This is a genomic window from Christiangramia aestuarii (assembly GCF_009735585.1).
In the GTDB taxonomy this organism is placed as follows: domain Bacteria; phylum Bacteroidota; class Bacteroidia; order Flavobacteriales; family Flavobacteriaceae; genus Christiangramia; species Christiangramia aestuarii.
This window is the reverse complement of record NZ_VJVW01000001.1, coordinates 575675-633345: the sequence shown is the minus strand read 5'-3', so window position 1 is coordinate 633345 and position 57671 is coordinate 575675. Positions and strand designations below refer to the sequence as shown.

Below are 57671 nucleotides of genomic sequence, written 5' to 3'. Positions count from 1 at the left end.
ATCGAGCTGTTGCATATGCTTACCGGTGAACAGAAGAATGTACTTTCCGCGATCAACCCTCAACTGGGTTCCATGGGCATTTCAGAAACAGAACAGGCCGAAAAAAGGGACGAGATCAAGGCGCTGGAAGAAGCTGAAACCGCCAGCCTTTACAAGGCGAAGATGCAGCGCAACAATTTTATTCCGAAGATAGCTTTAAAAGGACATTATGAACTGCTGGAGGATGACCTTTCCCTATTAGATCCAAAGTGGTATGTGGGAGTCGGCATCAGGTGGAATGTTTTTGATGGAAATAAATCCAGGCTGGAAGCTAAAAAATCCCAGCTGGAAGCTGAAAAATACCGGGAGCAGCGGGAAGATGCCGAGGAAAAGATCGCTCTAAGCATGATCAAGGCCCAGCAAAACCTGGAAGCTTCACAGCAGAATACCAGGATCGTCCAGAAGGAGATCGAACTGGCCATGGAGACCTATGAGCTTACCGATAAACAGTATCGCAACGACCTGGCACCCATCAACGATGTGCTTGATGCTCTTAGAGACCTCGAAAAAGCAGAATTCAAATTACAAGATTCATATTTCCAGGAGCGCCGTGCGAAAACCGAATTATTGCACGCCCAGGGAAAACTCAACTACTAATACAAAAAACCGAATAAGATGAGAATATATAAAAATTTTGGCCTGGCAGCCATGGCCGTGATCATGTTCAGCTCTTGCAGCAATGATGAAAAACTGACCAATTACAGGGGGAAAGTAAAATTTGAAACAGTTTCTGTAAGCGGAAAGCTGGCCGGAAGGGTAGAAAACATCCTTGTGGAAGAAGGCCAGAAGGTAAAGGCCGGGGATACCCTGGCAGTGATAAGTATTCCCGAGGTGGATGCTAAAATGAAACAGGCCGAAGGTGCCGTTGCCGCGGCTCGTGGACAACTGGATATGGCGGTTAACGGCGCAACCATGGAGCAGCTGCAACAGATCGAAGGTAAGCTGGAAGCCGGCAAGGCCCAATTGAATTTTGCCGAAGAATCTTTCGGAAGAATGCAGGCGATGTACCAGGATTCGCTGGTTAGTAAACAGCAGTTCGATGAGGTTAGGATGAAACTGGAGATGGCCCGGGCCCAGGTAAATGCGCTCGAAGCAAAACGCAAGGAGGTACAGACAGGTGCCAGAAAGGAACAACTGGCCCAGGCCCAGGGACAGCTTAATCGAGCGATAGGATCCAGGGACGAGGTATTAACGGCTTCAAAGGAACAGTATTTAACTGCACCGGTAGATATGTCGGTTGAGACAGTGAGCCTTAGTGAAGGTGAATTGCTCACGCCGGGTTATGTGCTGGTGAACGGTTACAGGACAGGGAGTGTCTATTTCAGGTTCACGGTACCGGAATCTAAGATCTACGATTTCGAGGTAGATGAACAGCTTAATCTGGTAAATCCTTATACCGAAGAGGAAACAAGCGCCAGGGTAGTGGCCATCAAACAGCTGGCGAAATATGCCGATATCACCAGTATCGCGCCGCTTTATGACCTTTCGGAAACGGTGTACGAGCTTAAGGTAGTCCCTACGGAAAAGGATGCCGGCGATAAATTCTATTTGAACAGCACCATTTTATTAAACAGATAATATGAAAAATTTAAAGAGCCTGCTCAGGATCGAATTTGAAAGGATTTTTTCCAACAAGGTCTTGCTTGCAATCTTTTTTGGAGCTCCTATTCTGTACGGTTTCCTGTTCGGTTTCGTGTACGAACCGGCGAAGGTGGTAGACCTGCCACTTTTGATCGTTGATGAGGACCAGAGCCCCATATCATATAAACTCATTGATGCTTTTGACGATAATGAAGGCCTGAAGATAAGTGAAGTAAGATATGTGCCCGGGAATATCAAGGAAGACATGCCCTATGAAGAATACGCAGCAGTGGTGAGCATTCCCCAGGATTTCGAGGCGAACATACTTCAGAAAAGGCATCCGGAAGTGAGGGTAGACCTAAATATGGCCAATATCCTGAACGCCAACATGGCCAGTAAGAACATTCAGGCGGTGTTGATGACCCTGAACGCAGGGATCGAGATCGAAGGCCTGAAGAAACAGGGTTATTCGCCGGAACAGGCCATGGACAGCTATGAAAGCTTTAAGATCAATTTCAATAAATTATATAATTCTGCAGGGAATTACCTGAGCTTTATGCTGCCCGGATTGCTTGCGGCCATCATGCAGCAGGTGATTTTCCTGGCGCTGGCGCTGGTTTTTGCCCGTGATTTTGAGGATGGATATTTCCATGAACTAGCCAGCATCAGCAAATGGTCACCTTTTCATATCTTATTAAAAGCATTGCCATTTTTCGTGCTTATTCCTGTCATGTGGTTTGCCGTGGCCGGAATCCTGGAATATTTCAGGATAGATGGCGACCTTTTTAACCTGCCCATGTTGTTGCTAACCATTCTGTTGAGCCTGGCGGGAATGGGTATCGGGATGCTATTTTCCATTGTTTTCCCAAACCAGTTAAAAGCTACCGAATTGCTGATGGTGATTTCCACCCCAGCCTTTGTTCTAAGTGGATTCACCTGGCCGAGCCTGGCAATTCCTTCTGGGATTCAGAGTTTCGCAAAGGTGATCCCCCTGACGCATTTTTTAAGTGGATTTAGAAAGATAGCTTTTTATGGGGGAGACCTGGCATCGATAAGCACAGAGCTAAGCATGTTAGTCCTTATTACCTTAGTTACTTTCCTGGCAATGACTTTTATCCTTCATGTGAAAATAAGGAAGAGCAGGAGCCAAAAGGGTTGAAAATACATAGTAACCCCGTGTTTTTAAAATATTCTGCATCAGTAACTTGATATTTTATTAATTAAAATTCAAGTGATATGAAATTTAAGTTGACATGGAGGCTTCACGAGGAGCACCGGCATGATGCGCTCAAGGGTTTTTCACAGATGAGCGAACAGGACGATAAGAATGACTGGGGTGATAAGATCAAAATGATTGGGCGATGGCATGATCTGGCAGGCTGCACTGGAGTGGCCATTTTTGAATCTGATGATCCAAAGGCGATCGCCAACTGGGCCTTAAACTGGAATAAGATCCTGGATTGCACAGTGATTCCTGTACTGGGAGACAAAGAAACCAGGGAAGTTGGAAAGAACAGGGATTATGGCGATTAAAGGTTAGTTGGCAAGAACACTTTATTCCCAAAAGCTTTAATCACAGAATCTGTCAGGTCGAACCTGGCAGATTTTTCCTTTTTATGTTCTATATTAGGAAAAGCCTTTCACTGAATGGATCAGGAAGGTTAATGCTTAATTCTGGTTTTAAGTTTCCACACATGCTAAACGCCAAAGATTATAAGCTGGTTGGGGTACAGGTTTTTCTCTTTATTCTCTATTATTTTGAGCTCCCTGTCCTTCAATTATCCTTTCCAGATTTTGTAAAAAGTACCGCACTGGCTCTTTCAGGATTTGGTGTTATTATTTTTTTATTGGCAATGCTTCAACTGAATAAGAATCTTTCTCCCTTTCCCACACCGAGAGCAGGAAGTAAACTGGTAAAGACCGGATTGTACAAATATATTCGGCATCCAATTTATACGGGTATCCTGATTGGCCTGGGGAGTTTCAGTATTTACACCAATTCTGGCTTCAGAGTCATGATATGTTTAGGTTTATACGTCCTTTTTTCAGTAAAAACAGCCTATGAAGAAAAGCTGCTTTTGCAGAAGTTCAGCGACTACCGAGAATACCAAAAGCGAACGGGCAGGTTTTTTCCGAAGTAAACCTTAAAAGTAAGTGCGCAATGAGTTCATTTTTAAATGCCAATGATTCCTTAAAATGCATGTTATTTTGTTTCAGTTTCTGTATGTTATCTGCCAGATAATTATCTTTAACGCCAAGAGGAAGAAAGACTTATGAAAAGAAAGGTGCATCTAACAAGGTTGAATCAAAACCGGGAGATCGTGGAAGAAATGGAAGAAGAGTTCCAGATCCTTGGAGAAGAGACTTATAAGCATCCCCGCAATAAAAAAGGCATGATCCCCATGAAAACTTCTTTGGGCAAATATATTCATATTGGGACAAGGGATGGGGATTATCGCAGGTGGTATATTACCGATAGTTTAAACGAAGAACTGTTGAAAATTCCGGAAGACGACAATACTAAAACATCCGGGAAAGATTAGGTCTTATCCATCTGTTCTTTCTGATGTTAAATATTCTACAATTGTTTAATTGAATGCAAAATAAATTAAACAAAAATATTATCTTTAGTATGTTGAAAAGTTAGAATTATAAGCACGATTTAATAAGTATTCGCGAAACTATTAGATCAAATTTACAAGCATAAAGACATGCGCGTTGCAACAAAAAAAAATCCTGCAGGTTTCGTCCAGCAGGATTTTTTTTCTACTCTACTTCTAAATGGAAATTATGCTGATTTAGATGCTATACTATAGCCAGATTTTTCGTCAAAAGTTCGCTCTGAAAAGCCTGTAATCCTTCCCCGGCTTTGACGGGATGGCCAAGTTCTATTAAAGCGCGTTCTAAGGAACTGAGCACAACAATGAGATCGTTTGAAGAGACCGATCCCATATGGCCAATTCTAAAATAGGATGTTTTTAGTTCCGGCAGTAAACCTCCGGCAAGGATCACCCCGTCTTTAGATAACTTTGCGAGCAGAGCAGAACCATCAACTCCTTTAGGATAATAAGCTGCAGTAAGTGTATTCGCTGAGATTTCATTTGATTCTGGTAAAAACTCGAATTGTAGCGCAGCCAGTCCAATCCTGAAAGCTTTCGCCAGTTCGTGATGTCTTTTCACCCTGACTTCCATGCCTTCCTTTAGAATTATTTTCAGACTCGTTTCCAGGGCGACGATTAAGTTAACAGGCGGTGTACCAAAATAAGAAGGTCTTCGTTCTTCATAAGCTTTCATGATAGGTCGCCAGTTACTCCAATCGGCGTAATAACTTCCAACAGGTGTCTTTCTATTATTCCAGACTTGCATGGCTTTTTCAGAAGCTACCAGTAAGGCCAGGCCTGGTGGAACTCCTATAGCTTTTTGGGATCCGGTTAATACCACATCGATTCCCCAATCATCCTGGTTTATTTCTTCTCCGGCGACAGAACAGACGCCGTCTAAAATACTCAGGCAATTATATTTTTGCGCCAGTTTTGCAATGGGTTCTGGATCGACCAGAACTCCGGTTGAGGTATCCACATGAGTCAGCGTTAAAGCCTTGTATGAATTGTTTTTCAATTCATTTTCGATAGCATCAAGATCTACTACCTCACCGACAGGGACTTCTAAAATTGTGGTTTTTGCGCCATATCTATCCATTATATCCTTATAGCGTTTGCCAAAATACCCGGTCGAGATTACAAGAACCCGATCATCTTTTTCAACCAGGTTGGCGGCTGCCATATCCATGGCTAAAGTTCCGGTTCCGGCAACGATGAATGGCTGTCCTTGCGGAGATCTCCAGACTTCCCTCATCAGCTCGATACTTTTTCCGAAGCATTCTATAAAGTCTGGCGCCACATGACTGGTTGTAGCTCTTCCCATGGCATGTAATACTTCAGGTTCAAATTCTATGGGGCCTGGGATCATTAATAATTTTCTGCCTTTCATAATTTCAATTTAAATATTTCTCTTTCTGTTCTGAATAATCATTCGTCACCCTGAATTTATTTCAGGGTCTCACTTTCAGGTTAATTTTTATAAGATTGAGTTTCTTGCTTAACAAACGAAAGCAGAAAAGCCCAAGGCGTGAAATTGAACGTCTTGAGCTTTTCGTAAGATTTATTTATCCATTACCAGTTCTCGTTTGGCGGTTTTTTTCTTTTCAGCAAACTGGTTGCTGGTGTTTTTCTCTCCACCTGCTTTAAGCGCTTTTTCACCTGCGAAGAAGGTCTTATGATCATCTCCCAGGTCTGAACCTGCCATGCGCTGGTGTTTCACGCAGGAAACTCCTTTGCGTATTTCCTGTCTTTGTACACTTTCCACATAGGCCAGCATTCCGTCTTCAGAAAAATAACCTCTGGTAAGATCGTTCATGTGCAAGGCCGTAGTGTGATAGGTTGGCAGCGTGATGAGGTGGTGGAAAACCCCTGCTTCCCTGGCGGCATCTTTCTGAAAAGTCTTGATCTTTTCATCTGCACGATGACAAAGTTCAGATCCGTCATATTCAGCATCCATCAGGTTATTTCTGTCATAAGCCGTCATATTCTCACCTTCGGCAAGCATTTCCTCGTAAGCCTGGTTGCGGAAATTCAGTGTCCAGTTAAAAGAAGGGGAGTTATTATAAACCAGTTTGGCGTTTGGAACCACTTCTTTTACGCGGTTCACCATATGCGCGATCTGCTTGACATTTGGCGTGGGAGTTTCTATCCACAGCAGGTCTGCCCCGTTTTGCAGGCTGGTGATACAGTCTAAAACCACACGGTCTATATTGGAACCATCTTTGAATTTATAGAGTCCGTTAGGCAGTCGAACCGGGCGCACCAGTTTACCGTCTCTTTTTAAAAGCACATCGTCTTCCCGGGCATCTTCAATAGCTATATTTTCAGCCTCTACAAATGCCAGGTATTTTGAAGCCAGGTCACCTTCCTGCTGACTTACCGGTAACTTCTGGGTTAAGCCGGCACCCTCAGAATCTGTCCTTGCTACGATAACCCCTTCTTCAACTCCCAATTCCAGGAAAGCATATCTTACCGCATTCAGCTTGGCGATAAAATCCTCATGTGGTACGGTCACTTTCCCGTCCTGGTGCCCGCATTGCTTGGCATCTGAAACCTGGTTCTCTATCTGGATGGCGCAGGCTCCTGCTTCGATCATTTGTTTTGCCAGAAGATAAGTGGCTTCCTCGTTTCCAAAACCGGCATCGATATCGGCAATAATAGGTACTATATGAGTTTCGAAATTATCGATCTCATCCTGCACATCTTCACCGTTTTCCAGCCTTTTAAAAAGGTCGTTCAGCTCCACGGCATCGGCCTGGCGCAGGAAATCATAGATTTCCTTGATGAGTGCTGGAACCGCGGTTTTTTCATGCATAGATTGGTCTGGCAGGGGTCCGAATTCTGAACGCAAAGCGGCAACCATCCAGCCAGACAGGTATAAATACTTCTTATTCGTTGTTTTATGATGCTTCTTTATGGCGATCATGTTCTGTTGCGCCACAAAGCCATGCCAGCTACCAAGCGATTGAGTGTATTGAGAATGATCCTGGTCGTATTCGGCCATATCCTTTCTCATGATAGCGGCAGTGTATTTCGCAATATCCAAACCGGTTCTAAAACGATTCTGGGTGATCATTCTGGCGGCATTCTCCGGGTTAATGGAATTCCAGCTTTCCCCGTATTTCTGTTTGAGGTTTTGAACCTTTTCCAGGGCAGATTGATACTTAGTTTGCGATAAATTTTTCATAATTTTGTGTTTGATTATTGAATTTTTCTGAAATTTTGATAATTAGGTCTCGCAATCTATGGCAGTAGTTGCGAGACATTTTTTTATAGGTATTTATACGCCGGTAGCGTTAAGAATTCTTCGAACCTTTCTGAAATTGCCAGTTTATCGAAGAGTTTGAAGGCTAATTCAAACCTGGTGTTCTTTTTAATATTTGATTCCCCATATTCGGTGAGTATCTTTTCAACCTCATCGTCGAAAATATCGATGTATAGCTCCATGTTGAATTTTCTTCCGTCTTCCAGGACCACTTCATTTTTCAACCATTGCCATAACTGGGTTCTTGAGATCTCGGCCGTTGCAGCATCTTCCATTAAATTGTATAGCGCCACTGCGCCATAACCGCGCAGCCAGGCTTCCATATAAAGGATTCCGACATTGATATTTTTCCTGATGCCGGCTTCGGTAACAGTTCCCTTTGGAATTTCAACTAGGTCTTTTTCCGTTATCTGAACATCATCCCGGGATACATCTAACTGATTGGCTTGTGGCATGTGTTTGTTGAATTCGGTCATGGCAACTTCTACCAGCGCCGGATGCGCTACCCAGGTACCGTCATGGCCATTCATCACTTCCCTTTCCTTATCTTTTCGAACCTTTTCGATAGCAGCGGCATTGGCCCGATCGTTATTTTTGATCGGAATTTGTGCAGCCATTCCTCCAATTGCCAGGATACCACGTTTATGGCAATGCTGTATCACCAGTTTGGAATAAGCGTCCATGAACGGCGAGGTCATGGTCACCTGGTCACGGTTAGGCACCACAAAATCTTTATGATTTCTGAATTTCTTGATATAGGAGAAAATATAATCCCAGCGACCGCAATTCAAACCTACAATATGATCTTTCAATTCATAAATGATTTCATCTAATTGAAAACTTGCGGTGATGGTTTCCACCAGGACGGTAGCTTTAAAAGTGCCTTTGGGAATCTCTAAATAATCCTGGGCAAAATTAAATACCTCGTTCCACCATCGCGCTTCCAGGTAGTGTTCCAGTTTTGGAAGGTAGAAGTAAGGAGCCGTGTTATTTTCCAGCATGGTCTTAGTATTATGGAAAACATACAATCCAAAATCTACCAGGCTTCCAGACATCTGCTGATCATCAACCAGAAGGTGTTTTTCATTGAGATGCAGGCCCCTGGGGCGAACCAAAAGAACAGCGGTTTCTTCGTTTAGCTGATATGATTTCCCACGTTTGGCATCGGTCAGTGAAATGGTCTTTTTATTGGCATCGATCAGGTTACGCTGGCCTTCCATTACATTTTTCCAGGAAGGAGCGGTGCTGTCTTCAAGATCGGCCATAAAGGTTCTTGCTCCTGAATTCAAAGCGTTGATGATCATCTTTCTGTCTACAGGTCCGGTAATTTCTACCCGCCTGTCCTGAAGGTCCTCCGGGATCTCTCCGGCTTTCCAGTCACCTTCGCGAATAGTTTTGGTTTCAGATGGAAACTCCGGCAAATTACCTTTATCAAAATACTTCTGCAGTTCCTTTCTTTTTTCCAGAAGCGATAAACGCTGAGCATTAAATTTCTCGTGAAGCGCGACGATAAAATCGAGAGCTTCATCGGTTAAGATCTCAGGGTAGTAATTGGTTACTTCTTTTGAAAAGTTTAGATCGGCAATTTTTAATGATGTGGTTTCCATAGTTTTAATGTTTTATAGGACAATATTAAAACAAAGAATTTAATAAAACAAGCGAACGTTCGCTAAAAGAATAAATTCGCATTTTGAGGTGTTTCGCAGAATTGTCTATATTTGAGTTATGGAAGAAGATTATATCAAACTGATATTTGGCTTGAAGCTAAAGCAGATAAGGACCGAGAAGAATTTATCCCTGTTCGGATTATCCAAACTTTCAGGATTATCAAAGTCGTATTTGAATGAGATAGAAAATGGAAAAAAATATCCCAAACCGGATAAAATCGCCCTGCTTTCAGATAAATTAGAAGTGCCATATGATCAAATGGTGTCCTTAAAGTTGGACAAAAATCTTGCTCCAATAGGGGAGTTGCTGCAGTCGAAAATCTTAAAGGAAATTCCGCTGGACCTTTTCGGGATCAAGGAAAGTAACCTGATCGATATAGTCTCTAATGCCCCGGCGAAGGTGAATGCTTTTATTAGTACGATCATAGAAATCGCCAAGCATTATAACTTCAGTAGGGAAAGTTTTTTCCTGGCTTCGGTGCGATCTTTCCAGGAGGCGAATAATAATTATTTTGATGACCTGGAGCAGCAGGTGCTCAAGTTCGCCAAAGCTTACCAGGTAGACCTTACCAAATCACCTACCTCAAAAGAACTGGAGGAGATTCTTATTGAGGAATATGGTTATAAGATTAATGAAAGTGAACTGGCTAAATACGAAGACCTGGAAAGCCTGAGGTCTGTTTTTATTCCGAAGACCAATACTTTATTGCTGGCAGATGGAATCGATGAAGCCCAACGTACTTTTATTTACGCCAAGGAAATCGCCTATAATTTCCTGGAAATTTCGGATAGGCTACATTCCTTTCCGTGGATCAAATTCGAAAGATTCGACCAGGTGTTGAATAATTTTTATGCTTCCTATTTTGCGGGAGCATTGGTGATCCCTAAAGAAGAGCTGACCTTAAAACTGGAACAGCTTTTTGAAAAGGAAACCTTCGATGCAGAGTTGTTCACGAAAATGCTAAACGGATTCAATGCTTCCCCGGAGACCTTCTATCAACGTTTAACCAACATTCTGCCAAAGGCATTTAATATAAAAAACCTGTTTTTTCTAAGAATTACGCACCGGGCAAATAGCGGTAAATACTATTTGAACAAAGAACTGCATTTAACTCACCACCATTCCCCCAGGGCGAATGAAACCAATGAGCATTACTGCAGGCGCTGGATGTCTTTGAAAGTTCTTGAAGACATTGCCAAATCTGGTAATTCCCATGAATTTGGCGTTCAGATCTCTAATTATCCCAGTCATGAGAACCAGTATCTCATTTTTTCATCGGCCACCCAGGATCCTTTCCGGGAGAATCAATACCGAAGCATAAGTATCGGCTTGCTTTTGAATAAACAGCTGGAACGCAAGGTGAAATTTCTTGACGATGAAAATATCATTCGTAAAGATGTGGGGGTAACCTGTGAGCGTTGCGCCATTCAGGATTGTGAGGTACGACAGGCTCCGGCCATCGTCCTGAAAAAACGGGAAAGGAACAGAAAGATCGAATCTATTGTAGATGAGTTAACCGAGAAATTCCAGGCTTAGAATTTTTTTAAAGAGGAAAGATTTAAATCCGGAGAGGTATAATTAATAATCCTATGAGATCGCCTAAAAAACAAAAAAAGCCCTGGCCAACCAAAGATGCCATGGAGCAAGTTTACAGTAAGAATCTCTGGGGTGGAAATAAATCTGAATTCTACTCCGGGATCGGGTCTCATCATCCGGAAATCATTGAACCCTATATCGAGAAAGTAACATCCTTTTTAAGATCCTTTGAAAATCCGCCGGTGGTATGTGATCTTGGCTGTGGTGATTTTAATGTAGGCAAAGAATTATTGGATTATGCCGGAAAGTATATTGCGGTAGATATTGTAGAGCCCCTGATCAGACACAATTCGGAAAATTTCAGCCGGGAAAACCTTGAATTCCGCTGCCTGGATATTGCAAAAGACGAGCTGCCGACGGGAGACATCGCTATTTTAAGGCAGGTGCTGCAACATTTATCAAATACTGAAATCCAGTCAATTCTAAAAAAGCTCAGGGATTTCAAATATCTCATTTTAACTGAACATTTGCCGGAAGCCGATTTCATACCAAATATGGATATAATTTCGGGACAGGGAAGCAGGCTTAAAAAACAAAGTGGGGTGGATTTACTGGTGCCACCATTTCTGTGGGAAGTAAAAGAAGAAAAGCCACTATTAACGATCAATTTAGAGGATTATCCAGGGGTAATCCAGACTACCCTATATAAGATTTAGTAAACTCGGAATTCATTCTTAATTTTATTATTAGGGGCCAGTTTTAAATCTTTTTATAAAGGACCAATCCAATAAATATCAATACGAATAAAATTGAGATGAGGATCAGCGTCCTCCAGAAGAGCTTATCAATGATATCCTCTGTTCGATCAAAAGTTGCATCAATACTTTGGGTCGTTAAAGCATTGAGATCTTTAAAACCCGCTTCCCGCTGTGTGTTTATTTGTTCGGAAAGTTCAGCCAAAACGATCGCCCGTTCTTTTTTGATCTCCTCCAGGATGATCTCGCGCTCCTGACGCAGAGCCTGAATTACTGCTATTCGTTCACCGCTAATGTCCCTAAAGGCTGCCTCCCGTTGGTTATCGATCAAATCTGGACTTGATTCCAGTACCAATACCGTTCTTTCCATTAAGTTGGAAATAGAGTCAAAGCGACCGGTCATTTCGGCATTGGTTAGGGCGTTATCGATCAGGTATTCAGATTCCCAGCGTACCTGTTTCGGCAGCACCTCCATATAGGAACCGAGTTGAGCGCGCATTTGATCCAGGCTTTGCGACATATCTTCAGCCAGTCCTTTAAAGGTAACTTTCTCGGCATTTTGAATTTTGGTCATTAAAGGGACCGTGGATTGCCTAACGAAATAGGAGCTGTTAAGGGGATGTTTTTCAGCAAAATCGGTAACGATCCTGGTTCCTTCTGAAATATCATTGTCGGGTACCAGGTTCCGGCCAATATCCAGCAGCTCTTCCCAGAGCGAATCCAAGGTTTCCAGGGCGATATCCTGATGAGGTCCAAAGGAGTCCTTGCCGGCTCCGTTTTCATAAAACAGTTTCAATTGGTAAGTAAAAACTGCTACATCTATATAACCTAGAAAAGGATCGGAATTATAGATCGCGGTATTGGCAACCGGAATCGAATTCAATTTCCAGATCAGGGCTTCGCGTTCAACAGCTGGATCTGTGGATGCTTTCATGATGCTATCGGCAGATTCAGCGATGCTGCGTTCAAACCTGTAAAAGAAATCGTTCATGGTCACCCTAAGCTCTGGTTGAGATATTTCAACAGTACCGCCACCCGGCCCCACAGATTTATTTTTCCTTTGGGCACAGGATATCTGGCTAACACATACCAGGATCAGGAACATCCATTGAATCAAAGCTTTTCTGTATAAGAAATTAATAGTGCCGATTGAATGTAGAGCTAACATGTTGCTAGTTGATTGAAATTCAGAATATAAAAGATATAACATTATTAAGATATACGTAAATAAATGTTATAACAGAACTTAGATGGAAGGGTAACCACTCATAGGTGAGATTTAAGATCATGGGGAATAATGATGAATTCTTTAAAACCTATCATTTTCTAAAAAGAATATTAATAATTCCTGTTTTTTAATATTTCTTAATATCTCATATCAGATCTTTTTTGACTCAATGGCTGTAATAATCATATTTACAGTTAATGTTTCTGTAAGGTGGTTTTATGCTGTAGAAGTGTTGGGTAGTTTAGCAGGATGATTAACAAAAAGATATTCAACAATACGGCTACAGCATTCAGATTAAAATCTGATCTAGAACTTAAACGAGCCATTTTACTTTTTAGCGTTATGGGAAAACCTTTCCTGATCAAACCGGGAATAGCCCTGACAAAATTTGCTCTTAAGGCTAAGTTGCCTGTTCAGCCGCTTATAAAAAATACCATTTTCGATCAGTTTTGTGGAGGAACCAGTATAGACGATTGCAAACCCATCATTAGGGAGATGGACGAGGTGAATATGTCAAGTATCCTCGATTATTCTGTTGAAGGCAAAGAGGAAGAGGAAGAATTCGATTCAGCCTTTAAGGTCAAGAAAGAGCTTATAGCTTTTGCCAGTGAAGAGTCTGAAGTTCCATTTGCCATTTTTAAACCTACAGCTTTGGGGCGCTTTGAAATATGGCATAAAGTAAGTAGTCATATTAGCCTTTCCGATAAAGAAACTGCAGAATGGGAGCGGGTCCGGGAAAGAGTGGAAGGTTTATGTGTAGAAGCTAAAAAATTCAATGTGAGATTATATGCCGATGCTGAAGAGAGTTGGATGCAAGATGCCGCTGATGATCTGATGGAAGATATGATGCGGAAATATAACAAAGAAGAAGCCCTCATATTTAATACATTCCAGTGCTACCGATGGGACAGATTGGATTACCTAAAAGAACTTCACTTAACTGCCCAGAAGGATAACTTTAAAATTGGGGCCAAGATTGTTCGTGGGGCGTATATGGAAAAGGAGAATAAAAGGGCTAAGAAACGTGGTAAAAAGTCGCCAATTTGTAGAAATAAAGAGGCAACAGATGTCAGTTTTAATAGTGTATTGGCCTATTGCCTGGATCATCTTGAGGACATATCAGTATTTATTGGCACTCATAATGAAATGAGTAACTACCTGGCTTTACAAATTATGGAAGATCAGAAAATTGCGAAAGACGATCCCAGAGTTTGGTTCAGTCAGTTATATGGGATGAGTGATCAAATAAGTTATAATCTAGCGGGAAAAGGATATAATACCGCTAAGCTGGTTCCTTTTGGCCCTGTTACAGATGTGGTGCCGTATTTACTGCGCAGAGCAGAAGAAAATTCTTCGGTTGAAGGTCAGACCAATCGTGAATTGGTTTTATTAAATGGAGAGATAGATAGGCGTAATGGAGATGTTCAGAATAAAGAACAGGTTCCAGCATAAATTTCTAATTTTCGGAATATCGCGTACAGTATTTAAGGTACAGACAACAAAATCCCACTTATATCGAGTGGGATTTTTAAATTAAATCATATTTGCAGGTTACCCTGATTTAAATGCTTGGATAATGAGGATTAATAATAATATTCATTACAACGAAAGAGATTGAGGTTTTTATGAGCGAAAGCATAAAATTGAGATAGCACGCTGCGCGATGTTATAGTTTGTGAAGCCCTGAAAAATCAAGGGTTTAAATTTTTGAATTTTAGGATTTGCGTCAAATGGCCTCGAAAGCCGCATTTTTACATTGATTTTTGCGACAAATTAAAATCAAATCAAAAAATTTTGGGAACCAGTTACCTGTATCTGCATTCTGGCAGACTTGTTGTAAATTTGCCTCGGCTAAATTAGTCAGCCCTGTAATCATTGAAAACTAAGGATATATGAAGGTAAGTATTTGGTCAGATGTTAGATGTCCTTTCTGTTATATAGGAAAGAAAAAATTTGAAGATGCCCTGGAACAGTTTCCAAATAAAGGCAAAGTAGAAATCGTTTGGAAAAGCTTTCAACTCGATCCCACCTTAAAAACCGATCCCCATACCTCGATGCTGGAGTATTTCGTAAAGGCTAAAGGTGTAAGTGAAGAGCAGGCCCTGCAAATGTTCAGCGGCGCTACAAAAATGGCAGAGGAAGCAGGTATCTCAATGAATCTTCAGGAAGGGATCCTTGCAAATTCATTTGATGCTCATCGCCTTATTCAATTTGCTAAAACCAGGAACCTGGGGAATGAGATCAAGGAAGCTCTCTTTGAAGTTCATTTTGAGCAAGGGAAGAATATTGACGATATCTCTATTCTCTCAGAGGTTGCTGCGTCTATAGGCCTGGATGCTGAAGAGGTTAAGCAGGTTTTAAATTCTGACGCCTATGCCTATGAAGTGAAACAGGACGAGATGGAGGCACAGAATATTGGTGTGCGAGGAGTTCCATTCTTTGTATTTGATGATAAATATGCCATTTCCGGAGCCCAGCCAGTTGAAGATTTCCTTCAGACTTTAGAAACAGTATGGCAGGAAAGTAAATCTGAACTTAAGGTCGCCGAAGGGGATTCGTGTTCAAGCGAGGGAAATTGTGACTGAGAAAACTTGTGAATTCAATAAACTATTGTAGCTAGCTTTTCTTCTTAGAATCCTTTTTAGAAGCCTGGGCATCCAGCTTTTTCTCAGGGCTTTCATATCCTAGTTAAGGAAACAATCCGGGTATCTTTCTTATATAAAATGATAGTGGACTGCGTCCACCGCCCGCGTGCACTCAAGCTTTAGCGGGGGCGCAAGCTCGCAGATAATAAAAAAGTAAACTAAAAATAAGAGAAGGTGATATAATAAAAAAGCTCGCCTTCGCTCAAAAAAGAGCTTCGGCGAGCGTAGGTGGAGTCGGAGGGGCTGGCTGCGCCTTAACCTTTAACTCCTATTCTGTAAATGCATCCGGCTGTCCTTGCAGTCCAGGCGCCTTAAAACCAAAAAATCTGCTCAGGTGAAATACCTGGCAGATTTTTTAATTTTAATCCGCAGCCCGGCTGCGCTTAATTGTGGAGTCGGAGGGGTTCGAACCCTCGTCCAAACAAGCAATTCAGATGCTTTCTACACGTTTAGTTTTCACTTGATTGTCGATGCAAAGCCGGCCGAAAACCACCAACTTTACACGTATCCTCGCTTAAGTTTCGGAAACTCATCAAGGCCCTGAGCTCCCTATATTTACTTTATCGGTGCCTCTGGTGTGGACGCCGTAAATCAAGGCTTCCACGAGACATCTTGGCTCCCTGCCTTGCAGGGACTAAGTATAACCTACTGTGATTCGGTTACGCAGCCAAGGCGTAGTTATTCTCGCCGTTTAAAAAAGTGTGAAATATGAGATTTAAGAGCTATATCCCAGCGCTCTACGTGCTTACAACTCAATTAGACTCGCTGTCAAAACCAAGTCGACCCCATAAAATAATGAACATCTTCTTTGTGATCTGGGCGTTGCCACTGCGCTTTCGCTTCGTGGCCGGGCTATGCGCTCATAGTTTTTGTTCGTCACCTCGCAAAAAGCTAACCGCTGCTATCCCTAACGCGAATGAGAACGGTTAAAATTGTTAGATTTTAACCAGTTCGAATTCGTCCCGAATTTATTTCGGGACCTGTTGCGATGCTGAAACAAGTTCAGCATGACATCTCCAGAATTTTCAAAGAAATCCGACCGTAGTTTACGATCGGGCCAGCAAAGATACTCATTTAAATTTATATCTTTGAGACACTACAATATTAAGCAAAACCCATACCAGAATGATAAAATTCGCCCTGATCAAAGAACGAAAAACACCACCAGATAGAAGAGTGCTTTTTTCACCACAAATGCTAAAAAAAGTAGTTTCCCAATTTCCGGAAGCCTCCTTTAAAGTGGAAAGTTCTGATATCAGGATCTTTAGCGATGACGAATATCGTGAGGCAGGTTTTGAAGTTTCAGAAGATATCAGCGATTGTGACGTACTTCTGGGAGTAAAAGAAGTACCGATCCCGAATCTGATACCTGACAAAAAGTACTTTTTCTTTTCTCATACCATCAAAAAGCAGCCATATAATCGTGACCTGCTTCGTGAAATTCTGTCAAGAAAGATAGAATTATACGATCACGAGGTGATCACCAATAAAAACAAGGCACGTTTAATAGGGTTTGGACGCTATGCCGGGCTTGTTGGGGCTTATAACGGGATTCGAGCCATTGGGATCAAAGAAAACAAATTCCAGTTACCCAAGGCTGAAGACCTGCCAGATCTCGATGCCATGCTAAAAGAACTGGACGGCATCGAACTGCCAGCCTATAAATTCGTGCTTACCGGTAGCGGGAAAGTTGCCCGTGGTGCCCGGGAGATCCTCGAGCATCTAAAGATCAAACAGGTAGACCCCGAAACTTACCTGGTGAATGAATTCGATAAGCCGGTATTTTGTCATATCGATGTGTTAGACTACGCCAAAAGAAAGGATGGTGCTGAAGGCAGCCGAAAGGAGTTCTATAATGTTCCGGAAAATTATGATTCCGACTTTATGAAATTCGCCAAGACCAGCGATGTTTTCATCGCCGGGCATTTTTATGGACAGGGAGCACCGGTCTTTTATACCAAGGAGGATATCAGGCATAAGGATTTCCGAATTAAATATGTGGCCGATATTTCCTGCGATATCGCCGGTCCCGTTGCCAGTACCATCAGGCCTTCCACCATAGCCGAACCCTTTTACGGCTACGACAAGGAAACTGGCGGTGAGGCAGATTTCATGAACCCAAAATCCATCGCGATTATGGCAGTGGATAACCTGCCATGTGAACTACCAAAAGATGCGAGTGAAGGTTTTGGGGAGATGTTCCTGGAGCACGTAATTCCTGCATTTTTTAACGATGACAAGGACGGTATCCTGGGGCGAGCCCGCATGACACAAAAAGGAAAAATGACTCCTTTATATTCTTATTTACAGGACTATGTGGATGGAAAAATTATTGCAAATGAAGATTAGTAAACTATTTGCCCTTTGCGTTTTTCTGCTTCCTGTGTTTCATATCCAGGCTCAGGAAATGGAGGTAATGACCTATAATATCAAGTACGCCAACGAAAAAGACGGTGAGAACAGCTGGTCTAAACGTAAAGCCTGGATCACCAGCCAGATCGGGTTTTATGAGCCGGATATACTGGGAGTGCAGGAAGCGGTGAAAGCCCAGCTGGAACATTTTTCCGAAGAGCTTGATCAATATGCGGTAATCGGTGAAGCCAGGGATGGAGGAGATAAAGGAGAGTTTAGTGCGATCCTGTACAAAAAGGAGAAATTCGATATTTTGAAAGAAGATACCTTCTGGCTTTCTCAAACCCCTGATGAGGTAAGCAGGGGATGGGATGCCGATTTCAACCGGGTTTGTACCTATGCACTTTTTGAGAATAAGGAAACCGGAGAAAAGTTCTGGATCTTCAATACCCATTTTGATCATGTGGGAACAGAGGCCCGTCGCGAGAGTTCAAAATTGATCACCTCAAAGATTAAGGAATTGAATAAGGAAGAGTTGCCGGTCTTGCTGATGGGTGATTTTAATCTGGAACCTGATTCCGAAGAAATAAAAATGATTTCAGAATTCCTGGTCGATTCTAGAGATAAGGCTGATAAAACATTCGGACCTGAAGGAACCTTTAACGGCTATAACTTCAGCGAACCTGTGACCCGTCGCATCGATTATATCTTCAGCAATGAAGAAGTATTGGTAATAAAATATGCGGTCCTGAGCGATTCAAAGGACCTGCGTTACCCATCAGATCACTTCCCGGTAATGGTCGAGGTGGAGTTTTCAGAATAGCCTAAACGGTAATATTCAAGGGCTCCCGTGAGTAGAATTCCAAGGCTGTAGGCGAGCAGGTCCCAGGGAGAAAAGCTGCTTCCTATTACGATCAGCACGATTTCGGGAAGCTGGTATTGCAGGACCTTCACAATATTGATGAGTTGGAAAAATTCAACTGCAAAAGAGAAAAGAAAAACGATTATTAGACTTTTCAGAATGGAAAAACTGGTAATGGCTCTAATAAAGCAATAAATTAGGATCACTACCAGGAGATCTCCTCCATAAGGCCTTATCAGCTCATCTTCCAGGAAAATCGCGATCAGGGTCTCAATAATGAGAATGATAAGAAACCAGAAGGCATAAAAAGTTTTTCCCGGGCTTTTAATTAACATGGTCGCCTAATTTCTTTAGGTTTTGAAATCTTAAGTTGTTACCTGGTCCATATGCTTGATATCCTTTTTATATTCCGGAGGGAGTAAGAGTTCTTTAAAGACCTTATCGAGGCTCACTTTCCTGCTAATTTTATAGACATCAATCAATGAAGTAAGCAACGAAAAAGCTCTTAAATTTAGTTTTTTTCTCACCATTTCCGGTAATAATAGGATCTGGGTTTCCAATAGCAACCTGTACCTTGTCCACCCAAGATGTTTTCGATATTGCCGGAATAGGTCCCTGGTATAATTTCCGAAGTATAAATGCTGTTGAATGTGCAGGTCCCGCATTTTCAAATAACTATCAAAATTCCTTGGCAGACCTTGCAGATGCATATGTTGCCCAACTAGGGAAAAAACTCGAAAAACCTCCTTCTTTTCTTCAAGGCTAAGTTTTCTTTCCAGGACCTCGTAAGATCTAATGGAGTAATCGATAAGCATGAATAATACGTCCCGGTAGGCCCAGTCTGGGATTTTACTGCTCCGGGCATTTTCTACTGAAGCATGTATATGGTTCATTCTGTGGATAGCCTTTAAAGCTGAAGGCCTGTCTGAAAAGACGATCTCCCTGGCATAGGATACTGTTGAAAATAATCTTCCCAGGGGATCTTCGGGAAGTTTCCCGGTAAAGTATAGCCAGTCTACCGCTTTGTTCAGGGCGAATTCAGCAGAAGCCCCGGCGAAAATGAATAAAATGGTATCGCTCTTTCCCCAGATCTCCCTTACGATCGAATCTTTACTGACGAAATATTCCATGTTTTTTAGTTTAACTACCTGCAAAAGGAGTTCCGAAAATTCCAACGGCAAGCTCAGCCCAGATCATGAAAAACACGACCAGAATAACCCCGCAGACGATGATTCTTTTGCCGGTGCCAGTAATCTTTCTTAAGGCAAATTCTATCGCCAGACCTGTAATTAGTAATAAAAATCCCATTACCAGGAAATCAAATGGAGACCAGTCCACACCGGTATCGAACTGCATGGCGATAAATGGGATGAGGAGGATGGAGACAACAACTAGCAGTACGGTCAATAATCTTTTAGGTTTCATAATGTTTAGTATTAAATTATTTACTTAATAAAGTACTTTGAAAAACAAAGTGAATTGATAAAAAAATTTAGCTCTTGGTTTTTAGGCCATTTTCTGGGTTCAATAATTTTTCCAGTGCGGCCAGGTGTTCCTGGAAGGCTTTACGGCCAGTGGTTGTGGCGATATACTTCGTATTCGGTTTTCGATCTATAAAAGATTTTTCCACTTTAATATAGTTCTGTTTTTCTAGCGCTTTGGTATGACTGGCCACATTACCATCAGTAGCTCCCAGAAGTTCTTTTAGGGTTTTAAAATCGGCATGATCGTTCACCATTAGTACGCTCATTATCCCCAAACGGATCCTGTGATCGAAAGCCTTATTTATATTGCTTATTATATTCTTCATTCAGCAGATTTTCTGTCATATTTATTATGCATCCAGATGCCATAAATAATATGAAAGAGCCCAAAACCTATAGCCCAGAAATAAATGCCATAATCAACGAACTGGGTGGCGATAAGACCAAGGATCACATTCGCATATCCCAGGCTTTTGAGATCTGCAAAGGTATACTTACTTCCGTGAATTAGGGCGAGTCCGTAGAAAATTAGCATGGAAGGGGCGAGGAGACCTACCAGGCCGTACTGCAGCAGCACCAGGCAAAAAATGCCTCCTGCCGCCAGAGGGGCAAAAAAATTGATGACCAGTCTTTTACTGGTATGATCCCAGATTTTCTGATCGTTCTTTTTTGCTTTTCTGGTAGTTAGGAATATAGCCGTTCCAATGGCCAGTAGCAGCACCGCGATAGCTATCAGGGTTAGTTGCCGGGAAATAATTTCATCTATGTTAATGGGAGAAATAGCTTCGTAATTAGAGACCGCTTCCCGGCCAGACAGGATGGATTTGGCCAGAAGGGCTCCTATGATGGCGTAGCAGCCGGCAAAAACTCCTGATAAACCACTCAGGGAGATAAAACGGGAAGAGCGATTCATCATATTCCTGATCTCGCTAAGATCCTGCAGATACTTGTTATTTTCCATTTTAAAGTACTTTGAAAAACAAAGTAAAACTATTAAGTTCAGATTTACAAGCCTTCTATAAAAAAAGCCCTGTATTTTTTACAGGGCTTTCCTAGTTCTAAAAATTTTATAAGGCTCTATGCTTGAGGCGATTCATTTTCCTGGGTCAGTTCTATCATCAATCCAATCTCCTGTAATAACTTGGCATTATTACCATCATATCCTACCGATTTGAAGTTGATCCTGCCATCGGGGCCAATAATGATCTTCGTTGGGATGCCGCTGATCTCAAAATCTGAAACAACCAAAAATTCCCGGCTGCCTTCCGTCACAGGTTCGTCCATAAGTACGTGGAAGGAATAGTTATTTTCTTTTATGAATTTAGATACGTCCTCTTTTCTGTTCTCTCCATTTTCCCAGGTATTCACAAAGAAAAACTCAACATTTTCCTGATCCTTATATTTTTCCACGGCTTTTTGCATTCCAGGGAAAGACATTTTGCATGGACCGCACCAGGTTGCCCAAAAATCCAGGATAACGGTTTTTCCTTTAAGGTCGGCCAGGGTGATCTCATTCCCTTGCAGGTCTTTTAATTTAAAAGACGGAGCCTCCTCATTAATCATATCCTTCTTTAACTCCATCCTTTGGTTGGCCAGGGCCTCTTCTTTAAGAGAGACAAGGAATCCATCAAAATCCTGATTTGGATTTTCCCTGGTATATGCGGTTTTCAGGTAATCTTCCATTTCGGCAGAAGCACGGTTATCCTTTATAAAGTCTTCAGCTTCCTTGATCGCTTTTTTATCATGACCTGCTTCGGTTAGGAACTGAACATAACGGGTATTCGCATCGGCACTGGACTTCTCTGAGATCGCCTGTTTCTGGATCTCGATGGCTTTTTCCAGGTCTCCCTGCTTGTATTTTACCAGGGCATAGGTGTCTGCATACATGGCCCTGCCATACTCGAGTGAATTCCTGAATTGCTTTTTAGACCACATATCTGGTTTTTTCTCCAGGGTAGATTCGGCATCAAGAAGCTCCAGGGATTTGGCGGAGATCTCGCTGGCTAGCTCCAGGTTTTCCCCTTTTTCTGCAAGATCCCATGCAACAGAATTATATATACCGGCTTGGGTTCTAGGATCATCGATTTTAGAGGCATATTTCTTAAAATTCTCCCAGTCCTTCTTATCGGCATAAGCACTGGCAATATATCTTAACATGATATCTTTCTCATAGCCGGCAGTACCTATCTTCTGGTTATAGGTCTCCAGGTGCTTTAATTTATCTTCTAGCTCGGGGCTTTGCACAACCTTCATCATAAGTTCGCGCTTTGCCATCTCACCCTTCGGAAATTTGGTGATCGCAACCTGCGAAATAGAATCGGCTTTGGCCTTGTCATTCTTATTGTTGTATAGGGCTACCAGCGTGCTATAATTTTCGCTGTTAAGAGAGTCTTTCTTTTTATAATAATCTATCCTTTCAGCGATATAAGAATCTCCCTTTTCTTTATCCAGAGAGAGCAGGGCATTAGCATAATATGTGTCATAATCTTCCCGGATGGAAGAATCCATTTTTACCGCTTTTTCCATATAACTGAAAGCGGAATCCTTTTCAACCTTCAGGTCGAACAGGCTGGCGGCATTGCTAAGGTAAACCCCTTTGGTAGCCATGGAATGTGGCATTTCTTTACCATTCTCATCATAAAGGCTTAATACATAACCCTTATCATTATTAGTATCATATTTTTCATCCTTTTTAAAGTTGAAGGCGATAGCATGAATGGTATCCGGGATGCTTACCTTACCATAGTAAGCGTTGGCAGAATCTTTAAGCTCGATATCCTGTGGGTAGAAGTCATTTCCTTTTAAATAGCTCACCATGGCATCTGGCATTACCGAGTCCTTCTTAGTGTATCTAATATAGATCTCTTCACCCGGTTGGGGTTTGGAATTGGAAACGTAAAGATTGCCCATTTCCATACCCTTATCTTCCGGTTTATCTTCTTCGCAGGAAGAGAATGAAACAAGGACGGCCAGGGCCAGCATTTGGGTTAAATTTTTCATTTTGAATTTTAGTATAGGTTGTTAATGCCCTAAATCTAAAGAAATTATTGCTTAAATGATAAGATAACCCGGTATAATCGACGACTTACGTTTAGGGGTGCAAATTATTTAGCTACCCAGAGCGGAATCCTCAAACTTCGGTCAAAAAGTTCATCGGTCACACTACCTACGAGCAGGGAAGAAAATACGTTTCCACCAACATCTCCCACAACAAGCAGGTCTGTCCCGGCTTTTTCGGCTTCCAGGGCTATCCTTTCGGCAACACTGGCTTCACGGCCTCGAATAATTTTGGGTTCCACTTCCTGTATCCCGTTTTTCTTCAGGAATTTATTGAATTTATCCCTCGTATGTTTTTCGATTTTTGGCACCATTTCTTCCTTGTCCAGGTAGGGAGTGAATTGTACCGGCACATTGTAAATATGCACCGCGGTCACCTGCGCACCGATTTTATTACTAAGCCTTTTGGATAGCTCGAAGGCTTTAACCGATTCTTTAGAGAAATCGGTTCCTGTCCAGATTTTATCCAGTTTGGCATTCACATTTTCTGGAATAGACAGAATATCACATTTTAATAGGCGTAATAATTTGTCTGAAACTACTCCTGTACCTTTATATTTATATTTGTTCCCCAGCATGACCAGGTCTATACCGTACTTATGAACTATATAGTTCATAAGCGATTCTGTATAGGGATCTTCAGAAATAAGAACCTGAAAAGGGACATCTGCGGTGAAATGCTCTGTAACCTTTTCATCGAGTTCATCACTTATCACCTGTTCTATATTCATCTCTTTCAGTTGTTCCTGGAAAAGATCTGAGATCTCATATTTTTTGATATTATGTACGAAATAAACCTTTTCCAGCTTTAGTTTTTCCGCCAGGAAAGAGGCGTATTTTATGAGGTCCATATCCATTGCGGTAAGGTCCAGTGCGACCAGGATCGTGTTTAAATTTTCCATTTTAGTCTTTTTTATCGGCTGGTTTAATATTTCTCTTTTTAACTATATCTGAAACGATCTCTTCATAATTCTCCAATTGTTTTTCAGATTTTTTCTCCTCGAGTTTCCTCAGATCTTCCTTGAGGCCTTTATAAAGTGAGTAACACATAATTAGAAGAATGATAGCGAAAGGCAATCCTGTGACTATGGTCGCAGTCTGTAAGGCCTGCAATCCTCCTCCCACAAGTAGCACAGCTGCAACAGCTCCCTCGGTTACCGCCCAGAAGATACGCTGACCTACCGGGGCGTCTATTTTTCCACCAGAGGTTAGGCTGTCTACTACCAGCGATCCAGAGTCTGAAGAAGTAATGAAGAATCCTGCGATCAATAGTACCGCCACCACGTTAATGATCATGGATAATGGGTAATCCTCGAAAAATACGAACAGGGCGGTGGCAATATCATCGTTCACCGCCTGATTAAGAGCTTCATTACCTCCCATGATTTGTTCAATGGCCACACTTCCGAAGGCAGACATCCAGAAAAAGGTTACCAGTGAAGGTACAAGTAGTACTCCTAGGATGAATTCCCTGATGGTTCTTCCCTTGGAGATTCTCGCGATGAACATTCCTACGAATGGAGACCATCCTATCCACCATCCCCAGTAGAATACTGTCCAGTCGTTCTGCCAGTTTCCGTTAGTATAAGTTTCGCTCCATGTGGAGATTTCCAGGAAATTGAAAAGGTAACTTCCGGTATTTTCAACAAAAGACCTGAAAATGAATATGGTTGGTCCCAGGATAAGTGCCAGTACCAGTAACACCACGGCGATGCGCATATTCCATTCACTAAGTACTTTCACCCCCTTGTCTACACCAAGCACCACAGAAAGAGTGGCTATTCCAGTAATAATGGCTATAATGGTTACCTGGGCGGTTATTCCGGAGGGAAGTCCAAATACATGGTCAAGCCCAGAAGCGATCTGCTGTACTCCGAATCCCAGTGAGGTCGCCAGTCCAAAGAGGGTTGCCAGGACGGCAAAAATATCGATGACATCCCCGATCTTTCCATAGATCTTATCACCTAAGAAAGGATAAAAGATGGATCGGATCGTAAGTGGTAGTCCCCGCGTATAGGTAAAATAACTCAGGGATAGACCTACCAGGGCATATACGGCCCAGGCATGGAAACCCCAGTGTAAAAAGGTGAAATTCATCGCTTCCTGCGCTGCCGCCGCGGTGCCGGCTTCGGCAGTAGGAGGACTGTTAAAATGCATTACCGGTTCACCAACCCCAAAAAATAAAAGTCCGATTCCCATACCAGCGCTAAAGAGCATGGCAAACCAGGAAAGGGTTTTGAATTCAGGTTTGGCATTCTGACCACCTATCCGCAGTTTTCCAAAGCGGCCCAGGGCCAGGTAAATGAGGAAAACAAAGAAGATGTTGATACATAAAATAAAGAACCAGTCGGCGTTCTTGGCCACGCCATTTTGCAATTCTTCAAAAAAGGTCTCTGCCTGTTCCTTAAAAATAAGGGTAAGCGCGATACTGGCGACAATGAAAATAGAAGAGGTGAAGAACACAGGGCCATTTACCTCCAATCCGAAGATGGATTTCTTTTCGTCGCTTCTTGTTACTTTTTCTGCCATAAAATTTAATCTTTCTATTTAAAAATAATAGCCAATATTTATATTGAATCTGGCTTCCCATTTGGCATTGGGATTTCCTTCCGCAAAATCGTCCACGAAATTTCCGCCTAGCCAGGATTGGTTATACCCCGCGGCGTAATCTATATAGGTGTATAGCTTTCCGGCGGTTACCAGCACGCCGGTAACATTCATAAAGCTATCCTCAAAACTGTCCACATCCTTATCCATAAAACCGAAGTCATTATAGAACTCAAGGTTGGAGACCGGACCTAATTTTACAGGTACGCTCTTGGAAATGGCCAGGGTATAAATATTAAAATCTGAAGCTACAGCATATGGTGCGCCGTAAGCTCCCATTTGTATGATCTCATTGGTCTCACCCTCGGCATTCTCGGGGTCATGATCTATTTTCATTGCCTGCAGCTTTAAATTCCAGTTCTTTACAAAGAATTCGTAATGCAGGGCAAGGCCGCTATGCGTACCCATTTTTTCAGTATCAAGATTGTAAAGTCCGCCAAACTGGGCCGAGGCACCGAACCGATGTTTAAAATCCTCCCCGATCTTATAAATGATCTTTCCGTTTACCTGGTTGGCTTCCTTGTTCCTGCCCACCACGTCGTAAGAATATCGGGAGCTGCTGGCCTCTGTAGTATTGCCAAAACGCAATTCCTCGGCATTCTTATAGAATGCGATATCATATTCAAATTTTTCACCTTCATGGAGGAATTTTACGCCCATGTCATGGTCATCTTCCAGTCCCATATAATAGGTGAGATTAAAGAACCAGTTATTAGAATTGTATTGTTGTATCCCAAAAGGAACCTGGCTTAAGCCTACCTGAAGTTCGTTCTTTTCGTCGAAGCGGTAACCTACCCAGGCCTGCTTGAGAAAGCTGCCTCCAAAAGCCTCTGAATACCACCTGTATTCAGCATCTATATAGAAATCCCCATAAGTGCCGTTCACGTTTATACGGAACATGTCATAACCAAAATCTCCGCCACGATCTTTTTGCGCATCCTTCCAGGAAGATAGGTTATAATTGAACCTTAAAGCACCGCCTATGTCCAGGCTTGGTTTTTCCTGGGCTGAAACTTTTAAGGGCCCCAGGATTATAAAAAGGAATAAAGGGATTAGAAATTTTTTATATTGTAATTTTTGGGTCATTCACCTTGTTTTCGTCTGGTTTTCACTCTTCAGTTAATTAGAAATAATAGCCGATATTGATATTGAATCTTGCTTCCCATTTTGCATCGGGATCACCCACAGAGAAATCATCTACATAGTCGCCTCCTAACCAGGAATGGTTATACCCGGCGGCATAATCTATAAAGCAATAGATAGGGCCGGAGCTGAATAATACGCCGGTAACGTTCATGAAAGAATCTTCAAAGCCTTTCTTGCGTTTATGCATATAACCAAAATCATTATATACCTCGATGTGTTTGAAAAGTTTGGTGTCTATATCGAGGATCCTCGAAACCCCCAGGTTATATATCTCAAAATCTGCCGCTACTTCGTAAGGAGCTCCAAAGGCTCCCATCTGGATCACGTCTCTGGATTCTCCAGGAGCATTTTTAGGATTGAACCCTGAAGTAAGGGCCTGTGCTTTAACGATCCAGTCTTCGGTCTGGTAATCATAATGTACTGCCAGGGCATAGCGATCCCCCGTATCTTCGGTGTCCAGGTTATAGATCTGCCCGTATTGGACAGAGGCGCCAATCTTATGTTGTTTGAAACTTTCGGGTTTGTAGATGATCTTCCCGTTAAGCTGGTTGGTTTCCTTATTTCTTCCTACAATATCATAGGCATACCTGCTGTTGGAATTTTCAGTAGTATTACCAAACCTTAGCTCTTCAGAATTCTTGAAAAAAGCGAAGTGATATTCCATTCTTTCACCAGAATAGGTATAGACGACTCCCATATCATAGTCGTCCTCCAGGCCTACATAATAGGGAAGGTTAAAAAAGAAGTTATTGGAATTATAACGCTCGTTACCGAAGGGGACTTTGGCAAGACCAACCTCGATCGTCCTTTTCTCATCGAAATTATATCCCACGACTCCTTCTTTAAGGAAATCTCCTCCAAAAAAATCGGAGTAGAATCGATATTCTGCAGCGAAAAATATTCCCTGGTAGGTACCGCTCGCATTTATTCTGAATAGATCATAACCAAAATCTCCGCCACGATCTTTCTGAGATTCCTTCCAGGAAGATAGGTTGTAATTAAATCTTAAAGCCCCGCCGATGTCAAGCTTTAATTTGTCTTCTTCCTGGGCGGTTAAACTAGACGTTGATAAAAAGCTAAATACCCCCAAAAAGAATAAGGAAAGGTACAAGCTGCCTAGAGTATTGATTCTGAGCATCGTGTAGGGATTATTGGTTTGCTGTAACCTTAAAGATAGAACCAAATATCCTTTTTGAAAACTCTTTATGAGTATCTTAAGACAATAAATAAAAAAAGCCACCGTTGGGAGCGGTGGCTTGAATGCTAAATTCGATATTTTTCTATAGGGAATTTACCGTTTTTCTAATTGCAACCAGGTTGCTCAGTAATTTTTCCAGGTGTGCCAGATCCAGCATATTGGCGCCATCACTCTTCGCATTTGCAGGATCAAAATGTGTCTCGATGAACAACCCGTCTACCTTGTTCACAACCCCGGCACGGGCAATGGTTTCGATCATATCTGGTCGCCCGCCGGTTACCCCGCTGCTTTGGTTGGGTTGCTGAAGCGAATGGGTGACATCCAGCACCGTGGGGGCGAATTCCCTCATGGTAGGAATCCCTCTGAAATCCACGATAAGATCCTGGTATCCGAACATGGTTCCACGGTCGGTGACCATCACCTGTTCGTTATTGCAGTCGGTCACTTTGGTTACGGCATGTTTCATGGCTTCAGGACTCATAAACTGGCCTTTTTTAAGGTTCACCACTTTACCGGTTTCGGCCGCGGCCACCACAAGGTCTGTTTGTCGCACCAGGAAAGCCGGGATCTGCAGTACATCTACATATTCAGCCGCCATTTTTGCATCGTCGATCTCGTGAATATCGGTGACCGTGGGAATGTCAAAAGTTTCAGATACCTTTCTTAGTATCTTAAGGGCCTTTTCGTCCCCAATTCCAGTGAAGCTGTCTATCCTGCTTCGGTTGGCTTTTTTGAAGGAGCCTTTAAATACGTAAGGGATCTCCAGTTTATCGGTAATGGCAACAACCTTTTCAGCAATTCTCAAAGCCATATCCTCACCTTCTATAGCGCAGGGGCCCGAAAGAAGGAAGAAATTATCGCTGCCGGTATGTTTTATATTTGGAATTTTATCAAGTTTCATCTCTCATGATTTTGGCGCAAAGATAACTGAATTAATGGCGCATTGCAATTAAGCTGAAACTGAAATAATTCGGCTTAAAAATGTAATTTTCTGTAAATTAGAGTCTTGTTTAATTTAATTATAGTCTTATGAAAATTCATGAATTCCTTATTCCCCAATTACAGCAGGAAGTAACTTTAACCGAAAAGTTTTTGAAAAGGATTCCGGAGGATAAGATGGGATGGAAGCCTCATGAAAAATCTATGACCATCAAGCAGATCGCCAATCATCTTGCCGAGATCCCTTCATGGATCACCGGTACCATGGAGGCCGAGTCGCTGGACCTTAAAGGATATACCGCGCCAGATTTTGATAAGGTAGAAGATATTGTTAAGGAACTGAAGAAAAATACCGCGGGGGCTGAAACCTCTTTGCGCAAGGACGACGATGAGTTTCACCGCACCTGGAGAATGACCAGGGATGGCGAGACTGTTTTCGAAATGCCAAAGTTCAATGTTTTACAGGCCATGGTGATGAACCAGTTCCCGCATCACCGGGCCCAGCTGGGAGTTTATTTCCGATTACTGGATATTTCGGTTCCGGCAACTTACGGGCCATCGGCCGACGAGTCCTGATATAAAACAAAAAAACCGCCTGAAAAGGCGGTTTTTAATTTAACCTGTTGGGATATTCTACATTTCATCCAGCTCGCCACAGGCAACTGGAATAGTAGCAACATATTCGTCGTTATTATTCATTCCGTGAAGAACGATCACACGATCTTCCAGCTCACCAAGTTCCTCGGCAGTTGGGTTACCATTTTCGCCCAGCATGAAAGATTTTTCGTAGTTGATGTTTCCGTCGGCATCGGCCATTGGAAAATCATCTAGAGGTAGAAGTACTTCTCCATAAAATGGAGCACCCTCTGGAATGGTGATGATACCATCCTCATCTGCATCTGCAGTGGCAGGAGGGCAGGTAGCGTTCTCACCATTGCTAAGGCCGTGGATATGCTGAGGGTGGGCCTGGTTGGCTACCATTCCCTGGGCCATTACATTTACGGTTAGCATATTGTCCTGAACAGAAACCGTGGCTACTCCGCTTGCTCCAGATTCGTTGATAGAACCCAGTTGTGCTTCGTAGGTCATAAGATCTACTACATTCTCGTTGTCATCGTCATCATCACAACTTACCGCTCCAAGAGCCAGCATCGATAAAAATAATCCTTTAATAATTTTCATAACAATTCTTTTATTTAGGCTCGAAACTAGGGGAATTGCCAGGTCGCTTCAAGAATTTTAAAAGCATTTAACAGGCTTGTTTTTCAGCTTTAACAGTGATGATATTTCCAGCATGGCCTAAGCAGATTGCGTTTCAGTTAAGTAGGACTGAGAACCAATAAAAGCTTTGCTTCGGTCATTAACTTTTTTAGGACAATTTTGGGCTTTCGATCAATTTCATCTGTTTTCCAGTGAATTGAGATTTCTTCAAACCGAAAAAATAGGATTAAACAGCTTGATTTTCAATAAATTAAAATCTTTTAAAACAACGATGGATTCGCGAAAAATAGCTGTACATTTGCAGCCTTAAAAATAAGGCTACATGACAGCTATTAGAAATATCGCGATTATCGCACACGTTGACCACGGGAAAACTACCCTGGTTGATAAAATTATGCATCACTGTGAATTGTTCCGTGATAACGAGTCTACGGGTGAACTTATCCTGGATAATAATGATCTTGAAAGAGAGCGTGGGATCACCATTACCTCCAAGAACGTATCTGTGACCTATAAGGATACCAAGATCAATATCATCGATACTCCTGGTCACGCCGATTTTGGTGGTGAGGTAGAACGAGTATTGAACATGGCCGATGGTGTATTACTTTTGGTAGATGCATTTGAAGGGCCTATGCCACAAACACGTTTTGTACTTCAGAAGGCTATAGACCTTGGTTTGAAGCCATGCGTGGTGGTTAATAAAGTAGATAAGGAAAACTGTACTCCAGAAGAAGTTCATGAGAAAGTGTTCGACCTTATGTTCGAACTCGGTGCTGAAGAATGGCAGCTGGACTTCCCAACTGTATATGGTTCGGCCAAGAACAACTGGATGAGCGAAGACTGGAAACACCAGACCGAAAATATCGAGCCGCTTCTGGATATGGTAATTGAACATATACCTGCTCCTAAAGTTGATACCGAGGGTACTCCTCAAATGCTTATCACTTCTTTGGATTTCTCATCATTTACCGGCCGTATCGCGATTGGTAGACTGCAGAGAGGGATTCTGAAGGAAAATCAGCAGGTTTCTTTGGTGAAGCGTGATGGTAGCATTAAGAAAACAAGAATTAAAGAATTACATACTTTCGAAGGCCTTGGGCGTAGAAAAGTTGAAGAAGTACAGGCAGGAGATATTTGTGCCATCGTAGGTCTTGAAGGTTTTGAAATTGGTGATACTGTTGCCGATTTTGAAAATCCTGAAGGATTAAAGACCATTCGTATCGATGAGCCTACCATGAGTATGCTTTTCACAATTAACGATTCTCCTTTCTTCGGAAAAGACGGAAAGTTCGTAACCTCAAGACATATCAAGGAAAGACTTTACAAGGAACTTGAAAAGAACCTTGCTCTTCGTGTTGAAGAGACCGATAGTGCTGATAAATTCATGGTTTATGGTCGTGGTGTACTTCACCTTTCTGTACTTATCGAAACTATGAGAAGAGAAGGATACGAGCTTCAGATCGGGCAGCCACAGGTGATCATCAAGGAAATTGATGGTGTGAAGTGTGAGCCTGTTGAAGAACTTACTATCGACCTTCCGGAAGATGTTTCAGGAAAGGCGGTAGAGATGGTAACCATGAGAAAAGGGGAGATGCTGAGCATGGAAGCTAAAGGTGACCGGATGAACATACAGTTCATCATTCCTTCCAGAGGGATCATTGGGTTGAGAAACCAGTTGCTTACCGCTACAGCCGGTGAGGCCATCATGGCTCACAGGTATAAAGAATACCAGCCGCTTAAAGGAGGAATTCCAGAAAGACAGAACGGTTCTCTGGTTTCTATGGAAAAAGGAAAAGCGATTCCTTATTCTATAGATAAGCTTCAGGATAGAGGTAAATTCTTCGTAGATCCGGGTGAGGATATCTATGAGGGTCAGGTGATCGGTGAGAACTCGCGCCAGGATGATATGGTAGTGAATATCACTAAAACCAAGAAGCTTTCTAATGTACGTTCTTCCGGAGCAGATGACAAGGCGAAGATAGTTCCTGCGATCAAGTTCTCCCTGGAAGAGGCACTGGAATATATTCAGAAAGATGAATATGTGGAAGTTACGCCAAACCACCTGAGACTTAGAAAAGTTCTTCTTACTGAAAACGAAAGAAAAAGAGCTAAGGCTATTTAAGCTGGAAAATAAATTTTAAAGGAAAGCCTGCCGCAAGGCGGGCTTTTTTATATTCTATAAAATAAGATCATGACTGAAATTTTAGGCATCACTATTACCGAATGGATAGGTTACCTGGCTTCCTTTTTTGTGGGGATCTCTTTCTTTATGAGAAACATCATTACCCTGCGTTATCTTAACAGTATTGGCTGTTTGTTCTTTATCGTCTACGGATTCCTGCTGGATTCATGGCCGGTGATCATCACTAACTTTGTGATCGTTTGCGTGAACTTTTATTACCTGTTCATCAATAAGAAAAAGCCTGCAGAGGCATAGATCAGACATCCATTCTCATTTTCGCGGCGAGTGCCGCACCCATGATCCCCGATTTGTTCCTTAATTCGGCGGGAGCGAGGTCTGTATTCACATTTAGGTAATCTTTATATTTGTTCCAGTGTTTGGAAATTCCTCCGCCTACCAGAATAAGATCAGGGTTCAGGATGAGGTGGGTGTAATTGAGAAAGACGTTGAAACGTTTGGCCCATTGCTTATAGGTAAGGTCCTCTTTTTTCTTGACTGAAGAAGCCGCCCAGTCCTCGATCTTGTCATAGCCAAGGTAGGGAGTTTGTCCCAGTTCAAAATTAGGGATCAGCCTCCGGTTTAGATAAGCGCCGCTACCCAGGCCCGTACCTACCGTGATCATTAAGGTAAAACCATCCTCATTTCTGCCAGCCCCGTAATTCACTTCGGCCAGGCCGGCAGCGTCGGCATCGTTAATAACTGTGAAATTCAATCCCGTGGCCTTTTCAAAAAGGTGTTCCACGTTCATGCCAACCCATTTTTTGCTCAGGTTGCCTTCGTCCTTACAGAATCCTTTTTTGATGATGGTGGGAAAGCCACAACCAACTACACCTTTGTAGCTGAAATGTTCTACCATCTGATTTACTCTTTTGGCGATGGCTTTTGGTTTACGGGATTTCGGGGTCGGGATCCGGTGTTTTTCGCTAACGAATTCCCCAGTCTCCAGGTTTACGATAGCTCCTTTTATTCCCGATCCTCCTATGTCTATGCCCAGTATTTCCATTTGGTTAATTGTAGTTCTTACAAGTTAAATAAATTGAATTTTCCAGGGAAGAATTTTTGAAAGCTTTATGAAGATGGAGACCCTGAAATTCGCGAAACCTCAGGAAAGTTTGATAGGGAATGCCTTCATGCTGAATTTATTTCAGCATCTTTTTTGAACGAATATAAAATTGGAGAACCTGAAACTCCCGAAACTTCGGGGCAGGTTGACGTAATCAAGTGATTTTTTTCCTACACAGATTTCTGAACTACCTCAAAAACCCTCTGCCCGTCGCATTTCAGTGTTTTGGACGGATATTTTAATAGCAGGGCATAATCGTGGGTAGCCATTAGAATGGTATTCCCGTTCTTGCTTATCTCCTGCAGGACTTCCATCACTTCCACCGAGGTCTGCGGATCCAGGTTTCCGGTAGGCTCATCGGCCAGGATAAGTTCTGGATCGTTCAACAGTGCTCTGGCAATGGCAACCCTTTGTTGTTCACCACCAGATAGCTGGTAAGGGTATTTGAATCCCTTGGTCTTCATGCCTACCTTGTCCAGTACCTCATCTATCTTGGAGTCCATGGCTTTTTTATCCTTCCAGCCCGTGGCCTTCAAAACGAAAAGCAGGTTGTCTTTGATGTTCCTGTCGGTAAGCAATTTGAAATCCTGGAAAACCACTCCCAGTTTTCTTCTCAGGTAAGGAATATCTTTTTCCTTTAGTGTACGCAGGTTATAATCTACAATATGTCCTTCTCCTTCAGTTAAAGGAAGGTCCCCGTAAAGGGTTTTCATGAAACTACTTTTCCCTGTTCCCGTCTTCCCGATGAGGTAGACGAAATCACCTTTGTTTACGGTGACATCAACTTCAGATAATATAAGGCTTTCGCGTTGATAGATCGCGGCATTTTTTAGTTCCAGAACAGTTTGAGACATGGGGTTATTGGTTTGTTTCAAGGTATTCAATTATTTCAGCATCACAGGTATAAACGCCAAATTCATAGCTTATTGTCACCGGCCTGCTGAAAATCTCATCATAAAATTGCCCGCAATGGGCTTTCAAATATACATTTTTCAAAAGGCGCTCACATACTTTTTTTTTATTAACATAATTATAGAACTTAATCGGCGTTATAGAAGCAAGCTTTAAATTATCTTTGAATTCCAATCTAAAACACCATAAATGACACTTAAAAGAGCTTACCTGCTTGCCGCTTTTATACCTTTCTCATTTTCTGCTGTTTGTCAGCAATCTGCTGCGTATACCCATGAGCTGATTGACTTTAACCGGGCTCTGGAACTATATAACAATGAACAATATTTAGCTGCCCAGAATCTCTTTGACGAGGTGATGGATGAGACCGATGATGAAAAGATCAAGGGAGATGCAGCCTATTATATTGCCAATGCCGCAGTGAGAATGAACCAGCCGGGAGCAGACCGGTTGATGGAGAATTTTGTAACTAGATATCCTACCAGTACCAAGACCAATTCGGCCTATCTGGATGTAGCCGATTATTATTTCCAAACCGGGAAATATGCTCTTTCCAGAAGATGGTACGATCGTGTAGACGAAAAGGCGATGAGCAAGAAAGATCGCGAGCGCTTTTATTTCAATAACGGTTATGCTTATTTCAGGGCAAATCAATTTGAAGAGGCCCAGAAATACCTGAACAGGGTGCGTGATTCCAAAGAATATGGGGCCCAGGCTAAATACTACCTAGGATATATTGCCTATGAAGGTGACGATTATGAAGAAGCCAACGAATACTTCGAAGAAGTAAAGGGCAATGACCGCTATACCGAAGACCTTTCTTATTTCCAGGCAGACATGAACTTCAAGCTGGGTAATTTTGAAAAGGCCATCGAACAGGGACTGGAACAACTTCCAAAAGCCAACAGGCAGGAAATTCCTCAACTTAACAAGATCATTGGCGAAAGCTATTTCAATCTTGGCAAATACGAAGAAGCTATTCCTTATCTGAAAGGATATAACGGGCTACGTGGGAAATGGAACAATACAGATTATTACCAGTTAGGTTATGCCTATTATAAACAGGGTAATTACGAGGCCGCTATCAATGAATTCAACAAGATCGTGGATGGTAAAAATGCCATAGCCCAGAATGCCTATTACCACCTGGCGCAATCTTACCTTGAATCTGGACAGAAACAACAGGCCTTGAACGCCTTTAAGAATGCCAGTGAAATGGAGTTCGATGCGAAGATCCAGAAGGACGCAATGCTTAACTATGCCAAGCTTAGTTACGAGATCGGGAACTCTTACGAGAGTCCGTCGCAAGTGCTAATCAATTACCTGAACAAATATCCGGAAACCGAAAATCGAGCTGAACTGGAAAGCCTTCTAATAGACTCATTTATTACCTCCAAGAACTACGAGGAAGCGATGAGGTTGCTGGAGAATAACCGAAACTTCAGCGATAAGCAGGCTTACCAGAAGGTGGCCTATTTCTATGGGCTGGAACTTTTTGAAGAAGGCGATTATTATGCGGCGATCGAGAATTTCGACAAAGCGCTTAAAGAGCCTCGTGACCAGAAGATCACCGCCCAGGCAACTTTCTGGAAAGCCGAAAGCGAGTACAACGTGAACAGGATGGAAGACGCGATCCTTGGATACCGTGAATTCAAAGGAATGAGCGCGTCAAAAGGAACCGATGAATATAATGACCTGGACTATAATATTGGTTATGCCTATTTTAAAAAGAACGACTATTCCCAGGCGGTCAACTATTTCAAGAATTATACGGCAAGTGCGAATGCCGAAGGAGCCAAGAAAAATGATGCACTGCTGAGACTAGGAGATACTTACTACGTGACCAGCCAGTACTGGCCGGCCATGGAAGCTTACCAGAAAGCTATAGACAACGGGGTGAGCAATGCCGATTATGCTGCTTTCCAGAAGGCGATCTCTTACGGCTTCGTAGACAGGAACGATACCAAGATCGAGGAACTTAACAGTTTCACCCGTAGTTATCCGCGTTCTCCTTACCGCGATGACGCAATGTACGAACTGGGGAATACTTATGTTGCTAATAATAATATAGATCAGGCGATACAATCTTATAACAGGCTGATCAGGGATGTGCCGCAGAGCGCGCTGGTACCAAAAGCCATGCTGAGACAGGGGCTTATCTATTACAATAACAACCAGGGTAACAAAGCCCTTGAAAGATTAAGAAAGGTGGTGGCCGAATATCCCAACACCCCGGAAGCAAAGCAGGCAGTGTCTACCGCAAGGAACGTTTATGTGGACCTGGGTAGGACAGACGAGTACGCTAGCTGGGTAAGGAATATAGATTTCGTAGAGGTTAGTGACTCAGACTTGGATAATACCACCTATGAGGCGGCTGAAAACCAGTACCTGAACAATAACACAGAAAAGGCGATCGCCAATCTTGAAAAATATATTCAGAATTTCCCGAACGGGATACACTCCATCAACGCCAATTTCTATTTGGCCCAGTTGTACTATCGTGATGGAAAAGTAGACAGGTCCATCCCGCATTATAAATATGTGACCTCTAAGCCTAAGAATGAATTTTCAGAACAGGCCCTCGCCAGATTATCTGAGATCTACCTGGAGAAAAAAGATTACGCCAATGCGCTTCCACTGCTTGAAAAACTGGAGCAGCAGGCAGATAATGAGCAGAACGTGGTTTTCGCCCAGCAAAACCTTATGAAGTCTTATTACGAGACCGGTAATTTTGCCAAGGCGAACCAGTATGCCGAGAAAGTGCTGAATAATACCAGCGCTGAAACCGCTGCCAGGAACGACGCCAGGATCATGGTAGCCAGGGCAGCCATCAAATCTGGAAACGATTCTAAAGCGCGTTCAGCATATAAGGAGGTTCAGAAGACCGCCACCGGAGAGCTTGGAGCAGAAGCCCTTTATTACGATGCTTATTTCAAACATAAAGATGGCAATTACGAAGCCTCGAATGCTGCCGTACAGGTATTGGCGAAAGATTTTTCAGGATATAAATTATGGGGAGCAAAGGGACTGGTGCTTATGGCCAAGAACTTCTATGCCCTTGATGATGCCTACCAGGCAACCTATATTCTCGAGAACGTGACCAAGAACTTCCAGAAATACCCAGAAGTTGTAAAAGAAGCCCAGGCCGAACTGGCCAGAATCAAAGCCCAGGAAGCAAAAACCAATTCTTCCGTAGAAACAAATAACTAAACTTAATCTAATAGATTCATTGCTATATGCGAGTTAAAGCAATCAAGAAAAGTATTTTCTTTAGTCTGTTCATATTTACCGGAGCCCTGTATGCCCAGGATCCTATTGGGAGTGAAAAAGTAACCGTGGTAAAACCCTATACTCCTTCGGTTCGAGATGCGAACAAGATAAGCGAGAAACCCACCAGAAACGACTCGGTGAACCTTCAGAAAAAGCCCGTACAATATTCCATATTTTCGGTACCGGTGGCCTCCACCTTTACCCCGGTAAAAGGTAGGGCGACTACCGTAGAAAGAGTTAGACCACCTAAGGTATATGATAATTACGCCACGCTTGGTTTTGGAAACTATTCCAATGTACTGGCAGAATTCTATTCTAACCTGGAAATAGACCGAAGCAGCAATTTCGGAATATTCCTGACCCACAATTCTTCACAGGGAGGTATCGAGGAGGTTCGCCTGGACGATAAGTTCTATGATACCGAGCTTAACCTCAATTATAATACCAGGAACCGTGACCTGTCGTGGATGGCCGAAGTAGGTGGGGAGCACCAGCTGTTCAACTGGTATGGCCTGCCGGAAACGGTTGTGGCCAGCGAAGCCGAACTGGCCCAGCTGGACCCTGCGCAGAACTATTATTCGGTTTATGTGGGAAGTGAGATAGAACTGTATGATAGCTTTTTCAATAGTGCCGAGGCTAAGTTCCGTCATTCCGGAGATGCCTATAGCACCGCTGAAAATCACTTTAATGCTGAAGGACTTTTCGAGGTAGAGATCGCCGATGAGCTTATCTCCACTAAGATAGGAGCCGATATCGTTAATGGGGTATTCGACCGTGCTTATGAAGTAGATAATGGCTACGATTATACCTTTATGAACTTTAATGCTACTCCAAGCCTGCTTATCCTGAGAGATGACCTGAGCATAAACCTGGGAGTGAATTTTGTATATGGATATGACGCTGAAAATAGCGATGGCAGCTTTTACCTTTACCCGGCGGTTTCTGCCAGCTACAGGCTCGCGGGCGATTACTTTACGGCCTATGCCGGGGTAGACGGAGACCTTCAGCAGAATACCTATTATAACTTCTTTCAGCAGAACCCTTATGTTTCCCCAACTCTCGCCATAAGACCAACAGACAATGCCTATAAGGGTTATGTAGGAGGAAAGGGGAAACTTAGCAACGCGGTTTCTTATAATGCCCGTGCCAGCTATCAATCGGAGTTTGATAAACCTCTGTTCCGAAGAAACACTGAAGCGGCTGCCCTGCAGGGTGAACCATATACTTATGGGAACAGTTTTGAGGTGGTCTATGATGATGTGAAGACGCTTTCTTTTTATGCTGAACTGAATGTGGATGTGAACAGGGATTTCAGATTGGGCATCAATGGTGAATTCTTCGATTATAATACCGGTGTACAGGCCGAAGCCTGGAACCTCCCAAATATGAAGGCTAGCCTGAATGCCGATTATCAGATCACCGAGAAGTGGTATACCGGGGCGAATTTGTTCTTCGTGGGAGAACGTAAGGATGAAAACAGGTCTGAAAGCCTGGTCTTTAATGATCCCATAGTTACTTTAGATAGTTATTTTGATGCGAACGCCCACCTGGGATATCGCTTCAACGATAAACTATCTGCTTTTGTAAAGGGAGCAAACCTGCTGGATAATAATTACCAAAGATGGATGGATTATGATGTACAGGGGATACAGGTGCTTGCCGGAGCCACTTATAAGTTTGATTGGGATTAATAGCGATAAACTGAATAATAAAACCGGGCTAATTTTTAGCCCGGTTTTTTCTTTGCCTTATACAGCTGTGGAGGAAATCTTTCTGAAGTTTTATTGCTGAGTTCAGGAATCGGGATTATTTAAGCACCTGGTCATTTTCGAAACCATAAGTATTATTTAAAAAACTAATTAATCTTCGTGTCCTATCGAGGTGGCCTTCAAGATACTCACCAGAGATATAGTTTTTAATTACACCACTATATAGGTGGATATTGTTGAAATACTCCAGCTGTAATAAGGTATCCTTACTAATCCTGGGAAATCGCTTGCCTGTCTCTTTTCCATTATTAAAATACTCGGGCTCAAGAAAAAGATAGTTATGGAAAAGCTTTTCCTGTAGCTCCATAGCATCCCAGTAGGTTCTATCATAAACTTCTGTTTGTTTCTCAATATTTTCTAGGCTAGTTAGGAAAGCCGCCAGCGAATCTGTAACTTCTTCACGAATCACTGATTTTTCCAGGTTTGGAAATTTTACCAGGGTCCTCTTTTGATTCTGAAAGAGGTCAATGTTCGATAGGCTTAACAATGAGAGTTTATAGAGAAGGTTCTGATTGTCCATGGAATTGACCTTTTGGGCATATTGCAATAAACTATCCAGCCTTTCAGTCCTGATTCGATTTCTTTTAATTGCATACTCAAGGGAACTGGTATCATTGTGTAGATCGGTCACCAGGTCTTTCATCAAGCCCAATTCTACGCTTTGGTTCTTTCTGTCTTCATTCCAGTTATTGATCTGCAAGGCAATTAAGATCCCAATAACCACAAGTATAATTTCGCCAATTGCATAAATGAGGTATCGGGAGAACCTATTTTTACGTAATAGCTGCCGGCGGATATTTCTAAAGAATTTGATCATTTTTTTAAGTTTACCTGTGTGTCCATCACCATCTATATCGCGATCCAAATGGGATTCCAGAGCCATCAAGATCTTTCTGAGCAAACCCAGAATATTCCCATAATTTATATGTCTAGTTAGTTGATTTTACTTTTTTTCAGGCTGAGTTTCCAAGCATTTTTAATTTCAGAAATTTCTCTGTTAAGGAGACTTGCATTCGCGGCAAACCTCATTTTATTCTCTTTATTGGGGAAAATCAGCATCTGGTGTTCTTTATAAAGTATTCGGGAAAATTTTTCTGAATCTATATTCTTATCCAGGTCCATTTGAAATATATTGGTGCCATTCTCAATATTACATATAGTGATCTCCTCCAATTCGTTAAGTTCTTTAATAAGTTCTTCCGAAGTCTTTAACACCGCATTCAGGCTGTTTTCGATATTTTGAAGATAGTGCATCGCAACTGCGGTAATCGACCAACTTTGATACATGGTACCACCCATTATTTTGATTTGATGATCCATTTGGTCTATAATTTCAGCATCTCCACACAGAATGGCACCTCCGGCAGCATTCAGGTATTTATACAACGAAATATAAACCGTGTCAAAATGTGAGGAATATTCCGCCGGTAACACTCCAGTATATGCTGATGCCAGATGCATGCGAGCGGCGTCCAGATGCATTTTAAAACCATTTTCTTTACAATAAGAAGAGATTTCTTTTATGTTTTCTAAAGGAATCGCTACCCCCTGAGCACGCCTCACTGGATTTTCTATAACCACTGTTCCCAAACCGCTTCTAAAAACTTCATTTTCGTCCAGCTCTCGAATGGTTTTCTGTAGATCTTCCAGGTTGAAAAAGGCCTGGTCTATTCCTGTTGGTACCAATCTTAAACCATGCACGCTTTGCGCGGCATCTGCCTCATCTCTGTAAATATGAGAGTTCTCTGGCACAATGACTTTAGGGTTTTCCCCGTTAAGCATTTTTATGGCGAGTTGATTGGCCATCGTGCCGCTGGGCATATAGATCGCTTTTTCCTTTCCGGTAAGTTTGGCAAATTCCTCTTCAAGTTTTTTGGTTGCTCCACCCTTTAAATAAGTATCGGCTTCTATACCTTGTTCTTTTTCAATGCTGGTAAGTAATTCTATATAATCTTTTGGAGATTGATGTGGACCATCGAACACAAAGTTTATAGGATCTCCAGCATTCTGGTGATCCTTGATTTTTTCTGAATTGTTCAAAAAATTGGTATGTTCTACTGGAAGTAAAAAAGGTAAACCGCAAAGACTACTTTTTTTCAGAAAATCACGCCGATCTATATTCTGAAGTTTTCCCATATTTTCAAGATTTAATTAGGATTAAAATGATGATTTCTCCCACCGCATAAATAAGATATCTGGTGAAACGGTTTTCACTCATAAGATTGTAGCGTATTTGTCGGAAAAAATTTATCACTTACTATTTAGGTATTCGTTTATATGATTAATGATTTTCTCTATATCTGTTAGCAGATCATTACAGCTGTTTATCACTTCCCTATGCTTTCCTATAAATTGGGTTGTTAAATTTTCAATTTGTTTAAACTTTCTTGATTCAGGGTCATTAAGATACTCCCAGTCCGACTTATGAAAAAGATTTTTGTCACTATAGAGTCCTTCCGTCCAAATACTGTGGAGCTTAAAAAAGTTGTAATCTTGGTCTGAAATTAAATTCATTGTATAATCATCATAAGTATCCATGATGCCGATTGAATGCGAAGCGTTTCTATAAAACTCAATGACATTTTTGCGTAACGAATCATTAGAGATGTAGCTTAATTTGCCAGTGCTTTTTAGCTCCTCATAGGTTGAACTTTGTAGAATAATTTTCTGCGTTCTAGTATTAATAAGGTTTACCAATTTCATTGCGTCTTTTAGACTTTCTTGTTTTTGCCATAACTGTTTAATAAATTGTCGGTTACTCTCCATTACCGACTTACTCTCTTCTATTTGATTTTTTAGGTAAATCTTATCGGATTGTAGGTCGTTCCTTAATGATGCTAAATATGTTTGTTCTAGATCACGAATCTTACTCTCTTCATTCCAGTTATTGATCTGTAACGCAATTAAAATCCCAATTACCACAAGGATTATCTCACCAATAGCATAAATAAGATATCTCGTAAAACGGTTCTCACGAAGCAGGCGACGGCGAATATTTCGGAAGAATTTGATCATATATTAATCATTCAGAATTGTTTTCAGATCTAGAGATCATCTCCCTTATTTGCATTGCTTTTACATTTAATTTTTCCAATCGGCCAATTAGATCTTGTATAGTTGCTTGATAAATTAATGCCTGATTAATAAATGTGGTCATTTTTACCTTTTCAATATTTCTAAGACTGAGTCTTTTTCTTAAGGTTTCATCATTCAAAGCATTTAAATTGAAAATGTTTTTTTCCGTTAAAAAGTTTAGCATCATTTCCCCCACCAATTTCTGATGCCTCTCATAGACTTCAACTTGATCCCTGTAATCCAGAATTTGCCTTCGCAGTTGCTTATCAGAGATTGCTTCAATATTCCCGCTGCTTTTTAAAGTTTCAAGGGTATGGTCGTTGGATACAAACTCTGGATAGCCCAGACTTCCCAGATAAGAAAATAGTGCTTTTTCATAATTTGGATCTGAATCGATTTTTTTGAGTTCTTCTTCTAAGTCCTTTAATTTTTCAAGATTACTTTTTAAAATTGGAGTAATAGAATCCTGAGCCTTTATGTCTTTATGAATATCTTCCTGCAGAGAATTGAGATAACCTCTTTCTGCTTTATTGAGTTTTCTGTTTTCATTCCAGTTATTTATCTGCAATGCAATCAAAATCCCAATTACTACTAGGATGATCTCACCAATTGCATAAATCAGGTATCTAGTGAACCTGTTTTCACGAAGCAACTGGCGGCGGATATTCCTGAAAAACTTGATCATTGCTTTTACTTAACTAATTATCGGGTTCAGTAAAATGGAGCTGGGGGTAGGGGAATATTCAGTAAAGCACGGTTAAGAATATTATAAATTTACAAAAAACTGGTTATCAGTACGGTAGGTTTTTATTCTGTAGTATTTATAAATCAAATTTGATTCAGGTTTGTTTTATTGTATTTAGCATCCAGGCTCAAGGATTTTTCTATCTCATTGAAAAGTCGGAATTTGAGGCACCTAAATCCAGACCTATGAAAAAAATTGTAGCAATATTAATTCTGAGTTTCATTTTTGTTGCCTGCGGAGGGCAGAAGGAAAAAGCAGACCTACTAGTTTTCAATGCCAATGTGTATACCGTAGATGATCAATTCGGGAACGTAGAAGCTTTTGCTGTTAAGGACGGGAAATTTCTCGAGACCGGCGATTCGGAAAGCCTGAGAAAAAAATATGAATTCAGCGAGACTATCGATGCCGATGGCAAAGCTGTATATCCTGGTTTGATCGATGGGCATGCCCATTTTTATGGCCTGGGCATGCAGCAACAGCGAGTAGATGTTACCGGGACAAAAAGTTTTGAGGAGGTCGTTACCCGGGTGGTGGAATTTCAGCAAAAGAACAGGGTCGATTTTATTGTGGGTAGAGGCTGGGACCAGAACGACTGGGAAGTAAAAGAGTTCCCCGTGAAGGATACATTAGACCGGCTTTTTCCCGATACTCCGGTTGCCCTAACCAGGATAGACGGCCACGCCATGCTGGTAAACCAGGCAGCCCTGGACGAGGCGAATATTACCACCGAAACCAAATTCGAAGGTGGAGATATAGAACAGAAGAACGGAAAACTTACCGGTATACTTGTGGATAATCCCATGTTGTTGATAGAAAAGATCACCGAAGATGTAGATGCAGATACCCAGGCAGCAGCACTTAGCGCAGCAGAGGAAATTTGTTTTAGCTATGGCCTGACCACCGTGGTAGATGCCGGTATAGATCGAGAAGTGATCGAGCTGATGGATAGCCTCCATAATGATGAAAAACTAAAGATGAGGGTTTACGCCATGGTGAGCAATACCAAAGAGAACCTGGATCATTACCTGCCTAAAGGGCCATACAAGACAGACAGGCTTAACGTAAGATCGGTAAAATTCTATGGGGATGGTGCCCTGGGTTCCAGAGGAGCGGCTCTTAAGGAGGAATATTCAGATCGCGCCGGACATTTCGGTGCATTGCTTTCCCCGGTTTCAGAATTCAAGGATATCGCGGCCCGTATCGCGAAGTCTGAATTTCAGATGAACACCCATGCTATTGGTGATTCTGCCAATTACATGGTTCTGAAAACCTATGATTCCCTGCTGGATGGAACTAGCGATCGTAGATGGAGAGTGGAGCATTCGCAGGTGATAGATTCAGCAGATTTTAATTATTTCAGCAAGAATATCATCCCTTCCGTTCAGCCAACTCATGCCACCAGCGATATGTACTGGGCTGAAGACAGGCTGGGTGAAAAAAGGATCAAAGGAGCTTATGCATATAAGAAATTATTGGATATAGCTGGCATCGTGGCGCTTGGCACCGATTTTCCCGTTGAAAAAGTGAATCCGTTCCTTACTTTTTATGCCGCTGTAGATCGACAGGATATAGAAAATTATCCCGAGGGCGGATTCATGAAGGAGCAGGCACTTAGCCGTGAGGAAAGCCTTAAAGGAATGACCATCTGGGCCGCTTATGCCAATTTTGAAGAAAAGGAAAAAGGAAGCATCGAGCCTGGCAAATTCGCCGATTTTGTGATCCTGGACAGGAATATCATGAAGGTTGAGATAGATTCTGTACCTGAGACTAAAGTGATCGCAACTTTTGTGAATGGGGAACAGGTTTATAAAAATTAAACTGGGTATCTTTGCGCTTTATTAAAAATCAATTGCAAATCCGTTTGTGCTTAAATTGGTTATTCCGTCACCCTGAATTTATTTCAGGGTCTCAACTTTGAAAAGTTATTCAATATTCTGAGGTTCTGAAACAAGTTCAGAATGACACATTTTAGCCTAATAAAATAATATAGAACTTTAAAAAATTAAATATGAACGAAGGATTATATGCCAAATTCCATACTACCAAAGGAGAGATCCTGGTAGAACTGGAATATGAAAAAACTCCCGGAACCGTAGGAAACTTTGTAGGTCTTGCTGAAGGGAAAATAGAAAATGACCCAAAAGGAAAAGGAGAGCCTTATTACGATGGTTTGAAGTTTCACCGTGTGATCCCAGATTTTATGATCCAGGGAGGTGATCCCCAGGGAACCGGTGCCGGTGGACCCGGGTATAAATTCGATGATGAAATTCATCCTGAGCTTAAACATGATGCTCCCGGAAAGCTTTCCATGGCCAATGCCGGTCCCGGAACTAACGGAAGCCAGTTCTTTATTACTCACGTGGAGACTCCATGGTTAGACGGTAAGCATACTGTATTTGGAAATGTTGTGGAAGGTCAGGATGTGGTAGACAGTATTCAGCAGGGAGATAAGATCGAAAAGCTAGAGATCATCCGTGAAGGTGAAGCTGCTGAGAAATTTGACGCTCCTTCAGCCTTTGAAACTTTTAATGCTGAAAAAGCTAAAAGAGAAGCCGAGGAAAAAGCCAGGACAGAAGAGGAATTAGATAAGATCGCCGCAGGTTTCGAAAGAACCGAGAGTGGACTTCGTTATAAGATCATCCAGAAAGGAGATGGTAAAAAAGCAGAAAAAGGCAACAGCGTTTCTGTACATTACAAAGGGCAGTTGGCAGACGGTACTGTGTTCGATTCTTCTTATAAAAGAAACCAGCCACTGGAATTCCCAATTGGTGTTGGCCACGTGATCCCGGGCTGGGACGAAGGTATACAGTTACTTCAGGTAGGTGACAAGGCCAGGTTGGTGATTCCTTCAGATCTTGCTTACGGAGAAAGAGGAGCAGGCGGGGTGATCCCTCCTAATGCCATCCTTGTATTCGATGTAGAGCTGATGGATGTAAAATAAAATCCTGAATATATAAATTGAAAAAGGCCCTTATGGGCCTTTTCTTATTTTTTTAGTTCTGGTTGCGAGGTCATCCTTAAATAAGGTTTTACCTCCTTGTAACCTTTCGGGAACATCTTATCTGCCTCCTCGTTACTTACCGAAGGGCTAATCACCACATCTTCCCCATGTTTCCAGTTGGCCGGAGTGGCTACCTTGTTATAGGCGGTTAGTTGCAGCGAATCTATTACCCTCAAAAGTTCGTCGAAATTCCTCCCGGTACTGGCAGGATAGGTAAGGGTCATCTTAATGCTTTTATCAGGACCAATCACGAAGACAGACCTAACGGTTTGTGTATCGTCTGCTTTTGGATGGATCATTCCGTACAAATTGGAAACCTTTCTGTCCTCATCTGCGATGATAGGAAAGTTTACGGTGGTGTTCTGAGTTTCATTGATATCCTTGATCCAGCCTTTGTGGGATTCTATCCCATCTACACTAAGTGCCATCACCTTGACATCCCTTTTCTCAAATTCGGCCTTATAATTGGCCACAGTACCAAGTTCTGTGGTACAAACCGGGGTATAATCTGCCGGGTGAGAAAATAAGATTCCCCAGCTGTCACCCAGGTAATCGTAGAAATTGATCTTACCTTCAGAGGTCTCGGCATCAAAGTTTGGGGCTTTGTCTCCTAATTTCAAATCGCTCATAATCAATAAATTTTGTAATTAATTCGTTAAAACCTACTAAGTCTATAGGTTTATAAAAATAAAGAAAATTCGATCCCAAAAATGAAAGATGAAGTTAAATTAACCCTTCCATTTTATATTACACCCAATACTGGGTTTCTGGTCTTCTGAAACCTTCCTGTTATTAAGAACAGCATCCATGGCTTCCCGCAGGTCTCGACCGTTGGGGTGGATGCCATTGCCGGGCCGGCTGTTGTCCAGCTGTCCGCGGTAAATAAGTTTCAGTTCATCATCGAAAAGATAGAAATCGGGGGTGCAGGCCGCATCGTAAGCTTTGGCTATTTCCTGGGTGCCGTCATACAGATAGGGGAAAGAATACTGGTGCTTGGCAGCATGTTCCTTCATTTTATCGGGATGGTCCTCTGGATACTGCTTTACGTCGTTGCTCATGATTCCTGCGAAACCGAATCCAAGCTGCCTGTATTCATTAGCTATGTGTACGATCTCCTCGTTCACATGTTTTACAAAAGGGCAGTGGTTGCACAGGAACATGATCACTGTGCCGCGTTCCCCTTTTATTTCATCGAGGCTTATAAGATGGTCGGTAATGGTATCCATCAATTTAAAATCTGGAGCTTTGGTCCCCAGCTCGATCATATTTGAAGCGGTGCGTGCCATCTTTTTGTTTAAAATTAAATATTAATGCTGAATAATAACTAATTTCCAGTCTTTAAAATATAAGGAATGAAAGACTTAAGCTGGGCAGATTTTGAAAAGGTAGAAATGAGGGTAGGAACCATCATCTCTGCAGAAGATTTTCCCGAAGCCCGGGATCCTGCCTATAAACTTCAGATAGATTTTGGGGAGGAAATAGGGGAGAAAAGATCTTCGGCCCAGATCACCAGGAGGTATACCCGCGAGGAGCTTCCAGGAAGACAGATCATTGCGGTGGTGAATTTCCCGGTAAAACGAATCGCCGGTTTTAAAAGCGAATGCCTGGTACTTGGCGTGGTGGGAGATGAAAAGGACGTGGTGCTGCTAACTCCAGACCAGAAAATGCCCAATGGCTCCCTGATTGGCTAACTACATTCTTTCCTTGAAGTTCTTATGCTCTTCCAGCAGGTTCCTGATATCCCTGTTGTGACCGTACAGAACCATGATCTCATCCTTGTATAGCACTGTATCTGCCCGGGCAATGCCCTTTACCGAAGTTTCAGACTTGTTGGCTCCGAGTTCATTCTTGAAATTTGAAACGTTCATGGTAGTAAGAATAAGTATATCAAAGTTGTCTTTGATATTCAGTTCCTTGATGGTTTTTTCGTGGTATTCTTCGGGTACCTTGGTTTCTACGATACTGTAATCGCTATCCAGCTCGAAACTGTCTACCACGCCTTCCATATTCAGTCTTTGTGCCCAGCGGTCGGCGGTTTCCTTTTCAGGGTGAATTACTTCTTCAATTCCCATGGTCTCCAGTACAGTGCGTTGCAAGGGATCTACCGCACGGCTAATAAGCCTTTTCACCTTCATTTGCTTCATAAGGGCAGCCACCATAATATTTGCACCCTTATCCTCGCCAATACCAACGATCACAACATCACAGTCTTTCAGGGGCAGGTTTTTTACGGCTTCAGGATCTGTTGCATCAAGACTAATAGCATGGGTGATCTTTTCCTTAATAGCATCTACCTTGCTCATGCTAATATCCACTCCAATTACTTCATTCCCCATTTCTGCTAACTTCACAGAAATTGAAGATCCAAAAGTTCCCAAACCTATTACGATATATTTCATAATGCTTCGATTAGTTGATTAAAATTTCATCCTTAGGATACCTGTAATTCAAATGCTTCACGTTCCTCAGCATGGCGATTAGAATGGTGAGCATGCTTACCCTCCCTATGAACATAGTGAAAATGATTACCACCTTGGAATAACTGGATAGCCCGGCGGTTATACCCGTAGATAAACCCACGGTGCTGTAAGCTGAAAATGCTTCGAAAGCTATGTCCAGCAGTTGCTTATCCTGGTCGAATGTGGCGATTAGAAAGATCGCAAAACCAATTACCATAAGCGAAAGCGAAATGATGGCAAAGGCGCGCCTCACCGAGGCCTGGGATACTTCCCTTTTATAGACCTCGATGCGGTCTTTTCCCCTGGCCAGGCTCAGAAAATTAAGCGTGGCGATAGCGATGGTACTGGTCTTGATACCACCTCCGGTTGAGGCTGGAGAAGCACCAATCCACATCAGCATAAAGAGCAGCATGAGGGTGCTAAAGTTCAGCGCGCTGACGTCTACCGTATTAAAACCAGCAGTCCTGGGGGTGGAAGCCCCAAAAAATGCGGTGACGATCTTACCGAACCAGTCATGTTCTGCCAGGGTATTATCATATTCAAAGTAGTAAAAGCCTAAGGTTCCCACGCTAAGTAATATTATGGTACTTACGATCACTATCCTGGTGTTTAGGTTGATCACCCAGGGCGAATAAGGCATGGGCCTTTTTTTACTCACTTTCAGGGCCAGGTTCTTAAATAGGTATTTTACGTATTTATAAATGTTCAGAACTATGGGAAAACCAATTCCGCCAAGAATGAACAAAAAGGCAATGCCCAGGTGTAACGGATAGTTGAATCTGAAATCGGGATCATAAAGGCTGGTTTCCAGGGTTGAGAAACCCGCGTTGCAAAAGCCGCTCACGGCATGGAAGATCGAAAAGAATATCCGGTCTCCAATATGTGCAATCTCCACTTTGCTCAGGCTGAAGTATATGAAAATTGCCCCGATGAACTCGATAAGAAATGTTATAAAAAGTATCTTTTTAAGCACGCTGAACACTTCCCCGATCTTATCTGAATTCGTGGCGTCTTTCAGCATCAGCTGGCTCTGGTAAGAGGTTTGCCCCCGGAAGAAATAACTGAAATAACTGGCAAATGTCATGATGCCAAGTCCGCCCATTTGCATAAGGAACAGAATGATGCTTTGCCCGAAAAGCGTGAAATATGAGCCTGTATCTACCACGATAAGCCCGGTTACGCAAACAGCGCTGGTAGAGGTAAAGAGGGCATCCAGCAAGCTAATGCCGTTGTGGGTAGCCTTGGGAAGCATAAGCAGGACACAACCCAGCAGGATGATTCCCAGGAAACTGGTGATAAAGAGCTGTGCGGGATTCAGATACTGCCGGCTGAAATTAAAATCTACCGTAGCAAATTCCCTGATGAAGTAGACCAGTGCCGCCATATACATATAGGCCATCTTGTTGAGGAACTCCAGGGCGGGAAAATTTTCCAGCAGGCCGTCCGTTTTTACCAGTAATAGCATAAAAAAGATGAGCCCCAGGATACCATCAAAAATGCGCACCTTAAGCCTGAATTTCACACGAAAAAACATGTAGCGCAACAGGATCGCAGAGATACCAATAATAAGGACGGTAAAATAATAGGAGTTAAGCTGTTGTTCCTGTGCTTTGATCTGTTTGAAACCCAGGTCGTAGATAGCGACCAGGATGGTTATAAGGCTTAGGAAAAATGAGAAGCGATTAAGGTATCGCAGTAATCTTTCATTTCGGAGCCAGGTTTTGAATCCAGAGAATTTCACCAACCTAAATTTTTTAGCATTCAGCGCAGTTTAAAACTTAAAAGTCCGGAGAATGACCTCCGGACTTTTTTAAGCTTTTAGTCTTAAACAAAGTTATCTAAGATTTATAACAAGAATCCTAAAAATTCCCTAAACTATCAGGTTTTGCTACATCTCGTCTCCAAAGAAGATAGCGTTCATCAACAGCTTATTGGTGCCATACCAGAATGCCCTGAAGTTGGTATTATCTGTAAAAAGTATCACTTCCCCGCTACCAAAGCTCTTATGCTTGAAAGGCACGGTGCCCGCAATGGAATCAAGGTTAGGCTTGCTAATGTATCCGCTTAGCAGGGGTTCTTCGGTATAGCGAATGGGATTATTATAGCTCTGCTCATCGGCTTCCATGAAAATAGTGGTGTTTCTGAACATGGCGATCCTGTCATCATCATAGCCAAAGGCGATAGGGTGAGTTCTGTCCAGTTTTACCTCGAAGATGGCTCCACCAATTCCCTGTGCGCCTTTAAAATCTCCACGATCTCCAAAACTTACTTCCTTTGCAATCAATTCTTTCTCTTTAGTTTTGAAATCGATAAAATCGTTCTTTTTCATCCAATTCACGGCATTTCGATACGCGATGATGGTACCGCCATCCCTGGTCCAATTCTTCAGGGCTGTGGCGATCTTTTTATCCATTTCGTTTCCACGGAAGGCCGGGAGAATGATATCGGTATATTCACTTAGATCGGTCTCATTAAGATCGTTTACATCCAGTTTGGTGATCTTCATGTCATAGCGCTGGTCGAATAAATGCCAGATCTCGCCGGCATCGTAAGGGGTGATAGATTCACCCACGATAAGGGCCACTTTCTGAGGTTTTAAGCCTCTAAATTGGTTGCTGCCTAAATTGATGCCTCTGGTCATTCCGGTTTGTATCGCCGAAATCTCCACATTGCTTTCCACGGCTACGGTTTTCAGGAATTCAAATAATTCTGAACTGTTCAGTTGCTGGTTTTGGACGGGGATCATAATGGTGCCGTAACCATAGTTGTTTCCTTTTAGCGAGAAATCATCCATAGCCACTTTGGCCCTGAGTCCTTTTTCCAGGATCATGTTCAGGGCTTTTGGTGCCATATAATTATTCCAGTTAAGCAGGTAGGCGTAATCACTTTCTTCCGGAAGCTTAGGTTCCGGCATTTTAAGATCTTCGATAGCCTTGCCGGCATTTTTGAGGGAAGCTTCTTCGGTATAGTCCAGGTTAAAGGCTAGCGGAAAGGTCCAGGCTGAAATATCATAGAAGAGGCTGTCCCTGAATTCTGTTCTTTTTTCGAACATCGCCTTCAGTAATTTGTGCTGTCTTTGATCTTTCGGAACGATGTAGGCTGCTCCTTTTCTGAATTCCTGCCCGTTCTTCCTGAAATCATTTTCCACCTCGTGTACCTCGATCTTATGTCTTTTCAGTATTTCAGCCAATTTATAAGCCCTTACCGGGTCTTTGGCGCTTCCAAAGGCGTAAGCTCCGGAGCCCGCTGTTTCTTTTGAGTTCTTAAAGAAATTGCGCTGGTAGCTCAACAGGTCTTTCCTCATTTTCTGAGAAGCTTCCAGGGTTGAAAGTGCCGCTGTAAACTGGTTCCTTATGGTAAAGGGAAAAGTAAGGATGCCATTCTCGGTTTCCTGGGCATGTCCACGGGAGCTTCCCTGTTCAAAAAGTATCCCGATACTACCGTTGATGTCGGGGAAGGTAGAACCTTTCCCATAATAGAAATCATCGTAATTCTCTTCGGTATAATACAAGGAACCAATTTCATCGAAGGCATTCGCGTGATAGGTCCCTATCTCCCTGGTAAGGTCCTGGTTGGTTTGCGGGGTTAGAGGATGCGTCCTGGAAGGAATGCCCGGCTGAAAGAAAAAGGTAGAATTGCTACCCATTTCATGATGATCAGTAAGAATGTTCGGGTACCATTTATGAAAGGTAGCGATCCTTACCTGTGATTCTGGGAGTTGTACCGGTAACCAGTCGCGATTCATATCGAACCAGTAGTGGTTGGTCCTTCCACCTGGCCAAACTTCGTTGTATTCCCGGTCCTGGGGATCAGGGTTGATGTTCTTGCTCTTATTAGTGTTGGCCCAGTAGGCGAAACGTTGCAGTCCGTCTGGATTAAAGGAAGGGTCCAGCAGGATGATGGTATTGTCCAGGATCTTTTCGATCTCTGGTCCCTCACCGGCTGCAAGGTAATATGCATAAAGCAGGGCCGCGTTCGAGCCGCTGGGTTCATTCCCATGGATAGAAAATCCCTGGTTGATCACAATGGGCATGTTCTCTAGATTCAGCTTTTCTGAATTCTTTTCGACCAGCGCTACATGTTGCTTTCTTATCTCCTCGAGATTAGCCAGGTTTTTTTCAGAAGAGATGGTAAGCAGGATAAGTGGCCTGCCCTCATAGGTAACGCCTCTATTCTCTATTTGTATCCTGGGGGAGGCATTGGCGAGCTTGTGCATATACATCAAAAGCTTATCGTGGCTTACATGCCAATCTCCAGGAATAAAACCTATCACCTCCTGTGGGGTAGGGATCTCTTTATTATAGGTAACGTCATCTGGCAGGTAGTAACCCAGATTCAGGGAACCCTGCTGGGCACTGGTGAAAATGAAACAAAGTAAGAATACTAGGCTAAGGCTGTTTCGCATAATTTGGATTTTGGAAAATCTAAGATAAAAAAAACCGCCCTTAAAAAGAGCGGTTCCTATATTCAGTTGTAATTTGCCTGTTATATATCGTCGAAGCTTACATCGGTGAACTTCTCTGCCGGAGTTGAGTTTGAAGCAGAGCTTTCAGTACTGTCATCATCATACTCCTTTTTGAAGTCTTTCTGGTGACGTTCGCTTATCACTTCTTCTCCTTTTTCTGAAATGATGTAGTTGGTCATTTCTTCAAGGATCTCTCTGAATCCGTCAAAATCTTCTTTGTAAAGATAGATCTTGTGTTTTTTGTAATAAAAAGAACCATCGTCGTTAGTGAATTTCTTACTTTCAGTGATGGTGAGGTAATAATCATCAGCTCGGGTTGATCTTACATCAAAAAAATAAGTTCTTCTTCCCGCTCGTAAAACTTTAGAGAATATTTCTTCTTTCTCCATCATTCCCTTGTCGCTCATATCAATAGATTCTTTAATGGTTTGTTATTGTCGAGTCCAAAAATCTAAAAATTTTTAACATCTCACAAAATATTTTCACATTTCTTTTTCATTTAGCTGTTTCGCGTAGAGTTCTTTATAGTATCCCTGCGTATTCAACAGCTGTTGGTGAGTGCCTTCCTGGACGATCTGTCCATCTTCAAGAATGATTATTTTATCAGCATTTTTTGCTGAAGAGATTCGGTGGCTTACAATGATAGTGGTCTTGTTCTTGGTGATCTGGAAAAGGTTGTTCAGGATCTCTTCCTCGGTTTCGGTATCTACTGCAGAAAGGCAGTCATCGAAAAGCAGGATCTCCGGGTCGTGAATAATGGCCCGGGCTATGGAAACCCTCTGTTTCTGCCCGCCCGAAAGGGTGATGCCTCGTTCACCCAGAACGGTATCGTAACCTTTGCTGAAGCCCATGATGTTTTTATGTACCGAAGCGTTCCTGGCCGCGGTAATGATCTCTTCCTCGGTCGCATCGGTCTTTCCAAATTTGATGTTGTTTCTAATGCTATCACTGAACAGGAAAGCGTCCTGTGGAACATAGCCTATGCTTTCTCTCAGGCTTTCCAGGTTGAGTTTTTCAATATTGCGATCGTCTATGAGTATCTCGCCCTGGTCCACATCATAAAGCCTTCCAATAAGCTCCAGGATCGTGGATTTTCCCGATCCTGTTTTCCCGATGATCGCCAGGGTTTCTCCCTTCTGAACATTGAAAGAAACATTCTTAAGCGCGGTGATGTTCGTATCGTCGTAAGTAAAACTCACGTTCCTGAATTCTATGCTTCCCTTGATGGTATCGGGTTCAGATCTTGGATTAGTGATCTCTGGTTTTTCGCTCAGGAACTCGTTGATCCTTTCCTGGCTGGCTTCAGCCTGTTGTACCAGCGAGGTCACCCAGCCTATAGAAGCCACCGGCCAGGTAAGCATGTTCACATACAGAATGAATTCTACCAGGACATCGATATTGGCGATCTCACCAGAAATGATCCTTCTCCCGCCAACATAGATCACAATGATATTGCTTATTCCAATAAGCAGGATCATAAGCGGGAAGAAAAACGCCTGTACTTTTACCAGGTCTATGTTCTTTTCGCGGCTTCCATTAGAAAGTTCAGTGAAATTGGTGTTGGTCTGTGGTTCTATCCCATAAGATTTGATCACGGCGATCCCGCTGAAACTTTCCTGGGTAAAAGTGTTAAGCTTTGATAAATATTGCTGCACCACCGTACTGCGCTGGTGTATGGCCACGCTAAGCTTGTAGATTGAAAATGCAAGTATAGGTAGAGGAATTACCGTATACAGCGTGAGGATTGGTGCCGCCTGTATCATAAAGATAAGTACCACGATGGTGGAGGTGAAGGTGGTCACACTATACATGATCGCCGGACCAAGATATAAGCGCACTTTAGAAACATCTTCACTAATACGGTTCATCAGGTCACCGGTACGGTTCTTTTTATAGAAATTAAGCGAAAGCTCCTGGTAATGCTGGTAGACCTCGTTCTTAAGATCGTATTCCATATGCCGGGAGACCACGATGAAGGTTTGCCGCATCAAAAAGGTAAAAAAAGCTGCGATCAGGGTAGTTCCCACGATAAGTAGGATGTTATAGGCCAGCTCGCTTTTTACGGTCTCGATATCGGTTACGGTGCCGTTCACCCATTTTTCAATGATCACGGTACTTTTCCCGATAAGCGGGATATAGTAAATGGCGAAGATCCTGGCGGCGATGGTGATCACCAGGCCTACCAATAACCTCCATTTATATTTTTTAAAATACTTATTGAGATGCTGAAGATTTTTCATTCAGTATTTTTAGGGTTGTTTGAGGATTCTGTAATTTAACACGTTTTAAATCACCGAATTTTAAAATATTATTATTTTTGCATCGGATTTTTGGTCAAATTCAAAATCTGAAAAATTTAAAAATCAACAAATTATGCAAGTTGACGTTCTAAATGCAAATGAACTAAAAAAGTCTGCGCCGGTCTTCGGGCAGGTGTCCTTCGATGAACACGAGCAAATCGTTTTTTGCAACGACAAAGATACAGGTTTAAAGGCAATAATTGGTATTCATAACACTGTTTTAGGACCTGCTCTGGGTGGTACCAGGATGTGGAACTACACCAGTGAATGGGAGGCTGTAAACGATGTTTTACGTCTATCCAGAGGGATGACCTTCAAGAGTGCGATCACAGGTTTGAACCTGGGTGGGGGAAAAGCAGTGATCATTGGAGATGCCAAGAAGGATAAGACTCCTGAGCTTATGAAAAGGTTCGGTGAATTTGTTCATTCTCTAGGTGGAAAATATATCACCGCAGAAGATGTTGGAATGGAAACTTCAGATATGGATACGGTAAGAGAGGTGACGCCTTATGTTACCGGGATCTCCGAGTCTAAAGGTGGAGCAGGTAACCCGTCACCGATCACCGCTTATGGTGTATTTATGGGCTTAAAGGCTTCTGCCAAGTTCAAATATGGCAGCGATGACCTTGAAGGTAAGAAAGTACTGGTACAGGGAATTGGTCATGTTGGCGAAACCCTTGTAGAATACCTTACCCAGGACGGTGCCGAGGTGTTCATTAGCGATATCAACGAAGAGCGTCTTCAGGAAGTAAGCAAGAAATACGGTGCTCATGTATTTACAGGAAGGGATATCTATTCCGCAGATGTGGATATCTATGCGCCATGTGCCCTTGGAGCAACCATCAACGATGATACTATCGAAAGATTGAAAGTAGACATCATTGCCGGTGCAGCTAACAATCAGCTGGCAGATGAGGTGGCCCACGGAAGCATACTTCAGAAAAGAGGTATTGTATACGCTCCAGATTTCCTTATCAACGCCGGAGGGATCATAAACGTATATGCTGAACTGGAGAACTACGACAGGCAGGAGATCATGCGCAAGACCGAGAATATTTACAATACTACTCTTAGGATCCTGGAAAAGGCTTCTAAAGACGATATTACCACTCATTTCGCTGCATTGCAGATCGCGAAGCAGAGAATTGAGGACAGAAAAAATCAAAATTTAAATTAGTCAGTTCTAATTTATTGATATTTTTGCAGGGCGAAAGTGGATACTTTCGCCCTTTCTAAATTCTAAAAAGTTCTTTTATATTATGTTGACAAGAAGACATATCAGGGTTAAAGTAATGCAGTCCCTATACGCTTTTAACCAAAGCCAGAATGATAACCTTGCCACCGAAGAGAAATTCCTGCTTAAAAGCATGCAGGAAATGTACGACCTGTTCCTGCTTCAGATTAGCCTGATCACCGAAATAAAAGGACACGCAGAATCCTATTTAGAGAAATCACAACAAAAACATCTAGCCACCAGCGAGGAGAAAGATCCTAACCGCAAATTCGTGGATAATAAGATCTTTCAGATCCTTAGTGAGAACGAAAGCATTCAGGATGCCCTGGAGAGACATAAGATCAATCACTGGAAACAGGATGATGAGTATGTTGCGATCATCTGGAACGAAATAAGATATAGCGAAGTTTACCAGGATTATATGGAGACTCGTGAAGGTAGCTTTAAGGAGGATAAGGAATTTATCATCCATATTTTTAAAGAGATCATCGCGCCTAACGAGAAACTATACGATTACCTGGAAGATAGGAAACTTACCTGGGTAGACGACCTGCCACTTGTGAATACTGCTATCCTGAAATTCCTTCAGAAACTGAAAGAATCCACCGGGAGGGAGAAGAAGATCACCCGGCTATTCAAGAACGAAGAGGATAAGGAATTTGCCGTCAAGCTATTCAGAAAGACATATCTGAACGATGAAGATCTTTCTGAAGAAATGTTAGGTAAAACCCCTAACTGGGACAAGGATAGGATCGCCGAGGTAGATATGGTACTTATTAAAATGGCGATCTGTGAATTCCTGAAGTTTACAAGTATCCCGGTAAAAGTGACCATTAACGAATATCTCGAGATCGCTAAAGAGTATAGTACTCCTAAAAGCAGCATCTTTATCAACGGGGTTCTGGATAAATTATCCAAGGAATATCAATCTGAAGATAAACTGAATAAAACCGGAAGGGGTCTTATGTAGTTAAGATTTTTTCTTTATTTTTATCAATTAGAAATTTAAC

The 57671-nt window shown here is 42.3% G+C and carries 51 protein-coding genes and 1 other RNA gene (1 of these 52 cut by a window edge); 22 read left to right on the top strand and 30 right to left on the bottom strand.

What is annotated here, in order from left to right; all coding sequences use genetic code 11:
- From FLP08_RS02810 to FLP08_RS02785, 6 genes are all read left to right on the top strand, one after another.
- On the top strand, positions 1 to 636 hold the final stretch of the coding sequence (locus FLP08_RS02810) for a TolC family protein (RefSeq protein WP_156273814.1). 738 nt of this gene lie to the left of the window's left edge; only the last 636 of its 1374 coding nucleotides appear in the window; its start codon lies beyond the left edge, outside the window; the stop codon is at positions 634 to 636.
- Between the two features lie 18 nt (positions 637 to 654).
- Positions 655 to 1617, top strand: a complete 963-nt coding sequence (locus tag FLP08_RS02805) for an HlyD family secretion protein (protein WP_156273812.1) — start codon at positions 655 to 657, stop codon at positions 1615 to 1617.
- Position 1618: 1 nt separating this feature from the next.
- On the top strand, positions 1619 to 2779 hold the full coding sequence (locus tag FLP08_RS02800) for an ABC transporter permease (RefSeq protein WP_156273810.1): 1161 nt from the start codon (positions 1619 to 1621) through the stop codon (positions 2777 to 2779).
- A 77-nt stretch (positions 2780 to 2856) separates the two neighbouring features.
- On the top strand, positions 2857 to 3153 hold the full coding sequence (locus FLP08_RS02795; protein ID WP_156273808.1) for a DUF3303 domain-containing protein: 297 nt from the start codon (positions 2857 to 2859) through the stop codon (positions 3151 to 3153).
- A 161-nt stretch (positions 3154 to 3314) separates the two neighbouring features.
- A complete protein-coding gene (locus FLP08_RS02790; protein ID WP_162430884.1) occupies positions 3315 to 3761 on the top strand; it encodes a methyltransferase family protein in 447 nt (148 codons plus the stop codon).
- A gap of 132 nt (positions 3762 to 3893) precedes the next feature.
- Entirely contained in the window at positions 3894 to 4163 is a 270-nt protein-coding gene (locus tag FLP08_RS02785; protein WP_156273804.1) for a hypothetical protein, read from the top strand.
- 262 nt (positions 4164 to 4425) lie between these two features.
- Here FLP08_RS02785 and FLP08_RS02780 read toward each other — a convergent pair whose 3' ends face one another.
- From FLP08_RS02780 to aceB, 3 genes are all read right to left on the bottom strand, one after another.
- Entirely contained in the window at positions 4426 to 5610 is a 1185-nt protein-coding gene (locus FLP08_RS02780; RefSeq protein WP_156273802.1) for a pyridoxal-phosphate-dependent aminotransferase family protein, read from the bottom strand.
- Positions 5611 to 5781: 171 nt separating this feature from the next.
- Positions 5782 to 7407 carry an isocitrate lyase gene (locus tag FLP08_RS02775; RefSeq protein ID WP_156273800.1) on the bottom strand — a complete coding sequence of 542 codons (1626 nt, stop codon included), beginning with the start codon at positions 7405 to 7407 and terminating at the stop codon, positions 5782 to 5784.
- Positions 7408 to 7490: 83 nt separating this feature from the next.
- Positions 7491 to 9092, bottom strand: a complete 1602-nt coding sequence (aceB, locus tag FLP08_RS02770; protein ID WP_156273798.1) for a malate synthase A — start codon at positions 9090 to 9092, stop codon at positions 7491 to 7493.
- 118 nt (positions 9093 to 9210) lie between these two features.
- Here aceB and FLP08_RS02765 point away from each other — a divergent pair, with 118 nt between their 5' ends.
- Together FLP08_RS02765 and FLP08_RS02760 are read left to right on the top strand one after the other, a co-directional pair.
- Positions 9211 to 10689: a helix-turn-helix domain-containing protein gene (locus FLP08_RS02765; protein ID WP_156273796.1), complete on the top strand. Its 1479-nt coding sequence runs from the start codon at positions 9211 to 9213 to the stop codon at positions 10687 to 10689.
- Between the two features lie 53 nt (positions 10690 to 10742).
- On the top strand, positions 10743 to 11405 hold the full coding sequence (locus FLP08_RS02760; protein ID WP_156273794.1) for a class I SAM-dependent methyltransferase: 663 nt from the start codon (positions 10743 to 10745) through the stop codon (positions 11403 to 11405).
- A gap of 43 nt (positions 11406 to 11448) precedes the next feature.
- Here FLP08_RS02760 and FLP08_RS02755 read toward each other — a convergent pair whose 3' ends face one another.
- The gene (locus FLP08_RS02755) at positions 11449 to 12561 is read right to left on the bottom strand and encodes a hypothetical protein (protein ID WP_156273792.1); all 1113 of its coding nucleotides are present in this window, start codon (positions 12559 to 12561) and stop codon (positions 11449 to 11451) included.
- A 360-nt stretch (positions 12562 to 12921) separates the two neighbouring features.
- Between FLP08_RS02755 and FLP08_RS02750 the strand changes: the two genes are divergently transcribed.
- Both FLP08_RS02750 and FLP08_RS02745 read left to right on the top strand, forming a co-directional pair.
- Positions 12922 to 14124, top strand: coding sequence for a proline dehydrogenase family protein (locus FLP08_RS02750; protein WP_156273790.1), 1203 nt, complete (start codon positions 12922 to 12924; stop codon positions 14122 to 14124).
- Positions 14125 to 14564: 440 nt separating this feature from the next.
- Positions 14565 to 15257, top strand: coding sequence for a DsbA family oxidoreductase (locus tag FLP08_RS02745; RefSeq protein ID WP_156273788.1), 693 nt, complete (start codon positions 14565 to 14567; stop codon positions 15255 to 15257).
- A gap of 447 nt (positions 15258 to 15704) precedes the next feature.
- Here FLP08_RS02745 and ssrA read toward each other — a convergent pair.
- Positions 15705 to 16104, bottom strand: a transfer-messenger RNA (tmRNA) gene (ssrA, locus tag FLP08_RS02740).
- Between the two features lie 338 nt (positions 16105 to 16442).
- Here ssrA and FLP08_RS02735 point away from each other — a divergent pair.
- Both FLP08_RS02735 and FLP08_RS02730 read left to right on the top strand, forming a co-directional pair.
- The gene (locus FLP08_RS02735) at positions 16443 to 17666 is read left to right on the top strand and encodes an NAD(P)-dependent oxidoreductase (protein ID WP_156273786.1); all 1224 of its coding nucleotides are present in this window, start codon (positions 16443 to 16445) and stop codon (positions 17664 to 17666) included.
- The gene (locus FLP08_RS02730) at positions 17656 to 18492 is read left to right on the top strand and encodes an endonuclease/exonuclease/phosphatase family protein (RefSeq protein WP_156273784.1); all 837 of its coding nucleotides are present in this window, start codon (positions 17656 to 17658) and stop codon (positions 18490 to 18492) included. Before FLP08_RS02735 ends, FLP08_RS02730 begins: the two co-directional genes overlap by 11 nt.
- Here the strand turns inward: FLP08_RS02730 and FLP08_RS02725 are convergent.
- From FLP08_RS02725 to kdsA, 11 genes are all read right to left on the bottom strand, one after another.
- Positions 18453 to 18866 (bottom strand): ribosomal maturation YjgA family protein, encoded by a 414-nt coding sequence (locus FLP08_RS02725; protein WP_156273782.1) that lies wholly within the window; start codon positions 18864 to 18866, stop codon positions 18453 to 18455. The two genes, FLP08_RS02730 and FLP08_RS02725, sit on opposite strands and share 40 nt — an antisense overlap.
- A 30-nt stretch (positions 18867 to 18896) precedes the next feature.
- Positions 18897 to 19661 (bottom strand): oxygenase MpaB family protein, encoded by a 765-nt coding sequence (locus tag FLP08_RS02720; protein ID WP_156273780.1) that lies wholly within the window; start codon positions 19659 to 19661, stop codon positions 18897 to 18899.
- Positions 19662 to 19671: 10 nt separating this feature from the next.
- A complete protein-coding gene (locus FLP08_RS02715; protein ID WP_156273778.1) occupies positions 19672 to 19956 on the bottom strand; it encodes a hypothetical protein in 285 nt (94 codons plus the stop codon).
- A gap of 67 nt (positions 19957 to 20023) precedes the next feature.
- The gene (locus FLP08_RS02710; protein WP_156273776.1) at positions 20024 to 20341 is read right to left on the bottom strand and encodes a winged helix-turn-helix domain-containing protein; all 318 of its coding nucleotides are present in this window, start codon (positions 20339 to 20341) and stop codon (positions 20024 to 20026) included.
- Complete coding sequence (locus tag FLP08_RS02705; RefSeq protein WP_156273774.1) at positions 20338 to 20976, bottom strand: hypothetical protein; 639 nt, start codon at positions 20974 to 20976, stop codon at positions 20338 to 20340. The genes FLP08_RS02710 and FLP08_RS02705 overlap by 4 nt, the downstream gene beginning before the upstream one ends.
- 116 nt (positions 20977 to 21092) lie before the next feature.
- A complete protein-coding gene (locus FLP08_RS02700) occupies positions 21093 to 23015 on the bottom strand; it encodes a TlpA disulfide reductase family protein (protein ID WP_156273772.1) in 1923 nt (640 codons plus the stop codon).
- Between the two features lie 104 nt (positions 23016 to 23119).
- The gene (locus FLP08_RS02695) at positions 23120 to 23974 is read right to left on the bottom strand and encodes a universal stress protein (RefSeq protein WP_156273770.1); all 855 of its coding nucleotides are present in this window, start codon (positions 23972 to 23974) and stop codon (positions 23120 to 23122) included.
- Position 23975: 1 nt separating this feature from the next.
- Entirely contained in the window at positions 23976 to 25601 is a 1626-nt protein-coding gene (locus FLP08_RS02690; RefSeq protein ID WP_156273768.1) for a BCCT family transporter, read from the bottom strand.
- 18 nt (positions 25602 to 25619) lie between these two features.
- Entirely contained in the window at positions 25620 to 26765 is a 1146-nt protein-coding gene (locus FLP08_RS02685) for a putative porin (RefSeq protein ID WP_156273766.1), read from the bottom strand.
- Between the two features lie 37 nt (positions 26766 to 26802).
- Positions 26803 to 27963, bottom strand: a complete 1161-nt coding sequence (locus FLP08_RS02680) for a porin family protein (protein WP_156273764.1) — start codon at positions 27961 to 27963, stop codon at positions 26803 to 26805.
- A 142-nt stretch (positions 27964 to 28105) separates the two neighbouring features.
- The gene (kdsA, locus tag FLP08_RS02675; protein WP_156273762.1) at positions 28106 to 28924 is read right to left on the bottom strand and encodes a 3-deoxy-8-phosphooctulonate synthase; all 819 of its coding nucleotides are present in this window, start codon (positions 28922 to 28924) and stop codon (positions 28106 to 28108) included.
- A 128-nt stretch (positions 28925 to 29052) separates the two neighbouring features.
- On the opposite strand from kdsA, the gene FLP08_RS02670 reads away from it, so the two are divergent.
- Entirely contained in the window at positions 29053 to 29538 is a 486-nt protein-coding gene (locus FLP08_RS02670) for a DinB family protein (protein WP_156273760.1), read from the top strand.
- A 57-nt stretch (positions 29539 to 29595) separates the two neighbouring features.
- Here FLP08_RS02670 and FLP08_RS02665 read toward each other — a convergent pair whose 3' ends face one another.
- Positions 29596 to 30144, bottom strand: a complete 549-nt coding sequence (locus tag FLP08_RS02665; protein ID WP_156273758.1) for a CHRD domain-containing protein — start codon at positions 30142 to 30144, stop codon at positions 29596 to 29598.
- A 361-nt stretch (positions 30145 to 30505) separates the two neighbouring features.
- Here FLP08_RS02665 and typA point away from each other — a divergent pair, with 361 nt between their 5' ends.
- The gene (gene typA, locus FLP08_RS02660; RefSeq protein ID WP_156273756.1) at positions 30506 to 32308 is read left to right on the top strand and encodes a translational GTPase TypA; all 1803 of its coding nucleotides are present in this window, start codon (positions 30506 to 30508) and stop codon (positions 32306 to 32308) included.
- A gap of 69 nt (positions 32309 to 32377) precedes the next feature.
- Positions 32378 to 32623: a YgjV family protein gene (locus FLP08_RS02655; protein WP_156273754.1), complete on the top strand. Its 246-nt coding sequence runs from the start codon at positions 32378 to 32380 to the stop codon at positions 32621 to 32623.
- Position 32624: 1 nt separating this feature from the next.
- Here the strand turns inward: FLP08_RS02655 and ppgK are convergent, their stop codons facing one another.
- Together ppgK and FLP08_RS02645 are read right to left on the bottom strand one after the other, a co-directional pair.
- Positions 32625 to 33371, bottom strand: coding sequence for a polyphosphate--glucose phosphotransferase (gene ppgK, locus FLP08_RS02650; protein ID WP_156273752.1), 747 nt, complete (start codon positions 33369 to 33371; stop codon positions 32625 to 32627).
- Positions 33372 to 33601: 230 nt separating this feature from the next.
- Positions 33602 to 34285 (bottom strand): cell division ATP-binding protein FtsE, encoded by a 684-nt coding sequence (locus FLP08_RS02645; protein ID WP_156273750.1) that lies wholly within the window; start codon positions 34283 to 34285, stop codon positions 33602 to 33604.
- Positions 34286 to 34532: 247 nt separating this feature from the next.
- Between FLP08_RS02645 and FLP08_RS02640 the strand changes: the two genes are divergently transcribed.
- The gene (locus tag FLP08_RS02640) at positions 34533 to 37553 is read left to right on the top strand and encodes a tetratricopeptide repeat protein (protein WP_156273748.1); all 3021 of its coding nucleotides are present in this window, start codon (positions 34533 to 34535) and stop codon (positions 37551 to 37553) included.
- 26 nt (positions 37554 to 37579) lie between these two features.
- Complete coding sequence (locus FLP08_RS02635) at positions 37580 to 39304, top strand: TonB-dependent receptor (RefSeq protein ID WP_156273746.1); 1725 nt, start codon at positions 37580 to 37582, stop codon at positions 39302 to 39304.
- Between the two features lie 115 nt (positions 39305 to 39419).
- On the opposite strand, the gene FLP08_RS02630 is transcribed toward FLP08_RS02635, so the two are convergent.
- From FLP08_RS02630 to FLP08_RS02615, 4 genes are all read right to left on the bottom strand, one after another.
- The gene (locus FLP08_RS02630) at positions 39420 to 40283 is read right to left on the bottom strand and encodes a DUF6090 family protein (RefSeq protein ID WP_162430855.1); all 864 of its coding nucleotides are present in this window, start codon (positions 40281 to 40283) and stop codon (positions 39420 to 39422) included.
- A 32-nt stretch (positions 40284 to 40315) separates the two neighbouring features.
- Positions 40316 to 41518 (bottom strand): threonine aldolase family protein, encoded by a 1203-nt coding sequence (locus tag FLP08_RS02625; RefSeq protein WP_156273742.1) that lies wholly within the window; start codon positions 41516 to 41518, stop codon positions 40316 to 40318.
- A 114-nt stretch (positions 41519 to 41632) separates the two neighbouring features.
- A complete protein-coding gene (locus FLP08_RS02620; RefSeq protein WP_156273740.1) occupies positions 41633 to 42397 on the bottom strand; it encodes a DUF6090 family protein in 765 nt (254 codons plus the stop codon).
- A 7-nt stretch (positions 42398 to 42404) separates the two neighbouring features.
- On the bottom strand, positions 42405 to 43142 hold the full coding sequence (locus FLP08_RS02615) for a DUF6090 family protein (protein ID WP_156273738.1): 738 nt from the start codon (positions 43140 to 43142) through the stop codon (positions 42405 to 42407).
- 245 nt (positions 43143 to 43387) lie between these two features.
- Here FLP08_RS02615 and FLP08_RS02610 point away from each other — a divergent pair, with 245 nt between their 5' ends.
- Both FLP08_RS02610 and FLP08_RS02605 read left to right on the top strand, forming a co-directional pair.
- A complete protein-coding gene (locus FLP08_RS02610; RefSeq protein WP_156273736.1) occupies positions 43388 to 45019 on the top strand; it encodes an amidohydrolase in 1632 nt (543 codons plus the stop codon).
- Positions 45020 to 45210: 191 nt separating this feature from the next.
- Positions 45211 to 46143, top strand: coding sequence for a peptidylprolyl isomerase (locus tag FLP08_RS02605; protein ID WP_156273734.1), 933 nt, complete (start codon positions 45211 to 45213; stop codon positions 46141 to 46143).
- Positions 46144 to 46187: 44 nt separating this feature from the next.
- Here the strand turns inward: FLP08_RS02605 and FLP08_RS02600 are convergent, their stop codons facing one another.
- Both FLP08_RS02600 and FLP08_RS02595 read right to left on the bottom strand, forming a co-directional pair.
- Positions 46188 to 46832: a peroxiredoxin gene (locus FLP08_RS02600; protein ID WP_156273732.1), complete on the bottom strand. Its 645-nt coding sequence runs from the start codon at positions 46830 to 46832 to the stop codon at positions 46188 to 46190.
- Between the two features lie 99 nt (positions 46833 to 46931).
- On the bottom strand, positions 46932 to 47489 hold the full coding sequence (locus FLP08_RS02595) for a thioredoxin family protein (protein WP_156273730.1): 558 nt from the start codon (positions 47487 to 47489) through the stop codon (positions 46932 to 46934).
- 66 nt (positions 47490 to 47555) lie between these two features.
- Here FLP08_RS02595 and FLP08_RS02590 point away from each other — a divergent pair, with 66 nt between their 5' ends.
- Entirely contained in the window at positions 47556 to 47894 is a 339-nt protein-coding gene (locus FLP08_RS02590) for a tRNA-binding protein (protein WP_156273728.1), read from the top strand.
- Here the strand turns inward: FLP08_RS02590 and FLP08_RS02585 are convergent, their stop codons facing one another.
- The 5 genes from FLP08_RS02585 to FLP08_RS02565 all read right to left on the bottom strand — a co-directional run bounded on the left by FLP08_RS02585 (position 47895) and on the right by FLP08_RS02565 (position 55367).
- Positions 47895 to 48602 carry a potassium channel family protein gene (locus tag FLP08_RS02585; RefSeq protein ID WP_156273726.1) on the bottom strand — a complete coding sequence of 236 codons (708 nt, stop codon included), beginning with the start codon at positions 48600 to 48602 and terminating at the stop codon, positions 47895 to 47897.
- 10 nt (positions 48603 to 48612) lie between these two features.
- Positions 48613 to 50403, bottom strand: a complete 1791-nt coding sequence (locus FLP08_RS02580; RefSeq protein ID WP_162430882.1) for a potassium transporter TrkG — start codon at positions 50401 to 50403, stop codon at positions 48613 to 48615.
- A 147-nt stretch (positions 50404 to 50550) separates the two neighbouring features.
- The gene (locus tag FLP08_RS02575) at positions 50551 to 53067 is read right to left on the bottom strand and encodes a M14 family zinc carboxypeptidase (protein ID WP_156273722.1); all 2517 of its coding nucleotides are present in this window, start codon (positions 53065 to 53067) and stop codon (positions 50551 to 50553) included.
- Between the two features lie 80 nt (positions 53068 to 53147).
- Positions 53148 to 53534: a PUR family DNA/RNA-binding protein gene (locus tag FLP08_RS02570; RefSeq protein ID WP_156273720.1), complete on the bottom strand. Its 387-nt coding sequence runs from the start codon at positions 53532 to 53534 to the stop codon at positions 53148 to 53150.
- Positions 53535 to 53609: 75 nt separating this feature from the next.
- Positions 53610 to 55367: an ABC transporter ATP-binding protein gene (locus FLP08_RS02565; RefSeq protein ID WP_156273718.1), complete on the bottom strand. Its 1758-nt coding sequence runs from the start codon at positions 55365 to 55367 to the stop codon at positions 53610 to 53612.
- A gap of 133 nt (positions 55368 to 55500) precedes the next feature.
- Between FLP08_RS02565 and FLP08_RS02560 the strand changes: the two genes are divergently transcribed.
- Both FLP08_RS02560 and nusB read left to right on the top strand, forming a co-directional pair.
- Complete coding sequence (locus FLP08_RS02560) at positions 55501 to 56604, top strand: Glu/Leu/Phe/Val family dehydrogenase (protein WP_156273716.1); 1104 nt, start codon at positions 55501 to 55503, stop codon at positions 56602 to 56604.
- Between the two features lie 82 nt (positions 56605 to 56686).
- The gene (nusB, locus tag FLP08_RS02555) at positions 56687 to 57631 is read left to right on the top strand and encodes a transcription antitermination factor NusB (protein ID WP_156273714.1); all 945 of its coding nucleotides are present in this window, start codon (positions 56687 to 56689) and stop codon (positions 57629 to 57631) included.
- Positions 57632 to 57671 lie beyond the last annotated feature (40 nt).

What these genes read in the sequence shown, in the direction of transcription:
- FLP08_RS02805 (WP_156273812.1), top strand. Translation starts at nt 655, where the DNA reads ATGAGAATATATAAAAATTTTGGCCTGGCAGCCATGGCCGTGATCATG.
- FLP08_RS02800 (WP_156273810.1), top strand. Translation starts at nt 1,619, where the DNA reads ATGAAAAATTTAAAGAGCCTGCTCAGGATCGAATTTGAAAGGATTTTT.
- FLP08_RS02795 (WP_156273808.1), top strand. Translation starts at nt 2,857, where the DNA reads ATGAAATTTAAGTTGACATGGAGGCTTCACGAGGAGCACCGGCATGAT.
- FLP08_RS02790 (WP_162430884.1), top strand. Translation starts at nt 3,315, where the DNA reads ATGCTAAACGCCAAAGATTATAAGCTGGTTGGGGTACAGGTTTTTCTC.
- FLP08_RS02785 (WP_156273804.1), top strand. Translation starts at nt 3,894, where the DNA reads ATGAAAAGAAAGGTGCATCTAACAAGGTTGAATCAAAACCGGGAGATC.
- FLP08_RS02780 (WP_156273802.1), bottom strand. Translation starts at nt 5,610, where the DNA reads ATGAAAGGCAGAAAATTATTAATGATCCCAGGCCCCATAGAATTTGAA.
- FLP08_RS02775 (WP_156273800.1), bottom strand. Translation starts at nt 7,407, where the DNA reads ATGAAAAATTTATCGCAAACTAAGTATCAATCTGCCCTGGAAAAGGTT.
- aceB (WP_156273798.1), bottom strand. Translation starts at nt 9,092, where the DNA reads ATGGAAACCACATCATTAAAAATTGCCGATCTAAACTTTTCAAAAGAA.
- FLP08_RS02765 (WP_156273796.1), top strand. Translation starts at nt 9,211, where the DNA reads ATGGAAGAAGATTATATCAAACTGATATTTGGCTTGAAGCTAAAGCAG.
- FLP08_RS02760 (WP_156273794.1), top strand. Translation starts at nt 10,743, where the DNA reads ATGAGATCGCCTAAAAAACAAAAAAAGCCCTGGCCAACCAAAGATGCC.
- FLP08_RS02750 (WP_156273790.1), top strand. Translation starts at nt 12,922, where the DNA reads ATGATTAACAAAAAGATATTCAACAATACGGCTACAGCATTCAGATTA.
- FLP08_RS02745 (WP_156273788.1), top strand. Translation starts at nt 14,565, where the DNA reads ATGAAGGTAAGTATTTGGTCAGATGTTAGATGTCCTTTCTGTTATATA.
- FLP08_RS02735 (WP_156273786.1), top strand. Translation starts at nt 16,443, where the DNA reads ATGATAAAATTCGCCCTGATCAAAGAACGAAAAACACCACCAGATAGA.
- FLP08_RS02730 (WP_156273784.1), top strand. Translation starts at nt 17,656, where the DNA reads ATGAAGATTAGTAAACTATTTGCCCTTTGCGTTTTTCTGCTTCCTGTG.
- FLP08_RS02725 (WP_156273782.1), bottom strand. Translation starts at nt 18,866, where the DNA reads ATGTTAATTAAAAGCCCGGGAAAAACTTTTTATGCCTTCTGGTTTCTT.
- FLP08_RS02720 (WP_156273780.1), bottom strand. Translation starts at nt 19,661, where the DNA reads ATGGAATATTTCGTCAGTAAAGATTCGATCGTAAGGGAGATCTGGGGA.
- FLP08_RS02715 (WP_156273778.1), bottom strand. Translation starts at nt 19,956, where the DNA reads ATGAAACCTAAAAGATTATTGACCGTACTGCTAGTTGTTGTCTCCATC.
- FLP08_RS02710 (WP_156273776.1), bottom strand. Translation starts at nt 20,341, where the DNA reads ATGAAGAATATAATAAGCAATATAAATAAGGCTTTCGATCACAGGATC.
- FLP08_RS02705 (WP_156273774.1), bottom strand. Translation starts at nt 20,976, where the DNA reads ATGGAAAATAACAAGTATCTGCAGGATCTTAGCGAGATCAGGAATATG.
- FLP08_RS02700 (WP_156273772.1), bottom strand. Translation starts at nt 23,015, where the DNA reads ATGAAAAATTTAACCCAAATGCTGGCCCTGGCCGTCCTTGTTTCATTC.
- FLP08_RS02695 (WP_156273770.1), bottom strand. Translation starts at nt 23,974, where the DNA reads ATGGAAAATTTAAACACGATCCTGGTCGCACTGGACCTTACCGCAATG.
- FLP08_RS02690 (WP_156273768.1), bottom strand. Translation starts at nt 25,601, where the DNA reads ATGGCAGAAAAAGTAACAAGAAGCGACGAAAAGAAATCCATCTTCGGA.
- FLP08_RS02685 (WP_156273766.1), bottom strand. Translation starts at nt 26,765, where the DNA reads ATGACCCAAAAATTACAATATAAAAAATTTCTAATCCCTTTATTCCTT.
- FLP08_RS02680 (WP_156273764.1), bottom strand. Translation starts at nt 27,963, where the DNA reads ATGCTCAGAATCAATACTCTAGGCAGCTTGTACCTTTCCTTATTCTTT.
- kdsA (WP_156273762.1), bottom strand. Translation starts at nt 28,924, where the DNA reads ATGAAACTTGATAAAATTCCAAATATAAAACATACCGGCAGCGATAAT.
- FLP08_RS02670 (WP_156273760.1), top strand. Translation starts at nt 29,053, where the DNA reads ATGAAAATTCATGAATTCCTTATTCCCCAATTACAGCAGGAAGTAACT.
- FLP08_RS02665 (WP_156273758.1), bottom strand. Translation starts at nt 30,144, where the DNA reads ATGAAAATTATTAAAGGATTATTTTTATCGATGCTGGCTCTTGGAGCG.
- typA (WP_156273756.1), top strand. Translation starts at nt 30,506, where the DNA reads ATGACAGCTATTAGAAATATCGCGATTATCGCACACGTTGACCACGGG.
- FLP08_RS02655 (WP_156273754.1), top strand. Translation starts at nt 32,378, where the DNA reads ATGACTGAAATTTTAGGCATCACTATTACCGAATGGATAGGTTACCTG.
- ppgK (WP_156273752.1), bottom strand. Translation starts at nt 33,371, where the DNA reads ATGGAAATACTGGGCATAGACATAGGAGGATCGGGAATAAAAGGAGCT.
- FLP08_RS02645 (WP_156273750.1), bottom strand. Translation starts at nt 34,285, where the DNA reads ATGTCTCAAACTGTTCTGGAACTAAAAAATGCCGCGATCTATCAACGC.
- FLP08_RS02640 (WP_156273748.1), top strand. Translation starts at nt 34,533, where the DNA reads ATGACACTTAAAAGAGCTTACCTGCTTGCCGCTTTTATACCTTTCTCA.
- FLP08_RS02635 (WP_156273746.1), top strand. Translation starts at nt 37,580, where the DNA reads ATGCGAGTTAAAGCAATCAAGAAAAGTATTTTCTTTAGTCTGTTCATA.
- FLP08_RS02625 (WP_156273742.1), bottom strand. Translation starts at nt 41,518, where the DNA reads ATGGGAAAACTTCAGAATATAGATCGGCGTGATTTTCTGAAAAAAAGT.
- FLP08_RS02620 (WP_156273740.1), bottom strand. Translation starts at nt 42,397, where the DNA reads ATGATCAAATTCTTCCGAAATATTCGCCGTCGCCTGCTTCGTGAGAAC.
- FLP08_RS02615 (WP_156273738.1), bottom strand. Translation starts at nt 43,142, where the DNA reads ATGATCAAGTTTTTCAGGAATATCCGCCGCCAGTTGCTTCGTGAAAAC.
- FLP08_RS02610 (WP_156273736.1), top strand. Translation starts at nt 43,388, where the DNA reads ATGAAAAAAATTGTAGCAATATTAATTCTGAGTTTCATTTTTGTTGCC.
- FLP08_RS02605 (WP_156273734.1), top strand. Translation starts at nt 45,211, where the DNA reads ATGAACGAAGGATTATATGCCAAATTCCATACTACCAAAGGAGAGATC.
- FLP08_RS02600 (WP_156273732.1), bottom strand. Translation starts at nt 46,832, where the DNA reads ATGAGCGATTTGAAATTAGGAGACAAAGCCCCAAACTTTGATGCCGAG.
- FLP08_RS02595 (WP_156273730.1), bottom strand. Translation starts at nt 47,489, where the DNA reads ATGGCACGCACCGCTTCAAATATGATCGAGCTGGGGACCAAAGCTCCA.
- FLP08_RS02590 (WP_156273728.1), top strand. Translation starts at nt 47,556, where the DNA reads ATGAAAGACTTAAGCTGGGCAGATTTTGAAAAGGTAGAAATGAGGGTA.
- FLP08_RS02585 (WP_156273726.1), bottom strand. Translation starts at nt 48,602, where the DNA reads ATGAAATATATCGTAATAGGTTTGGGAACTTTTGGATCTTCAATTTCT.
- FLP08_RS02575 (WP_156273722.1), bottom strand. Translation starts at nt 53,067, where the DNA reads ATGCGAAACAGCCTTAGCCTAGTATTCTTACTTTGTTTCATTTTCACC.
- FLP08_RS02570 (WP_156273720.1), bottom strand. Translation starts at nt 53,534, where the DNA reads ATGAGCGACAAGGGAATGATGGAGAAAGAAGAAATATTCTCTAAAGTT.
- FLP08_RS02565 (WP_156273718.1), bottom strand. Translation starts at nt 55,367, where the DNA reads ATGAAAAATCTTCAGCATCTCAATAAGTATTTTAAAAAATATAAATGG.
- FLP08_RS02560 (WP_156273716.1), top strand. Translation starts at nt 55,501, where the DNA reads ATGCAAGTTGACGTTCTAAATGCAAATGAACTAAAAAAGTCTGCGCCG.
- nusB (WP_156273714.1), top strand. Translation starts at nt 56,687, where the DNA reads ATGTTGACAAGAAGACATATCAGGGTTAAAGTAATGCAGTCCCTATAC.